At 54.8% G+C, this 57,671-nt stretch carries 47 protein-coding genes and 1 pseudogene (1 of these 48 running past the window's edge); 19 read left to right on the top strand and 29 right to left on the bottom strand.

Annotated features, from left to right (window positions below; all coding sequences use genetic code 11):
• Positions 1-794, bottom strand: partial view of a hypothetical protein gene (locus LIO64_RS06925; RefSeq protein ID WP_290548713.1) — the 5' portion only. It extends 40 nt beyond the left edge of the window; only the first 794 of its 834 coding nucleotides appear in the window; the start codon lies at positions 792-794; its stop codon lies beyond the left edge, outside the window.
• 129 nt (positions 795-923) lie between these two features.
• Between LIO64_RS06925 and LIO64_RS06920 the strand changes: the two genes are divergently transcribed.
• The gene (locus LIO64_RS06920) at positions 924-1,751 is read left to right on the top strand and encodes a hypothetical protein (RefSeq protein WP_290548712.1); all 828 of its coding nucleotides are present in this window, start codon (positions 924-926) and stop codon (positions 1,749-1,751) included.
• Between the two features lie 216 nt (positions 1,752-1,967).
• On the opposite strand, the gene LIO64_RS06915 is transcribed toward LIO64_RS06920, so the two are convergent.
• The 7 genes from LIO64_RS06915 to tatC all read right to left on the bottom strand — a co-directional run bounded on the left by LIO64_RS06915 (position 1,968) and on the right by tatC (position 11,536).
• Positions 1,968-2,243, bottom strand: a complete 276-nt coding sequence (locus tag LIO64_RS06915) for a zinc ribbon domain-containing protein (protein ID WP_290548711.1) — start codon at positions 2,241-2,243, stop codon at positions 1,968-1,970.
• A gap of 122 nt (positions 2,244-2,365) precedes the next feature.
• Entirely contained in the window at positions 2,366-4,414 is a 2,049-nt protein-coding gene (locus LIO64_RS06910) for a HAMP domain-containing sensor histidine kinase (RefSeq protein ID WP_290548710.1), read from the bottom strand.
• The gene (locus LIO64_RS06905) at positions 4,411-5,100 is read right to left on the bottom strand and encodes a response regulator transcription factor (RefSeq protein WP_290548709.1); all 690 of its coding nucleotides are present in this window, start codon (positions 5,098-5,100) and stop codon (positions 4,411-4,413) included. The genes LIO64_RS06910 and LIO64_RS06905 overlap by 4 nt, the downstream gene beginning before the upstream one ends.
• Positions 5,101-5,205: 105 nt before the next feature.
• Positions 5,206-7,086 (bottom strand): vWA domain-containing protein, encoded by a 1,881-nt coding sequence (locus LIO64_RS06900; RefSeq protein ID WP_290548708.1) that lies wholly within the window; start codon positions 7,084-7,086, stop codon positions 5,206-5,208.
• A 21-nt stretch (positions 7,087-7,107) separates the two neighbouring features.
• A complete protein-coding gene (locus tag LIO64_RS06895) occupies positions 7,108-9,384 on the bottom strand; it encodes a VWA domain-containing protein (RefSeq protein WP_290548707.1) in 2,277 nt (758 codons plus the stop codon).
• Positions 9,385-9,526: 142 nt separating this feature from the next.
• The gene (locus LIO64_RS06890) at positions 9,527-10,363 is read right to left on the bottom strand and encodes an undecaprenyl-diphosphate phosphatase (RefSeq protein ID WP_290548706.1); all 837 of its coding nucleotides are present in this window, start codon (positions 10,361-10,363) and stop codon (positions 9,527-9,529) included.
• A 24-nt stretch (positions 10,364-10,387) separates the two neighbouring features.
• Positions 10,388-11,536, bottom strand: coding sequence for a twin-arginine translocase subunit TatC (gene tatC, locus LIO64_RS06885; RefSeq protein ID WP_290548705.1), 1,149 nt, complete (start codon positions 11,534-11,536; stop codon positions 10,388-10,390).
• A 162-nt stretch (positions 11,537-11,698) separates the two neighbouring features.
• Between tatC and gltX the strand changes: the two genes are divergently transcribed.
• The gene (gltX, locus tag LIO64_RS06880) at positions 11,699-13,000 is read left to right on the top strand and encodes a glutamate--tRNA ligase (RefSeq protein ID WP_290548704.1); all 1,302 of its coding nucleotides are present in this window, start codon (positions 11,699-11,701) and stop codon (positions 12,998-13,000) included.
• A gap of 193 nt (positions 13,001-13,193) precedes the next feature.
• Here the strand turns inward: gltX and LIO64_RS06875 are convergent, their stop codons facing one another.
• The gene (locus LIO64_RS06875) at positions 13,194-14,507 is read right to left on the bottom strand and encodes an amidohydrolase family protein (protein ID WP_290548703.1); all 1,314 of its coding nucleotides are present in this window, start codon (positions 14,505-14,507) and stop codon (positions 13,194-13,196) included.
• A 215-nt stretch (positions 14,508-14,722) separates the two neighbouring features.
• On the opposite strand from LIO64_RS06875, the gene LIO64_RS06870 reads away from it, so the two are divergent.
• The 3 genes from LIO64_RS06870 to queC are packed head-to-tail and all read left to right on the top strand — an operon-like array spanning position 14,723 to position 18,301.
• Positions 14,723-17,179: a mechanosensitive ion channel family protein gene (locus LIO64_RS06870; RefSeq protein WP_290548702.1), complete on the top strand. Its 2,457-nt coding sequence runs from the start codon at positions 14,723-14,725 to the stop codon at positions 17,177-17,179.
• A 31-nt stretch (positions 17,180-17,210) separates the two neighbouring features.
• Positions 17,211-17,618 (top strand): preQ(1) synthase, encoded by a 408-nt coding sequence (gene queF / locus LIO64_RS06865; protein WP_290548701.1) that lies wholly within the window; start codon positions 17,211-17,213, stop codon positions 17,616-17,618.
• An 8-nt stretch (positions 17,619-17,626) separates the two neighbouring features.
• On the top strand, positions 17,627-18,301 hold the full coding sequence (gene queC / locus LIO64_RS06860; RefSeq protein WP_290548700.1) for a 7-cyano-7-deazaguanine synthase QueC: 675 nt from the start codon (positions 17,627-17,629) through the stop codon (positions 18,299-18,301).
• Between the two features lie 60 nt (positions 18,302-18,361).
• Here queC and tmk read toward each other — a convergent pair whose 3' ends face one another.
• From tmk to LIO64_RS06840, 4 genes are all read right to left on the bottom strand, one after another.
• Positions 18,362-18,982 carry a dTMP kinase gene (gene tmk, locus LIO64_RS06855; RefSeq protein WP_290548699.1) on the bottom strand — a complete coding sequence of 207 codons (621 nt, stop codon included), beginning with the start codon at positions 18,980-18,982 and terminating at the stop codon, positions 18,362-18,364.
• Positions 18,979-20,349, bottom strand: coding sequence for an MBL fold metallo-hydrolase (locus tag LIO64_RS06850; RefSeq protein ID WP_290548698.1), 1,371 nt, complete (start codon positions 20,347-20,349; stop codon positions 18,979-18,981). Before LIO64_RS06850 ends, tmk begins: the two co-directional genes overlap by 4 nt.
• 187 nt (positions 20,350-20,536) lie before the next feature.
• Positions 20,537-21,484 (bottom strand): hypothetical protein, encoded by a 948-nt coding sequence (locus tag LIO64_RS06845; RefSeq protein WP_290548697.1) that lies wholly within the window; start codon positions 21,482-21,484, stop codon positions 20,537-20,539.
• A 94-nt stretch (positions 21,485-21,578) separates the two neighbouring features.
• Positions 21,579-22,268, bottom strand: coding sequence for a hypothetical protein (locus LIO64_RS06840; RefSeq protein ID WP_290548696.1), 690 nt, complete (start codon positions 22,266-22,268; stop codon positions 21,579-21,581).
• A 679-nt stretch (positions 22,269-22,947) separates the two neighbouring features.
• On the opposite strand from LIO64_RS06840, the pseudogene LIO64_RS06835 reads away from it, so the two are divergent.
• From LIO64_RS06835 to LIO64_RS06815, 5 genes and pseudogenes are all read left to right on the top strand, one after another.
• Positions 22,948-23,052: pseudogene (locus tag LIO64_RS06835) on the top strand (DUF1232 domain-containing protein); the annotation flags it as partial.
• Between the two features lie 95 nt (positions 23,053-23,147).
• Positions 23,148-23,840, top strand: a complete 693-nt coding sequence (locus LIO64_RS06830; protein WP_290548695.1) for a DUF4230 domain-containing protein — start codon at positions 23,148-23,150, stop codon at positions 23,838-23,840.
• A gap of 142 nt (positions 23,841-23,982) precedes the next feature.
• Complete coding sequence (icd, locus tag LIO64_RS06825; protein WP_290548694.1) at positions 23,983-25,230, top strand: NADP-dependent isocitrate dehydrogenase; 1,248 nt, start codon at positions 23,983-23,985, stop codon at positions 25,228-25,230.
• A 207-nt stretch (positions 25,231-25,437) separates the two neighbouring features.
• Positions 25,438-25,794: a DUF3795 domain-containing protein gene (locus LIO64_RS06820; protein ID WP_290548693.1), complete on the top strand. Its 357-nt coding sequence runs from the start codon at positions 25,438-25,440 to the stop codon at positions 25,792-25,794.
• Positions 25,795-25,848: 54 nt separating this feature from the next.
• Positions 25,849-26,280 carry a VOC family protein gene (locus LIO64_RS06815; protein ID WP_345779571.1) on the top strand — a complete coding sequence of 144 codons (432 nt, stop codon included), beginning with the start codon at positions 25,849-25,851 and terminating at the stop codon, positions 26,278-26,280.
• A gap of 117 nt (positions 26,281-26,397) precedes the next feature.
• Here the strand turns inward: LIO64_RS06815 and LIO64_RS06810 are convergent, their stop codons facing one another.
• From LIO64_RS06810 to nrfD, 5 genes are read right to left on the bottom strand one after another with little or no spacing between them, the layout of a single operon-like run.
• A complete protein-coding gene (locus tag LIO64_RS06810; RefSeq protein WP_290548691.1) occupies positions 26,398-28,722 on the bottom strand; it encodes a c-type cytochrome in 2,325 nt (774 codons plus the stop codon).
• A complete protein-coding gene (locus tag LIO64_RS06805; protein ID WP_290548690.1) occupies positions 28,719-29,951 on the bottom strand; it encodes a hypothetical protein in 1,233 nt (410 codons plus the stop codon). Before LIO64_RS06805 ends, LIO64_RS06810 begins: the two co-directional genes overlap by 4 nt.
• Positions 29,948-30,622 carry a cytochrome c gene (locus LIO64_RS06800; RefSeq protein WP_290548689.1) on the bottom strand — a complete coding sequence of 225 codons (675 nt, stop codon included), beginning with the start codon at positions 30,620-30,622 and terminating at the stop codon, positions 29,948-29,950. Before LIO64_RS06800 ends, LIO64_RS06805 begins: the two co-directional genes overlap by 4 nt.
• A complete protein-coding gene (locus LIO64_RS06795; protein WP_290548688.1) occupies positions 30,619-31,179 on the bottom strand; it encodes a quinol:electron acceptor oxidoreductase subunit ActD in 561 nt (186 codons plus the stop codon). Before LIO64_RS06795 ends, LIO64_RS06800 begins: the two co-directional genes overlap by 4 nt.
• Positions 31,176-32,522 (bottom strand): NrfD/PsrC family molybdoenzyme membrane anchor subunit, encoded by a 1,347-nt coding sequence (gene nrfD, locus LIO64_RS06790; protein ID WP_290548687.1) that lies wholly within the window; start codon positions 32,520-32,522, stop codon positions 31,176-31,178. Before nrfD ends, LIO64_RS06795 begins: the two co-directional genes overlap by 4 nt.
• A 484-nt stretch (positions 32,523-33,006) precedes the next feature.
• Here nrfD and LIO64_RS06785 point away from each other — a divergent pair, with 484 nt between their 5' ends.
• Entirely contained in the window at positions 33,007-34,020 is a 1,014-nt protein-coding gene (locus LIO64_RS06785; protein WP_290548686.1) for a chorismate-binding protein, read from the top strand.
• 38 nt (positions 34,021-34,058) lie between these two features.
• On the opposite strand, the gene LIO64_RS06780 is transcribed toward LIO64_RS06785, so the two are convergent.
• Positions 34,059-36,458 (bottom strand): TIM-barrel domain-containing protein, encoded by a 2,400-nt coding sequence (locus LIO64_RS06780; protein WP_290548685.1) that lies wholly within the window; start codon positions 36,456-36,458, stop codon positions 34,059-34,061.
• Positions 36,459-36,678: 220 nt separating this feature from the next.
• On the opposite strand from LIO64_RS06780, the gene LIO64_RS06775 reads away from it, so the two are divergent.
• Together LIO64_RS06775 and LIO64_RS06770 are read left to right on the top strand one after the other, a co-directional pair.
• Positions 36,679-37,977, top strand: coding sequence for a glycosyltransferase (locus LIO64_RS06775; RefSeq protein ID WP_290548684.1), 1,299 nt, complete (start codon positions 36,679-36,681; stop codon positions 37,975-37,977).
• 49 nt (positions 37,978-38,026) lie between these two features.
• Complete coding sequence (locus LIO64_RS06770; protein ID WP_290548683.1) at positions 38,027-39,208, top strand: glycoside hydrolase family 57 protein; 1,182 nt, start codon at positions 38,027-38,029, stop codon at positions 39,206-39,208.
• Positions 39,209-39,334: 126 nt separating this feature from the next.
• Here the strand turns inward: LIO64_RS06770 and def are convergent, their stop codons facing one another.
• Genes def through LIO64_RS06750 form a run of 4 tightly spaced genes read right to left on the bottom strand, consistent with a single transcriptional unit; the run spans position 39,335 to position 42,247 of the window.
• Complete coding sequence (def, locus tag LIO64_RS06765) at positions 39,335-39,883, bottom strand: peptide deformylase (protein ID WP_290548682.1); 549 nt, start codon at positions 39,881-39,883, stop codon at positions 39,335-39,337.
• A gap of 38 nt (positions 39,884-39,921) precedes the next feature.
• Positions 39,922-40,350, bottom strand: a complete 429-nt coding sequence (locus tag LIO64_RS06760) for a biopolymer transporter ExbD (protein WP_290548681.1) — start codon at positions 40,348-40,350, stop codon at positions 39,922-39,924.
• A gap of 8 nt (positions 40,351-40,358) precedes the next feature.
• Positions 40,359-40,985 carry a MotA/TolQ/ExbB proton channel family protein gene (locus LIO64_RS06755; RefSeq protein WP_290548680.1) on the bottom strand — a complete coding sequence of 209 codons (627 nt, stop codon included), beginning with the start codon at positions 40,983-40,985 and terminating at the stop codon, positions 40,359-40,361.
• Positions 40,986-41,026: 41 nt separating this feature from the next.
• Positions 41,027-42,247, bottom strand: coding sequence for a hypothetical protein (locus tag LIO64_RS06750; RefSeq protein ID WP_290548679.1), 1,221 nt, complete (start codon positions 42,245-42,247; stop codon positions 41,027-41,029).
• 189 nt (positions 42,248-42,436) lie between these two features.
• On the opposite strand from LIO64_RS06750, the gene LIO64_RS06745 reads away from it, so the two are divergent.
• From LIO64_RS06745 to LIO64_RS06720, 6 genes are all read left to right on the top strand, one after another.
• Positions 42,437-42,934 (top strand): single-stranded DNA-binding protein, encoded by a 498-nt coding sequence (locus LIO64_RS06745; protein ID WP_290548678.1) that lies wholly within the window; start codon positions 42,437-42,439, stop codon positions 42,932-42,934.
• Between the two features lie 265 nt (positions 42,935-43,199).
• Entirely contained in the window at positions 43,200-44,456 is a 1,257-nt protein-coding gene (gene purD, locus LIO64_RS06740; RefSeq protein ID WP_290548677.1) for a phosphoribosylamine--glycine ligase, read from the top strand.
• A gap of 31 nt (positions 44,457-44,487) precedes the next feature.
• Positions 44,488-45,066 (top strand): DUF1287 domain-containing protein, encoded by a 579-nt coding sequence (locus LIO64_RS06735; protein ID WP_290548676.1) that lies wholly within the window; start codon positions 44,488-44,490, stop codon positions 45,064-45,066.
• Between the two features lie 352 nt (positions 45,067-45,418).
• A complete protein-coding gene (locus tag LIO64_RS06730; protein WP_290548675.1) occupies positions 45,419-47,041 on the top strand; it encodes a formate--tetrahydrofolate ligase in 1,623 nt (540 codons plus the stop codon).
• A 41-nt stretch (positions 47,042-47,082) separates the two neighbouring features.
• Entirely contained in the window at positions 47,083-48,000 is a 918-nt protein-coding gene (locus LIO64_RS06725) for a 2-dehydropantoate 2-reductase (RefSeq protein ID WP_290548674.1), read from the top strand.
• Positions 48,001-48,020: 20 nt separating this feature from the next.
• Positions 48,021-48,902 carry a hypothetical protein gene (locus tag LIO64_RS06720; protein ID WP_290548673.1) on the top strand — a complete coding sequence of 294 codons (882 nt, stop codon included), beginning with the start codon at positions 48,021-48,023 and terminating at the stop codon, positions 48,900-48,902.
• A gap of 53 nt (positions 48,903-48,955) precedes the next feature.
• Here the strand turns inward: LIO64_RS06720 and LIO64_RS06715 are convergent, their stop codons facing one another.
• The 6 genes from LIO64_RS06715 to LIO64_RS06690 form a co-directional block, all read right to left on the bottom strand.
• A complete protein-coding gene (locus LIO64_RS06715; protein WP_290548672.1) occupies positions 48,956-51,256 on the bottom strand; it encodes a hypothetical protein in 2,301 nt (766 codons plus the stop codon).
• Positions 51,253-53,556, bottom strand: a complete 2,304-nt coding sequence (locus LIO64_RS06710; RefSeq protein WP_290548671.1) for a hypothetical protein — start codon at positions 53,554-53,556, stop codon at positions 51,253-51,255. The genes LIO64_RS06715 and LIO64_RS06710 overlap by 4 nt, the downstream gene beginning before the upstream one ends.
• Before the next feature lie 101 nt (positions 53,557-53,657).
• Entirely contained in the window at positions 53,658-54,977 is a 1,320-nt protein-coding gene (locus LIO64_RS06705; protein ID WP_290548670.1) for an O-antigen ligase family protein, read from the bottom strand.
• A 19-nt stretch (positions 54,978-54,996) separates the two neighbouring features.
• Positions 54,997-56,154, bottom strand: coding sequence for a hypothetical protein (locus LIO64_RS06700; RefSeq protein WP_290548669.1), 1,158 nt, complete (start codon positions 56,152-56,154; stop codon positions 54,997-54,999).
• Positions 56,097-56,912, bottom strand: a complete 816-nt coding sequence (locus tag LIO64_RS06695; protein ID WP_290548668.1) for a hypothetical protein — start codon at positions 56,910-56,912, stop codon at positions 56,097-56,099. The genes LIO64_RS06700 and LIO64_RS06695 overlap by 58 nt, the downstream gene beginning before the upstream one ends.
• A gap of 1 nt (position 56,913) precedes the next feature.
• Positions 56,914-57,671 (bottom strand): hypothetical protein (locus tag LIO64_RS06690; protein ID WP_290548667.1); only part of this gene is annotated, 758 nt, incomplete at its 5' end.

Genomic DNA, 57,671 nt, shown 5'->3' with positions numbered 1-57,671 from the left:
GCGTCCCTCCACCGCGGATTGTTGACGGCGTTTTCAAAGTCCTGGGGCAGTTTTCCGATGGTGCCGGGTGCCTGCGCCAGCCCCGCCAGAATCTGCCTGAGCCTGGACCGGGCGATGAGGGTGGGCTGGTTGGTCCACTGGAAAACTTCACTGTCAATAATGTAGCCATCATCAATCTTCGTGATGTATTGGGGAAAGCGCAAATGGGGGTTCTGTTCCACATAGACGCAACGGCCGATGGAACGCTTGGACCGGAAAGGATGAAAGAAACGCCGGATGCTCTTGATCCAGTCCGGAGCCTCTGACAGACCTTCCGCGTGCACCCACATGGTAGCCAGTTGTTCCACAGGGTAAAAGTAGGAATACGTGTACGCGGCCTTGTAGCGGGCGCAGCCGCGCCATGCATGGCGCAGGCGCACCATGTCCGCCTGGCCGGAAGTCAGCAGCGCCAGCGCACTCCTCAGCTGCTTTTCCAGGGCCTCCCCGTGCAGATGCTCCCAGATCATGCAGTCGTCCTCCGCCAACAGGACGTAATCCGTATCAAGGGCATTGACTGCCGTCTGGAGAGCTCCCATAAAACCGCCCTCCAAAGGGGATGGTACCGCGGAAAGGCCATGGGAAAGAGCCGTTTCACACACTTTTCCGGCGCTTTCCGGAAAAACGACGCAGGTCTCATCAAAATATTTCAGCAGCCCGGACCTGTCATAAGACGCCAGCGTCATGTCCAGCGTATACGGAGCATTGTCACACACCAGAGCCAGACCAACTTTTTTATCTTGAAAGAGAATTCCCATCGCTTAGAACGTTTTTGCAGTCTAAGACAAGAAGAAGACTGTTTCCAAGCAAAATAATTTTAAACAAATGTACTTTCCTTCCGCCGCTTTTCAGGCAAAGGGAAAAACACCCCAATCCATTTCAACATCATGAAAGCATACGGTATTTTAAAGCACTTACTGCTGGCGGGAGCCCTCGGCTGCGCCCTGTCCAGCTGTTATGATCCTTACTACGACAGTTTTAGCGTATCCGGCTCCTACAGCAGCGGCGGCTCCGGCGTGTCCTACATGTATGACAGCTCCGGCTACCCCATTTACGGGTACTACGGAGGCAGGCCCATCTACGCCTATGACACGTTTGGCAGCCCCATCTATTCCATCAGCCTGATTCGCCCGAATTATTACATTCCCACGTGGGGACCGGCCCCCTATTACCGCGGGCACTACATCCGCCCCCATTACTGCCGCCCCATGGCGCGGCCGCCGATGAAGCCGCAGTACCGGCCGGATCATTTCCGTCCGGACCACCGCCCCGGAGGCAACAGGCCGTCCCCCCAGCCCGTCAGGCCCAGCCATCGGCCGGATTTCGGAAAACCCGGCAATTCCCACCGTCCCCCCGTGGTTAATCCTGGCGGCAGCCATGGCAGACCGGATTTTGGAAAGCCCGGCCAGCCTTCGCGCCCTTCCGTTAACAGCCCCCACCGTCCCGGCGTCAATCATTCCGGCAACTCTCCCCGACCTGGCATAAGCCGTCCGGAGGGGCCCCGTCCTTCCAGGCCTTCCTCCCGGCCCTCCGGTCCCAATCCGGGCCATTCAGGAATGAGCCGGCCCAGCAGCCCTCCTCCCGTGTCCAGGCCTTCTTCCCCGCCGCCTTCCTCCAGTGCGCCCAGCAGGCCCTCTTCTCCTCCCGCGTCCGCTCCGTCCCGTCCGGCGCCTTCCCCGCATCCGGGCGGCGGCCATAGCCCTCACCGGAGATAACCATCTCCTGAAGGATCTTTTACCTGGGGCTGTCTTGCAACGGTCTAAAAACCGGAGCAGGACAGCCCCGAATCATGAAAAGAACAACCATTCCGATCATCATGCAGAAATGCATGGCCCCGGAGAATGGATGCCCGGCGGCGCAGGAAAGGCGGATAAAAAGCAAACGGAAAAAAATGGTTTCCCCTCCATTTCATGGATGGAAAAGAAAGTGGCCTACCCTTTTTTCCAGCGTTTCAGCGTGGGAAAATACAGGGTCATTTCCGCAATGGCCTCTTCCCGGGTGTAGGAGGAGCCATTGTCCTTGTTGAACTCTTCCACAAACTGGGCGCAATGTTCAATCATCTGCTCCATGGTGCAGTCTGAAGTAAATGCGCCGTTGCGGAAGCAATAGCAGCAGTATTCCCCGCTGACGGTTCCGTCATGGTTGGTGCCGCAATCCTCCTTGCATCGCAGAGGCATGCCGCAGCTTTGACAAAATGGCGTGTTCATCAAAGGTGGTGCATGGTGATGGAATAATCAGATGTTTCCGGAGGGATTAAACCCTGGTTGGCCGCAGTTTTGAAGAACATTGTTTTTCCGGGGCATGGAATGCCGGTTCATGGTGTCCTTTCTTACGCTCTGGAAAGGGGTATCCTGAGGGCAAAGCGGCACCCTTGGCCGGAACTCTCTTCCAGGCACAAGTCTCCGCCCATGCTCCTCGCCAACTCCCGGGACAGAGCCAGCCCCAGCCCCACGCCCGGCTGTTTTCCGGCCGCCTCCTCCGCAGACCGGGAAAAGGGGCGGAACAATTTTCCCTTCAGGGAATCGGAAATACCTTTCCCTTCATCCTCCACGCGGATGACCAGAAAACGCTTCTCCCGCTCCAGTTCCACTTTAAGAATGCTGCCGTCAAAGCATGCATACTTGGCGGCGTTGTCCGCCAGGTTGTACACGATCTGTTCCACGGCGGTCATATCCGCCATCACGGCATCTTTCTGCAACTCCGGGGCCACGGAAAGCTGGGAATCCATGCCGGCGGCGGCCAGCCGGGGGGAGATGCGGGCGATGACGGCGGCAGCCAGGTCCGGCACCGGAATCTTCTCCGGATGGAGAGAGACCGAATTCTTCTCCACTCGCGCATAACTCAGCACATTGTCCACCAGATGCGTCAGCCTGCACGCCTCGTTTTTCAGGATATCCACATAGGCCGCCTCCTTTCCCCTGGGAACAAGGCCGGAAGAAAGCATTTCCGTATACATGTTGAACGTGGTCAAGGGCGTTCTCAACTCATGGGTGACGGCGGAAACGAAGACGGCGCGGCGTTCGCTCAGTCGAATAAGCCCTATCATGAAACCAATGACCCCGCACAGGGCCAGAATCCCGCAGAACCATGCCATGGCCATGGAATTCCAAACCGTCCGCAGGGAATTGGCCGGCAGGGAGGGAAGATTGCCCGGATTGAGCATGGCGGGAATGCCGGCCAGCGTCAGATAGCTGTCCGCCTGTCCATCGGCCGGCGACAGGGTGGCCTCCGGCAAAATATCGGCTACGGACGCCAGAAGACAGGCGGACAATTTATCCCAGTCCACCCAGATGCCCTGCACCCATATCTGACCGTGGTCTGAAATGCGGCGCGTCAGGAAGCATTCCTTCTCCTGATGCCATCTGGGCTGGAAGGATGAAATGGAGAGTTCCCTGTAGCTTTCCGGAGTTTTGGCGGGTTCTTCACGTCGATTGGCGTGCGTTTCCAGCACCTTTTCCTTCACCGGCTTCTCCTTTTTTTCATCAATCTCCACCTGAACCTCTTCTCCACCCATCACCAATTCCCCTTTGTCCGCATCCAGAAGAATCATCTTGTCCCCGGCTCCTTTTTCCCATGTTTTCAAGGGAGCTGCACCATCCTGGCCTTTTTCCTGTTCCGGCGCGCTCCGTTTATCCATCCCCCTTGCAATAGCCTTGCGCCCCGCTCCCCCGGCTTCCGTTATCCCTCGGCGCGGAGTTTCCACGGCCTTCTTTTTTACCTTGATGTTGATATTGTATTCCTGCTGGCTGTTGGAAAGATTTTTGCGCATATTATAGTCCTCCATCCCCTGCTGGACTACGGCAAGCTCCAACGGCAAGCCATTCCTCTGCTGGCCCCTTCCCTCCACAATGGTTACGGAAGCCGCCTGTACCGCTTCCTCCACAGGCGGAACGGAAAAAGAATAGGACTCCTGCGGCACGGCTTCCTCCCGGGAAATGGAGGAAGGCTCCGGCAAATTCTTCATGGCGTCCATAACGCGGTTCCCCCATCCGGATTTTTCCAGCTGGAGGACATGTTCCATCCGTTCCGTCCCTTTCTGTGGAGAGGAAATATTCCCCTGCGGATCTATCTGGAAATACAGTTTGGCAAAGCCGGATAAATCCGGCATGGAATTCTTTTCCCTGAAAGAATCCGCCAGCATATTCCCCGGGAAATATTCTCCGGGAGAACGGTTGTTTTCCCCCGCAATCATGGAAGCCAGCAGGGAGTCCATGCGCCACAGGGCCAGGCGGCTCTGCTCCACCAGGCGGATCTGATGCGTTTCCTCCAGCCTGCGCCTTTCCGCATCCAGCATGGAATGGCTCAGCCACCCCATCACCCCCAGCAGAATCAGCAGGCAGGACCACAGCAGCAAATGGAAGGAAAAACGGCTGCTCATGCATCATCCTCCCAAACATATCCCTGCCCCCTCAGGGTGCGGATCACGGCAGCGTTCCTTTTCCCCATTTTTTCCCGCAGCCGGGCAATCGTAGTGTCAATGCTCCGCGTTTCCACCAGCCGGGGATCCATCTTCCAGACTCTTGCCAGGATTTCCTCACGGGTGATGATTCTTCCGGCATTCGCCGCCAGATGGCGCGCCAGGTCGAATTCCTTGGTCGTCAGCACTACCCGCTCATCCCCTATCACCAGGGCGCGGGCGGAAAAATCCAGATGCCCCTCCGGAAGCATGACGCGGTTGACGTTGCAGGGGCGTTCCGGGGACCGTCTCAGCACGGCTTCTATCCTGGCCAGCACTTCCAGCAGGCTGAACGGCTTCACGACATAATCGTCCGCCCCCAGCTTCAGCCCTTTCACCTTGTCCGCCTCCGCGCCCTTGGCGGTAAGCATCAGCACGGGAACGGTGGCCCGGTCTTCCCGGATGCGCCTCAACAGGTCAAAACCGTTCGCTCCGGGCAAGACCACATCCAGCAGGGCCAGGTCGTACTCCTCTGCATGGATCACCTCCAGAGCTTCATAACCGTCTTTTGCGGACAGAACATCATAGCCGGACATGACCAGAGCGTCCACCAGGCCGTTCCTGATGGCATGATCGTCCTCAATGACCAGAATGCGGTAGCGGTGCATGTACAGGGTAATCTATCAAATTTTAATGTTCCGGTAAAACCGGTTTTTTCAACAAGTAAAATTCTGCGGGATTGCCGGCGTTTCCCGGCAACCCCGCAGAAGCACTCATTTCTTCACTCTTTCATTCATAGGGGAATTTTTTCCTGCTGTTTTGTTCTCTTCAACAAAGGAAAACTGCTTTTTGGAAGCCTGCCGCCGCACGGCCTGAATAACGGCGTCATCCAGAGTATTCGATTTGGTTCCGCCGGAAGCGTTCTGCTGCGCCTTCCATTTGACCAGCCATTCGCTGCGCTGAGCGTCTAGCTCCTTCACCTTCTTCTGCAGGTCCGCACGCTCCCCGGCCTTCTTTTTCACGATGGCTTCCATTTCCTTTGCGGTTTTTCCCGCCAGCTCCTGGGGAAGCTGTCCCGCATTGCCTAAATCTTCCAGCGCCTGGCTCCCCTTCTGTTCATAAAGGTCCACCAGATCCCATGAAGTATTGAAGTAGGCCGCCTTGTTGGCTTTCGCACTGGCCCGGCCTACGGAAGCCGCAGGAGACAACTCCCGGGCCAGCTTGTCCTGGCGTTCCTGTTTTGCCATTCTTTCAGCCTGAACCTCCGTGGAACCGTAAGCCAGGTAGGTTGTGTTCAGGGAGGAGCTCAACCTGGCGAGCTCTCCGTCGTAGGGAGTTTCCGGTTCCGGGGGAGCCGCGTTGTGATCAATATTGAGGAAACTGCCGTCCCCCCTGGCGGCGCCGTCCTTCCACAGGCGCGTATCCGGGTCTCCGGCATCGCCGCAATGAATGGTATTGACCGTGATGCCCCGTTCCAGTCCGCGCGCGATTGCAGCCGCATACGGCACACTGCCCTGGTTGAAAGGTTCATTGCCGGCGATGAACACCAGTTTCAGGGCATTGGGATCCTCCGTATTCCATGCCAGCTCCTTCACGGCCCGGTCAATGACGGCCCCGCAGCATTCCGTGCCGCCGTAGGTCTTCAGCTTGAATAATTCATCGGAAACCCTGTCCAGATCATCCGTGAAGGGAAGTACCCGGCGAATCCAGGCGTCTTTGGAGGACAACCTGTCATTTCCGTACTCATACAGCGCTATCTGGATGGAGGGAAGCTTGCCGTTCTGACGGGCCAGCGTCATGTCATTGACAATTTTCCACAGGTACGTGCGCGCCTGGTCAATGAGACCGTCCATGCTGCCGGAAGTATCCAGCAGAAGCGCTATCTGGACAACGGCCCGGTCATCTTTTTCCGCTGCCGCCTGGTCCGGAGCGGCAGGGGTTCCGGGAGAAGCGTCCTCCTCCTTTGGCTTTATGCTGATCTCCATCTTTCCCGGAGCGGTTTCTTTCAGGGTAATGATGGAATCGGCGGTTTTCTCCGCACCCCTGGCCTTTTCCGGGGCATCCCCGTTTATCTCAATGAAGGCAGCGTCTTCTTTCCCGATGCTGCCGATGGTTACGATGGGCGTGACTTCCGGGACGGCGGAGTTCTTTGCCGCAGCCTGGGTGATAACCATTTCTCCCTTTTCAGAAACCTCCTCCTTGGAAGAAGTTTTTTCCTGTTGGGGAGCCACGCTTATTTTCTTCTTTCCGGAGGTTGCTTCTTCCGAGATTCTTATGGAATAGTCAGCCTTGTTGACCGTCCCTTCCTGATCCGGCCCAACCCTGCTTATTTCGATGCAGGAACCCCGGCCCTGTTCTCCTGCGGGAGCCCGGTTGGCAGGAACAGCGGCTTTTTCACCACCTCCGCTTTTTACCGTGAGCAGAATGGTTCCGGTTTTCGCGTCCTGTTTTTCTCCCCCCTGTGGAGGGGCGGGGGCGTTCCCATCCTGGACCGTCACACTTCCGGATGGCACGGAAGTGACGATGTCCGAAGGTTGATCTTTCCCGGCCGGAACGGTCCGGCCATCCGCTGAAACGGAGGGAAATTCGGCATACGCGCAGAATGCTCCGGCGCCCAGCAGGCCCAATGTACATGTAATAATACGGTTCATCATTGTTGATTGTTAATTTTTTGTTTACGGAAGACTGTTTTGCATCAGGAAGGTTTCTCCATCCAGGCGGACCATCACGGAGCCATCCAGGGCCAACAGCCCCTGGCGGTTGGACTGGACCAGCTTGTCCGCCACGGCGGCGTACTCCGGCGTGCCAACCTGGACGGTCTTTACGGCGCGCCCTCCATCCGGCAGGGAAAGCACGGAGCTTTCCATCCAGACCCCGTTCCTGTTGAAATAGCCATTCTGGGCAATCTGGGCCGTGCCGCTGAAAGAAACGGCGCGGCCCCGCCGGTCCATCTGGATGTTGTATTTGTTGAGGGTCAATTCCCTCTTCTTGGCTACGGCATTCTCTTGCAGGGCAATGGCATCCATCCCTTCACGGGATTCCTGCATCACTCTTCCCACCTGGCCGCTCCGGAGAGAGGTCCCCGGAAAGACATGATCCGCAGAACTTCCGTCATCGGCAAAAAACGAAGCGGCCGAACTCATGATCCCGAAATCCCGGGAGAGCCTCATGATTTCCTCAACCAGTTCCGCCGTTTTGGGATTGTGCCTCAGCGCTTCCGTATCGGAGGGGGTTCCTCCCATATCCATCAGGGCGGTTTCCAGGCTGCCTATTTTGCGGGCGGCCCATAGCCGGGCTACAAAATCATCCTTCATTCCGGCGATGCGTTGCGGATCCACAGTGATGGAAAAAGTCCGTTCCCTGTTGTTCCGGTCCAGGCAGGTTCCTTTAATAAGAAAAGGTCCCGTGCCTACATACCTGCCGACCAGAACGGCGGGAGAACCGGAATAAATGTCCGGCAGAATCCCGGAGGGAATGGCGTCCTGCACCCTTCCCGGCTGTTCCCTGCCGTCCGGGGAGCAGACGGTATAGCGCACGTTCCGGAAAACGGGGCCATACAGCCGGTTGAATACCTGTGACAGCTTGACTTCCAGATTCTCTCCGGAAAGGACGTAGGACGGAAGCCCCCCGGAAACTTCAGCCATGCGTCTCAGCAGGGGTGCGTTGACGTCTTCCCCCACTCCGATGGTGAAAATGCGCCTTTCCGCCTTGTTTCCCTCCCCCGCGAGAGCCACAATGGATTTTTCCGAAGTGCGGCCAATCGTGGGAAGGCCGTCCGTCAGGAAAAGAACCACGGGAAGCATTCCCTCATGGGCGGGCTGGGACAAAGCGGCGGCCAAGGCCTCATAAATGTTGGTGCCTCCCCTGGCCACGACGGCATCCAGCCATGCATGGGCCGCTTTTTCCGATGCCTCGTTCTTTTCCACCGGAGCTGCCTCAAATAAATTGACACCTTCGTTGTAAGTGATGATGTTGAAACGTTCCCCGGGATTCAGTCCGGAAACGATCTGCCTGGCGGCCTCCTTCATCCTGGCAAGTTTATCTCCCCGCATGCTGCCGGACCTGTCCAGCACCAGCGTAACCTCCCGGAGGATGGAGTTTTCACCGGGTTCCCCGTCCTTGCCCAGCATGGCCAGAAAGTAGCCGTTTTTTCCGCCTCCGGCGTCAGGGGTGGCATAAGTGCTGATGTCAGGCCCGGAACCGGGTTCCCCCTCTTTCCCTCGTATTTCCTGCCATGACAGGCGGAAGGGGCCCGGATTCATCCTTTCCTCCGCCAGGGTCAGAACGACGGTTCCATCCCTCAGCTGATGGCGTTCCATCTGATGGGAAGGGATGAAAACGTTTCCCAGGCCGTCCTCTCCGGGAGCCAGCTCCACCCGCACCGTCCACGGAACGCCACCGGAAAGGGCTTCCGTTCTCGGGAGAACGTAATCCAGACGGCCGTCCGTGGGGTTCAGCATCTGTTCGTACACCATGCCCAGCTTCACGGAAGCCCGGGGAGGTACCGGAAACACGCTGCTCCGGATAGCCCCGAATCCCGCAAATTCCAGCAGGGCCGGATCCTTTCTGCGCGCCACAATGCGGTCATACAAGCGCCGGGCCTGATCCGCGGGCATCAGGGACGCCTGCCAGGCGGCCTTTCCGTCCCCGTAATAAAATCCCTTCACTACCACGCCTTCCGGAACGGGCAGCAGCAGTTCCGCCTCCGCAGGAGAAGAACCGTTGTTGCGCACATTCAGCTCCAGATGGGTCACGGCGCAGCGGCCGTTCACCAGAATGCGGGCATTCACCTTTTCCAGCGCTACGGCCTGGCGGGCCATCCGCTCCGCAGGGCGGATCACGCGACTCTGCGGCAGAATGATGCTGCGGGCGTCCAGCTCATCAGACTCCCAGGCGGAGGCCGGCCCGGCTATTCCCGCCCATACGGCTATCAGGCACCACATGACTTTCATGCCTTCATGATGCCTGAAAAATCAGGCCCGTGTGTTACAATCAGGTTACATTTTCAAATCCCTTTTCCTATAGTGGAAAACAATAAAAAAGCCGCCTGCCCGCAGAGGACGGCGGCTTGATATTCAACTGCCGGGATGGAAGTTAATGCATCAGCCCCATGGACAGGAGAACCAGCGTTGCGATGCCGATGGCAATGCGGTACCAGCCGAAAACGGCAAAACTGTGCTTCTGCAGGTAGGAAACCATCCACTTGACGGCCAGCCATGCGGAAAACCAGCTCACTACCGTTCCTACGGCCAGGGCTTCCCATCCAAAGGATTCCAGCATCAGCGCCCCATCCTTGTACGCATCATGGGCCGTGGCCGCACCCAGGGTAATCAGCCCCAGCAGGAAGCTGAACTCCACGGCGGCCTCCACGCTCAGCCCCACGAACATGCCTCCCAGCATGGTCATCAGGCTGCGGCTGGTGCCCGGAACCATGGCTACGCACTGGAGCGCACCTACCGTCAGCGCCTTGGCCGGGGTCAGGCTTTCAATGGAAGCGCCGGCATTTCCTTCATTGGAACGCCCCTGCCTGGCGCGCCAGGCGCAATACGCCAGAATCACACCGCCGCCCACAATCCAGGAATAGGCAACCGTGTAGGTATTAAACAGGTATTCCTTAATCAGGGAGGCGCAGCAGAGGCCCACCACGGCGGCGGGCAGAAAGGCCAGAATGAGGTTGACCAGCAGTTTCAGTCCGGCGGGATTATTCCCGCGCACGCCCTGCACCATCGTCTTCACCCGCGGAAAATACAGGCTCAGCACCGCCAGGATGGCTCCTCCCTGGATGCAGACGGCCAGGGCATCCAGCGCTTCCTTGCTCTGGGACATGTTCAGCAGGGATTCCGTCAGGAGAAGGTGCCCCGTGGAGCTGACCGGCAGGTACTCGGTCAGGCCTTCCACAATGCCCAGGATGATGATTTCCATGAGATTCATGATAATAATGTCGTTGGATTTGGATTAATGGTTGTAGGGAGAATTGTTATTGTCAAAGTCTTCTTCAAACCGGGCGACTTCCTCCCGGGAGCGGGCCGCTTCCTTGCGCTCATGCATCCAGGCCAGAATGATGCATATTTCATACAGTGCGTACATGGGAACGGCCATCAGCATCATGGTGGCTACGTCCGGCGTGGGGGTGATGACCGCAGCCAGAATGGCGATCGCCACAATGGCGTAGCGGCGCGTGGCCTTCATCATATCGTAGGTCAGCACGCCCAGCTTGACGAAAGGCATCACCACCACGGGCAGCTCAAACGCCAGGCCGAACATCAGGATCATCTGCGTGGCGAAGGACAGGTAGTAGCCGATGCGCCATTCATTGGAAATGCCGAACTCCAGGGAATACGTGTAAAAGAAGGTCAGCACCCTGGGAAGCACGATGAAATAGCAGAACAGCGTTCCCGCCAGGAACAGCCCGAAGCCGATGGCCATGCACTTGTACAGCAGCCTGCGCTCATGCTCCAGCAATCCCGGAATAATGAACTGAAGCAGGAAGTACAGCAGCAGGGGGAAGGAGATCACCACCCCGGCATACAGGGAGAGCTTGATGGTCAGCATGAACGCCTCCCCGGGCTGGAACGCGCTCATCATCTTGAGGGCTCCCCGTCCCGTCCCGTCCGTTAAAACGGCCTCTTTGGCATACAGGGCCTCCGCCAGCTCCCGCACGGCAGCGGAGGGGCTGCCGTCATTGATAAAAATCTTTTTCCTGTCCTCCGGCAGGGGCTGCGCTCCCCGGAGCACCAGGGCCGCCTCCGTCAAATCCGCCAGGGACGGGGAAACCTGCCGGAGAAGCAGTTTCCGCTGGCCGGCGTCCAGGCTCGTCATGGCCGTGGCCATTTCCTTGGCCTTCCCCCAGGCATCCAGTTCAATTCCCGCAGGCAGGTGGGATTCCTCAAACATGTCCCAGACCTGGTTGACGGGATGCCTCAGAATGTCCATCAGGTTGGACGCAAACCCGGCACACAGGATCGTGCTGACGGTCAGGCACAGGGCCATCCTCAGCAACATGGTCCGCAAGTCGTCCAGATGCTCCAGAAAAGGTTTTTCCTCATCATCTCTCTGAATCTGCCATTTTTCCCGCAGGCGGAATATGTGCTTTAAAAAGAACACGGCGTTAAATGAATCCTAAAAGCCTCTTCCAGGCAAGCCGCAAGGCCGACAACGCCATAAAAAAAGCCTGTGCTCCATCTCTGCCGCCGCGCCTCCGTTTTTTGGCATGTCCCCCTGTATCTGCTTGACGCAGGCAGGCAGGCCCTTACTCTCTTACCCATCATGAGTCACGTCAGAACAAGATTCGCTCCTTCCCCCACGGGCTACCTCCACATCGGAGGCGCACGCACCGCCCTGTTCAACTGGCTGTTCGCCCGCAAGATGGGCGGCACCTTCATTCTTCGCATTGAGGATACGGACAATGCCCGCAACACGGAGGAAGCCACCCGCGCAATCTTTACCGGCATGGAATGGCTGGGCCTGGACTGGGATGAAGGCCCCATGAAGGGCGGCGATTGCGGCCCTTATTTCCAAAGCCAGCGCAATGATATTTACGACGCCTATTTCAAGAAGCTCCAGGAAGCCGGACGCGTGTATGAGGACGACGGCGCCTGGCGCTTCCGCTTTGACCGCTCCAAGCCCGTCACCTTCCATGACCTGATCTGCGGAGACATTACAATTGACTACCGGGACGCCTCCAACACCCCGGACATGGCCATCCGCCGTGCGGACGGCTCCTACATCTTCCACTTCGTCAACGTGGTGGACGACATTGAGATGAAGATGACCCACGTTATCCGCGGGGAAGACCACATCATGAACACGCCCAAGCACATCCAGCTGTTTGAGGCCTTCGGCGTCACTCCTCCGGTTTTCGCCCACATGCCGCTGATCCTAAACCAGGACGGCTCCAAAATGTCCAAGCGCGACGTGGGCGCAGCCCTGGGCACCTATCCGGAAGAAGGCTTTCTGCCGGAAGGAGTCATGAACTTCCTGGCCCTGCTGGGCTGGTCTCCCAAGGACGACACGGAAATCTTCTCCCCGCAGGAACTGATCGAACGCTTTTCCCTGGAAGCCGTCAACCACTCCGCCGCCAAATTTGACATCACGAAGTGCCGCTGGGTCAACCAGCAGCATATCATTGCCCTGGCTCCGGAGGAATTCGCGGCCAAGGCCCGGCCTTTCTGCCTGGATGCCGGACTGCCGGACTCCCCGATTCTGGACGCCGCCATTGCCACCGTACAGACGAAGGTGCAGACCCTGGCGGAAGTGCCGGATAAAATCCGCTTCTTTTTCAACCTGAGCATGGACCCGGAAGCCCTTGCCAAAGTCCAGCCGGAAGCCCTGGAACTGCTTTCCAAACTGGCGGACAGGCTGGAACGGGAACCGGAATGGGACGGCCATGAACTCATCGGCGTGCTGAAAGCCTTTGCCAAGGAAAACGGCGTGAAGATGGGAGCCGTCATGTTCCCCGCCCGCGTTGCCCTGACCGGCCTGAGCGGAGGCCCGGATCTTTCCTCCGTCTTCTCCCTGCTGGGCCGGGAGGAATCCGTGAAGCGCATCCGTTCCTTCTCCCTGAACTGATTCCTGCGGAATCAGACTTCCGTTCAAACGCTCCGGACGCCCTCCGGAGCGTTCTTTTTTGTGCCGGGAACGGCGCAAGCCTTTGCGGCCATTAAAACATCAACGTTTATGGAGCAAACACGCTCTTTCTCTTTAAAATCAGTGCAACCACAGCGCATGTTTCAGTTTGCCTCCAAGAGCCCGCGGCGCGTCGTCAGGACAACCCCAGAAACGCCGCCGGATTAACCGACATCAATTCCTGGCGTTCCTGATCCGTGAATATGTTCCGGAAGTTTTCCATGTACTCCTTCATCCCGTCCAGGAAAAGAAGGTTCAGATAAAAATCGCTGCCGAACAGGAATTTGCGGCGCACCTCTTCGGGAGACTTGATGAAATACTCCCTCATTTCCCTGAGCTTGGAGGCCTCCGTAATGCAGGAAAAATCCGTATGAAGGCCGGGAAACTTTTCCATCATTCCGTAAATCAGTTCCGTCCATTCCGTGCCGTCGTCCTGGCAGCCGAAGTGGGCCAGGTTCAAACGAAGATCAGGGAAAGCCTCCATCACCTTTTCCCACAGCCGCGGATGATTCAAAAGTTCGGCTTTCTCCTTAACCCGGAGCTTGTCCGTCAGCCGGAAATGCTTGAATTCCAGAACGCCGTCATGGGGGACGACTTCTCCATCCCGGCAAACATGGCCGTGCACCCTCACGGAAGGCGCAAAGCTGGCAAAGCCGCCGCCGGAGCAATGGGCCGTCAGTGGCACGCCGTGCCGCTCGCAATACCCATACAAAGCCATCAGCACCGGGTCCGTAGGGGAGTAACCATTGGGGCAGTACAGCTTGAATCCATAAAAACCGCCCTTCCCTCCCAGGCGCGGAACCAGCCTGTCCGTCATGGGGGAAAGATCAATTTCCCCGTCCGGACCGAGCAGGAAGTTGGAGGGACGGCGCGGATCCACCACATAAAACGGAAATACCCTGCCGGAATGGGCCGCCGCCAGTTTAAGCAATTCTTCTTCCTGGGCCTGGAAGGCATCCCGTTTCCCCAGGGAGAGCTGTTGCGTCTTTCTGGACAGGCGCCGGATGTCCTGCTTCATCTCCCCCAGTTCTTTTCTTTCCTCTCTTCCGGCCCGCATTCCCTGCCTATGGAGTTCTTTGCGGAGCACGGCCCATTCCGTCCGGGATGCTCTCCTGACGTTCTTCTTCCAGGCCTTTTGACGCATGATCCTGCCGGAACAATCCGCGCCCTTCATGCAGTAATCCAGGTCAAACATCAGCGGCACGACGGCATTGCAGGCGCCTTCCGCCAGCAGCTTGCCGTAAATTTTCTCCGTATCCATGAATCCCGTCTTGAAAAAACGGATGATCCTTTTCAAATCGCTGATGCCTCCCACGGTTTCCAGGCGCGCCAGTTCCCTCCGGCGGTCTATTCTGGAAAGGATGAAATCCACCAGCAGCCTCCAGGAAAGAACCTCGTGGTTGAACAAATGGCAATGAGCGTCTATGGTCAGCATTTCAGGACTCTTCATACAATTCATGGAACTTTTATCATATAATCCAACATTTCCTTAAAAAATCAATCATGAAATAAATGGAACCATCTCCGCCTGCAGGAAACCCGGTTCCGGGAAAAAACGGTTGAACCGTTCGCCGGAAAATACATGGCTTCCCTGCAACGCCGTCCCGGCAGCGGGGAATATAACCTTGACCGTAATGCCCCCAGCCCCTAGAACTGAAACCGTTCATGAGCATCCCTGATTACCGGACGTTTTTCCGCTGCTGCGCCTCCTTCCTCCTGGCGGGGGTGATGGCTGCGGGCCATGCTGCGGCACAACAGGAGCCGGCACCTGCCGCCGTTCCGGAACAAGTGCAGGAAGCAGCCCAGCCGCAAGTCCGGGAAGAGCCGGATCATTCGGAAATGGACACCGTCATCATGGCCCTGTGCCATGAAATTTCCATTCTGAAAAAGAATGAGGAAAAAAGGATGGCCATCCGGGAAATGCTGGTGAGGGAAGCGGACTCCACTTACAATTACTTTGACACCAGGGTGTATGAAATGTCCGCCGTGCTGTACGCCCTGGACGATCAGAAAATCTTTACGCTGGCCTTTTACTGCAAGGCTGCCACAAGGCTGGTCAAACTCTATTACGCCCAGAGGCCCGATTTCCAGGGACAGGAGGAACGGCTGGACAAGGAAATAGGGCGCATCAACAAACTGACGCAATCCCTGGAAGAAGTCAATACGGACAACTTGTCGGAGCCCTCCCTGGTGCAGAGGGACGAAGCCCTGCACACCTGCCGCTCCCTGGAAGACACCCTCCAAAAGGAAAAGGAGCAACTCCTCTACCTCAAAGAGCTGTTCAACAATCTGGGCGACAAGATAGACAGCCTGAACAACGAGAGCAGCAAGCTGTTCACCTCCCTGTTCAACAGGGTATTCTACACTCCATCCTCTGCGGCCAAGTATATCTTCCTTAAGCCGCTCAAGACCTATGAATTGTGCATGGCGGCGTGGGAAACGTCCGCAGACAGCAAGCTTCAGCTTCCGTCGGACTCGGAAACGCTCAAGCATTACGGGCTCATCCTGCTGGGCATCATTTTCTGCTCCTACTGGCTGTCCCGTTTCATCGTCTTCCTGGGCTTCAAAAAAACGCTGGAAAAGACGGGGAACTACAACAAGCGCAACGCCTTCACCAACGTCACCACCATCCTCCTTGTAGCCCTGGTTCTCGTCCTTGCCTCCCTGCGCACGCCGGACTACCTGCTGAAAAGCGCGGCCTCCCTGGGAGCGGAATTCCTCCTTCTGGTCAGCGCCATCCTCTTCTCCCTGGTGACGCGCCTCCAATACGGCACCATCAATGCCGGCATACGCATCTACATGCCCTACCTGCTCCTGGGGGGCTTCTTCATGCTGCTGCGCATGTTCATGGCGCCCAACATCATTGTGGATATTTTCATGCCCGTCCTGTTCACGCTGGTTTCCCTCTTCTCCCTGCTGACCTGGGTGCGGCAAAGGCACAAGCTGCCGCGGCTGGACCGCTTTTTCTCCACCATCTCCCTGGTGCTCACCATCCTGGGCAGCGGCCTGTGCTGGGCCGGATTCAGCTTCATGGCCTTCCTGGTGCTGATGACGTGGATTATGCTGATGACCAGCATCCTGCTCCTGGTGGGGCTGTGGGATCTGCTCCACCACTATGAAAACCGCCGGAAGGAACGGAACAAGCAGGCCATCCTGTGGTTCCGCCCCTTCGTTTCCAAGCTGGTGCTCCCCTGCCTGGCCATCTTCCTCATCCTGTTCAGCATCATCTGGCCGGCAGCCACCTTCGACATGGGGGACCTCATCATCAACAAGATCTACGCCACCACGGAAATCAAGGATTTGCTCACCTTCAGCTGGAGCCACCTCATCACGGTCATCCTGATCGCCATTGTGCTCAACTACCTGATCTTCGTCGGTAAAAACACCCTGCATGAAATCTATGGAGAAAACTATGAAGTGGGCATCGTCCCCACCTTCGTGACGCTCTCCTCCCTGTTCCTGTGGGGACTCTTCGTCTTCACGGCCCTGATCATCATGAACGCCAACTACAACGGGCTGCTGATGGTCATGGGGGGCTTGAGCATGGGCATCGGCTTCGCCCTGAAAGACACCATTGAAAACATCATCAGCGGCCTCTCCCTGATGCTGGGGCGCCTGCGGCAGGGGGACATGATTGAATGCGACGGCTACCGGGGCCGCGTCTCCTCCTTGGGCTATCGTTCCACCATGATTGAAACGCTGGACGGCTCCATCATCGCCTTCCAGAACTCCCAGCTCTTCAACAAGAACTTCCGCAACATGACCCGCAACCACAAATTCGAATGCGTGAAGGTGGAGGTGGGCATCTCCTATGGAACGGATGTGGAACTGGCACGCAAAATCATTCTGGAGACACTGGCCTCCCTGCCCTTCCTGTCCAAGGTGAAAAAAACCAGCGTGGTGCTGGACAGCTTCGGGGACAGCTCCGTCAATCTGGGCGTGTGGGTATGGATTCCCGTCATGACGAAGTCATCCAGCCTTTCCTCCGTGCGGGAACACATCTATAATGCGTTCAACGAACACGGCATCTCCATCCCTTTCCCCCAACAGGACCTGTACGTGAAAGAATTCCCCGGCAGGGAACCCGTTCAGGAAAAAGACGGTTCCGTGCAGGAAAACTGAACATCCGCATCCATTACCACATCCACCATCCATGTCTGACAACCTGACCCTCCTCGGTTCCCAGAGTTCCTTCTTCACCAGCCCTGACGACGCCAAGCTGGAATCCTTCCCCAACCGCGGTACGCGCCCTTACACCATCACGCTGGAAACGCATGAATTCTCCTCCCTCTGCCCCGTCACCGGGCAGCCGGATTCCTGCCGCCTGACGATCACCTACGTTCCGGAGGAGAAATGCGTGGAAACCAAGTCCCTCAAATACTACCTGGCTTCCTACCGCAACTATCCGGCCTTCAACGAACAGATCGTCAACCGCATTACGGATGACCTGGTGGCCGCCATCTCCCCGCGCTGGCTGAAGGTGGAAGGCCGTTTCTCCCCCCGCGGCGGCATCCAGCTGACCGCCATGGCCGAGCACAACCCTGAAAACCGCCCCCTTTAACCCGCGCCATGGATAAAAAGGAAACCGCCGTGCTGCTCAGCGGAGGGCTGGACTCCAGCGTAGCCCTGCACTGGGCCCACCGGAACCACCATGCCCGGGTGGCCCTCAGCTTCAACTACGCTTCCAACCATGCGGAACGGGAGCTGGAATGCGCCGCCTGGCAGGCGGCCAGCCTGGGCATTGAACACCGCGTGATTGATATTTCCTCCATTGCCCCCCATTTGAAATCCGCGTTGCTCTCCGGCGCGGACGACATCCCGGACGGCTCCTATGACGAAGAGCTGATGAAACAGACCGTCGTTCCCTTCCGCAACGGCATTTTCCTGTCCATCGCGGCAGGCATCGCGGAAAGCCATGGAGCGGAACAGCTCGTCATCGCGGCCCACTCCGGGGACCACAGCATTTACCCGGACTGCCGGGAGAATTTCATGGCCGCCATGACGGAGGCCATCCGCCTGGGAACCTATGCGGGCCTGGGCATCCTGCGCCCTTTCATTCACACGTCCAAGGGGGGCATCGCCGCCCTGGGCCATGAACTGGGCGTGGATTTCTCCCACACCTACTCCTGCTACAAGGGCGGAGCCGTCCACTGCGGCACCTGCTCCACCTGCATGGAACGCCGGGAAGCCTTCAGGGAAGCCGGAATCCCGGACCCGACGGTTTATGCGCCTGCGGCGCAGTGACCGAACCCGGGGATTAACTGTTAAAGGAAAAATTCCCGGCACCAGGCTATGAAATAACGCCTATTCACTAAGCACTTCGGGAAAATGCCCGGAAAGGGCCTTCCGCACTCTTGCCGTCACTTCCTCCTTCCCGGCGTCCGCATCCACGCGGAGCATCCAGGGTTCATGGATGGAAGCAAAAACATGGCGGCAGGCGGCAAGCCCGGCTTCCGTCTCAAACGCGTCGCGTTCCCCACGGTCTCCGATGCGCTCCAGCGCCACGGAAACGGGAATATCCAGCCAGACGACGGCGTCCGGCACCGGGGCAAACTCCTCATTGGCGGCGCGGATGGCGGCCGGGTCCACCCCGCGGGCGCCCTGATAGGCCATCATGGAAAGGTAATAGCGGTCCAGCAGCACCCACGCTCCGCGCGCCAGGGCCGGAGCGATCAGCGTTTCCACATGCTCCCGCCTGTCTTTCAGGAACAGGTCCACTTCCTCCTCCACGGAAAGGCGCCCCGTTACGGCGGAATCCCGTAGCATCCGGCCCCACTGCCCGCGGGTGGGTTCAAAGCTTTGCACCACTTCCAGCCCCCTTTCTTCCAGATGCTTCCGCAAGTGGCCAATTTGAGTGGACTTGCCGGTCCCGTCTATGCCTTCAAAAACGATCAGACGGCCTTTTCTCTCTCCGGTAAAACTCATGGCTCAAACGTGTAGCGCTGTCCCGGCACGGGGGCGATGATCGTGGAATCCGGCATTCTGGCGGAAAGCGTATCGTGCATCCATTCCACGGCGTCCGGGTCTCCGTGCACCAGAACCACCTGCCTGGGATTCAGCTTCACGGCATAATTGACCAGGGCGTCGCGGGTGGCGTGCCCGGAAAAATCAAAACAATCCACGGTGCAATGGCGGCGCACCGGCTGCCCGTTGGGCCGCATCTTCACCAATTCCCCTTCCGGAACGGCCTTCAGCTGGCCGGCCGGGGAATCCGGATCGGCGTACCCCACAAACAGGATGGCGTTCTTCTCCTGCGGAAGCACCTGCTCCGCCATGACGTTGGAGAGTGTGTTCTCCGTCATCATGCCGCTGGAAACCACATAAATATTACCGGGAGAGCACACCAGGGGGGCCTTTCCCTTGCGCGGCAGCGGAATGGTCTGAATCTCCTCTTTCAGCTTGAACTCGTGATCGTGCCTCCGCGTCAGCCCGGCAAAACGGTCATACAGCAGGGAAACCTTGGCGCTTAACCCGCCGAAGTACACGGGCGTCTTGGCGGGAATGACCCCCTGCTGCTTGAAACGGTGGATATTGAACAGCATCTCCTGGCTCTTGCCGATGGCGAATACCGGAATCAGCACCGCGCCGCCGCGTTCCAGCGTCTCCGCAATCGCCTTTCCAAACCTCACCATTTCTTCCGGGCGGGAATAATGCGCGCTCCGCTGGAAGCCGCCGCGCGTACACTCCATAATCAGCGTATCCACGCCGGATTCCGGGAAATCCGCTCCGGGAATCATGCTCTGGTCTTCAAACTGCACGTCGCCCGTGTAAAACACGGTGTGGCCGCTTTCTCCCTCCAGCATCACGCCGGCGGACCCCAGGATATGGCCGGCGTCGTAAAACGTAGCCAGCACGTTCTGGCGGAATCCTACGCGGAACGCCTCGTTGCAGGACTTGGCATGCCAGGCATCGCTCAGCCTGTCCAGATCGTTATGGGTGAAAAAGGGATACTCCACAATGCCCAGGTCCAGCCTTTTGGCGCTCATCACGTTCACGGAATTGTGCAGCATGACTTCAGAGAGAGCGGCGGCGGCAGGCGTCATAAACACATCCGCCGCAGGCTGTTTCTCCTGAAGCACGGGCAGCGTTCCCAGGTGGTCCAGATGGGAATGGCTTAAAAAAACGGCCTCCACGGAATTGGTTTCCAGGGAATCGAAATCCGGCATGGCCGCCCGCCCCTCCTTCTTGGGGTGCATTCCGCTGTCAAGCACGATCCGGGTGCCGTCCATTTCAAGCAAATAGCAATTGGCCCCAATCTCCTCGGCCCCGCTGATATTGGTAAAACTGATCATTATATGCCGCAGGAGAGTACCTGCTGCCTCCCCCCGTGTCAATGGCCGCCTTCATGTTTGCCAAAGCCGGACAAGCCCGTTTCCGGGAATGGACGCGGACGACGGAACAAGAAGCCTCGCCTCCCTTTCCCGGAATCTTTCAGCCTGCGGAATGGCTGATGTTCAGCTCCTGGCCGTTCCGGGACATTCAGCTTCCGGAGCCGGAGGAACAGGTCCCTGAAATGATGTTGACAAAAAACGGGACGGGAATGCCCCACATCCGGATTTGAAGGTTTCCTTCTTTCTTCAACAGCCTGCGGCCCAAGCTGCTCTCCCATCTCTCCACCGCGCCCCTTAGCTCGTTTTCCGCACCTGCCGACTCTTGAACCAGCTCTTCCCGGTTCCTCCTGAAATACCCGGCATAAACGGTTTTGTCCACATACGCCGTCAGCAACATCCACCTGAACCGGTGAAAACCGCAAGCGGCCAGTTCCATCACCAGGAAAGGGGATTCCTTTTCCTTCGCCATTTGATCAAGCATATCCGCATATTGCCTGGTGACCTCCATTTCCTGCCGATGATAATATTTCAGTACGATATCATCCATTTCATGGCCATGGGAGGAACTGCCCTCCTTCATCAACCATGGCGTCGCACCGCCTGGGCGCCATGTATCCGGCTCAGACTCCTGCCCGGTGGGAACAATAACGTCCATCACCCCCGCACATTCTTTTCCCTCCCTCCGCATTTCATCCGAATCATCTGTCCCCGGTTTCACCATGACCGGCTTTTGCAGCTTCTTTCCATTCAGAGACAGGATGCGGACATTCCAGCCGTCCGGAGCTTTGACATACTCCCCGCGGAAGGATGCCGGAACCGTTTCATCCATTGAACCAAGCATGAAACAGTCATCTATCCACACGGGCTCTTCCGGAGATGAAACCATATGCACCAACAGGGGATAATTGAAAAAACGGCATTCCCTGGTGGGCGTTCCCTGATCGCATCCCACATGAATTTCAAACGGCCACACGCGGACTGTATCACAAATCTCCTCAGTCATTTCACCATCAACCGTGTTGCGGACAGCCGTAAACACGGAGCAGGCAAACCACCCCGAAATAAAGAAAACCAGATACTTAATGATTTTTTTCATGCTCATGTTTTATCATTCCCGGGAATGATTCTGTTTGGAAGCCTGTACAACTGGTTCATCAAGTATCTAATCATGCCCATCCCCGGAGGAATCATTAAAAGAGATGCAATAAACGCAGTTTATTGCTCCACGGCTTGCTCCGGAAGCTGTGAATCTTTTCAAGACAGGCCTCCGCTTCTTTCTGAGTTTGTTCCAGGTCCGCCAGGTTACGTTTGATATAATCCATTCTTGCCTCAAGGGGGAGGCTGCTTTCCATCAAGATCCAGAACAACCATTCCTGGACTTCATAAGTCCAGTTTTTTTCCAGGGCCAACGTCTGTTTTTCATCCGTCATCCGATCCAGAAGGCTGGCGGACATTTTCAGGGATCTCATCACATGATGCTGATAACTCTGCAAAACGGCATCCTGCAAACAAGAAAGAGTCTGGGGAGTGTTTTCCATCACCACAGAAGGAAAAGCCCCCGCATCCCGCCAGCGGATGGGATCCCCTTCCGCTCCGCAGGGAACCAGGACGGGAATGATCCCGCAGCAGGGCGTGCTTGTTGCAGACGGGAATCCTTCAGGCTCCTTCTCCAAAGCCACATTCATCGGTTCCGGCAGTTCATGTCCATTGAGGGAAAGAATGTTGATTTCCCATGTATCCCGTTTGCTGATGACTCCTGTAAAGCAGACGGGCGTCAGGTGGGGAGATTCACCCTTGATCCACACGGAAGAATCAATCCGTTCCCGGACGCTGTCAGGGGAAGAGTCCTTGTCTTCCCCTGCTTGCAAAGGGGAAAACACGGCACTGAACAATATACATAAGGAAAACAAAAACCACTTGTTCATCAGACGATTCCATCATAGGAGAAAAAATAATGCAACAAGATTCAGAACGGAGGAAGCCGTTCTTCAAGGAAAACAGCCCTTTTCCTGTTGCCTCCTTTGGGCGGGATGGCACGCCGTCTCCCGCCTTTCCTTCTTCCGGGAGTCTCCCGGTCCCTCCTTCCCCCTTTTCCCTGCCAATTTGCATGTCATAAGGCGGGAACTGCGGAAAGACGGACTCCATGCACTACGTAATTGCCGTAAACGTCCCCTACTCTTTTCAACCACAGGAAACATGCTCCCTGTCGCATCCGGGAATTGCTCTGGACGCAGCCGGGAGCGCATGAGATAATTTCTGCAAGCTCCGTGATGAAAAAGAAGCCTTCCCGCAAAGACGATTGCAGGAACTCCCTGCTCCGTGTTTCTTCCCAGACGAATATTCAGGAAGCCGGGACCGTGGCTCCCATCATCGGCAGTATCTGCATTCATCCTTTTTCACCCTGTAACGGATCGTTCCTTTTCGTCAACTTCACCCATAGGCATCCCCATGAAAAACAAGCTTCCCCTTCCACCCAACAGCTCCAGCCAGCAATGGCTGACCAGGGCCATCAATTATTTCCGCAGCCGGGAGGGAGAACCGCGCCTGTTCACCAGGCGCAAGCTGGTTCTCCTTGCGCTGACGGCGCTCTATGCCTTTTCCCCCATTGACCTGATTCCGGATTTCATTCCCGGAGTAGGCCAGATAGACGATCTGACCGTCATCGCCTTCACGTTCCTGGCCCTGTTCATGCCGCCCATCAAGAAGGACGGCTCCCATGAAGACCCGGAACCCTGAGCTTCCCATCCGCACAGCTTTTCATGAGTGATTCCCCTCCATCCTTCCTCCATACTCCCTCCGTCGTCGTTCTTGTCAAAGGCGTCGTCCTGATCGGGGTTCTGGCCGTGCTGTTCTGGGGCGTCCGCTCCTGTGTCACCGCCCCTGTGGAAAAACCGATGGAAGTGGCGGAAAAACTGATCGAGGCAGGCAGGGAAATAGGGCTGACCCTGATCAACAAGGGTTTCTCTTCCGATCACGGCGGCGTGGCCCTGATCGTGCAGAAGGATAAAAAAGTGGCCAACCTGGTTACCGTGGAACGGACCTTTGAGTATGAATACCGGTATTCCACCACCTGGTGGTGGAGCAGGAAGACGCTGGTCCTGAAAGCGGCCTACCGCGCCCACGGAGGGATAGACCTGGATGGTCCCGATCCGCTCCGGATTATCATTCCTGCGGAAAACAAAGGCCCCGTCACTGCGGAAGGGCTCCACGGAAAGCTGGTTTCCTGCGAGATGGTGGAAGGCTCCCTCCGGGTCGTGAAGGATGACGACGGCATTTGGAACAAGCTTACCCAGGAGGATGCCGCCATAGCCGTCAATCTGCTGAACGAGAGCGCCCGGAAGCACATCATGGAAAGCGGCCTGAAACGCCAGGCTGAAGAAAACTTCCTGCTCCGCCTCCGGGAAAAAGCCGGAAATCCGGAAGAAAAGTCCGGAAAGGACCGCTGGTTCTGATAACGCCCCGGGGAACGCCTGCGCCAACAGCCTGAAGCGTTCCATCACGTTCACTGAAAACGCATGCCGCGCTCCATCAAAGCTGGGAGGCCGTTCTTTTATCTTGCCAAAACAGGCCGCGTCCTATAAAGGAACGCACGTCATGGCTCATTTAACATTCACCCCTCCCACGGACGGCGCAGCCGTCACCATGCAGAACGGCAGGATTTGCGTTCCTGACAGGCCCATCATCCCCTTCATCATCGGTGACGGAACGGGGCCTGAAATCTGGGCGGCGGCATCCCGGGTGATTGACGCAGCCGTGAACAAGGCCTACCAGGGCAAGCGTTCCATCGCCTGGTATGAAGTCTTTGCCGGGCAGAAGTCCTTTGACAACCTGGGCACCTGGCTCCCCAATGAAACGGTGGAAGCCTTCCGCACCTACCTGGTCGGCATCAAGGGCCCCCTCACCACTCCCGTAGGCGGCGGCATCCGCAGCCTGAACGTGACTCTGCGGCAGGACCTGGACCTGTTTGTCTGCCTGCGTCCCGTGCGCTATTTCAACGGCATTGAAACTCCCGTCAAGGCTCCGGAAAAGGTGGACATGGTCGTTTTCCGTGAAAATACGGAAGACATTTACGCCGGCATTGAATTCAAGGAAGGCTCTGAGGACGCCAAGCTGTTTTTCGACACCATGAGCCGCATCTTCCCGGACCGCATGAAGAAGGTGCGCTTCCCGGAAAGCTCCGGATTCGGCATCAAGCCCGTTTCCCGCGAAGGCACGGAGCGCCTGGTGCGCGCCGCCATTGATTACGCTATAGAGAACGGCCGCAAGAGCGTCACACTGGTGCACAAGGGCAATATCATGAAGTTCACGGAAGGCGGCTTCCGGGACTGGGGGTACGACATCGCGCGCCGGGAATACGGCGCCCAGCCCATCGGGGACGGTCCCTGGCTCCTGCTTCCCAACGGAATCGTGATCAAGGACTGCATTGCAGACGCCTTCCTTCAGGAAATCCTGCTCCATCCGGAGAACTTTGACGTAGTAGCCACGCTGAACCTGAACGGAGATTACATTTCCGACGCCCTGGCGGCGCAGGTAGGCGGAATCGGCATCGCTCCCGGCGGCAACATCAACTACCTGACGGGCCATTCCATCTTTGAAGCCACCCATGGCACCGGACCCAAACTGGCCGGGCTGAACAAGGCCAACCCCAGCTCGGTCATCCTGTCCGCGGAAATGATGCTGCGCTACATGGGCTGGACGGAAGCGGCGGATCTGCTGATTCAGGCCATTGACCGGGTGATCTCTGCAAAAACGGTCACCTTTGACCTTGCGGAAATGATACCCGGCTCCACGGAGCTCTCCTGTTCCGCCTATGGCGACAAACTGGTGAAAGCCCTGAGCTGACCTCGTTTTCCAGTCTTCTTCATCCGGCTGCCTTTTTGCCCACATTACGTGTGGAAGGCAGCCTTTTTTGGGGAACCCGATGTCGGTGACATCCGGTATTTCCGGTTCCAGCTATCTTTTCCGGCTGATGCGGGCTACGGAAGTGAATATCATTGACCGATAGTGCGGGGCCGGATAAAGAAAAATATAAACAGTTATCAACCCATCATGAAACCATTGATTGCATGTTGCGGACTGGATTGCGAAAGTTGCGATGCCCGTATAGCCACCGTCGGAAATGACGAGGAGCTAAAAGAGAAAACCGCCCAAAAGTGGAGCGTCATGAACAACGCCCCGGAAATTACGGCGGCTACCATCCATTGCATGGGGTGCCGTACAGACGGAGCGAAATTTGCGTATTGCAGCGATTACTGTGAAATCCGCAGATGCGTGCATGAGAAAGGATTTAACACCTGCGGTGACTGTGAAGAACTGGACAAGTGCCGGATAGTCGGTTCCATTTTCCAGCATCATCCCGGCGCCAAGGAAAATCTTCTGTCTCCGGAAATGAACACCCGCGGTTAAACGGCCAGGGTATTGCCCCGTTAAACATTAAATTCCCAATCAATGAAGAAGAATATCAACAGAGTGAACATCATTTGCCTTGGAGTCAGAGACATGACCAAGGCGCTGCAATTTTACCGTGACAAGCTCGGTTTTAAAACGGACGAAACAGGCGACCATCCCGACGTCGTGTTTTTCAACACCCCCGGAACGAAACTGGAACTGTACCCGCTGGATTTGCTGGCAAAAGACATCAACGGGGAAAATCCGCCGTCCATAGGAACGGGCTTCGGCGGAATTACACTGGCCTATAATGCCAAAACGAAGGAGGAAGTTATCGAAGTCATTGAACTGGCCCGGAAAGCGGGAGCCAGAATCGTCAAGGAACCCCAGGATGTTTTCTGGGGCGGCTTCCACGCCTATTTTGCCGATCTGGACGGCTATTACTGGGAGGTTGCCTGGGGGCCGAATGATCAGTTTGACGATCAGGACATGCTCATTCTGTAACCGGAGAGTGAAAGAACGGGAGGGTCTTTCCATTGAAAGAGAGACACCCCCAACCACCGGGAAGGCTTTTGGGGGACGAAGCTCACACCGGGACGGCTAAAAAACGGAAGGGGCAAGTTACAGCTCCCGGCGGATGGCGTCGATCTGTTCCGGCGTGTAGGAGGCCTTCTCCCTACCGCCGAAATGACGGCGCAGGTAGGTGAGAAGGTTCGCCAGATCACGGGAATCCGTAACGCCGGGGGGAAGCATGGTGGAATTCCATTCCTTTCCATCCACCGTAATCGGTCCGGTCAGCCCCTGGAGAATGATTTTAACGATTTCCTCGTCAGGCTTTTCTTTCAGCCACTCGGACCCGGCCAGGGGCGGATAGGTCACCTTGTCACCCATGCCTTCGTTTCCATGGCAGATGGCGCATTTGGAGAGGTACACGTCTCTTCCCTTTTCCATCACGGCGGCTGCGCGGGCCTTTTTAAGGCGTTCCATGTCCACGGCGGGGGGATGGGCGGCATAGTCCGGATGAATGTGGGACAGGCCCGAAAAAGAATGCATCCGGTCGCGTTTTTGGGAGGGTTCCACTCTCCTGAGGGAAGAAAGGTAATTTAACAGGCGTTCCCCGCGCGTGGAAGGCACCAGTTCCCTCCCCCGCTCCACCCGGACAGGCAGCGCGTCCAGGGAAGGAGCGTTCCCCTCCACCGGACGTTCTTCAAACAGGCCGGTCATGGACGGACACACGGTCCAGGGCTTTTTAAATTGCGGTTCCCGCGGATGGTAAAGATGCAGGGCCAGCCATTCACGCACCTGCGCGGCCCGGCGCGTGCCTCCGGATACGGCGTCTTCATATTCCAGCCTGCCAGCGGCGTATTCCGCCGCATTGCTCAAATCCGGCCCTATGGCCGCCACGCCCGCCTGCGGCGCGCCCTCCCTGTTGAATTCGGCGTCCATGTCTTCCGGCTCGCTGACCCGGTAAGGAAAATCAGGGTCCGTCCCGCGGTCGATTGCCGTCTGCCAGTCTTTCCCGGACATGGAACGCCGGATCATCTGGGTATGGCACAGGGCGCAGCCCTCAGCGGCGTAAATCCTGGCTCCCTCCGCATCCTGGACAGGCCGCCTGACCTCCAGGGAATCCGGAGCCGGAGCATGCAGCAGAACGGCCGCCGCCGTCACCAGCGCCAGAACCGCCACCACGGAGGAGATGGGAAAAAGACGCTTCGGAGCCGGAGTTTCCCTTTCCCGTGCCCCGCCCTTCATCTCTGCTGAACCCCACAGGAAGAAGCTTCCCATGAGGCACAAGGCCATGGCAACGGCATGGACGCAGGCGGCCATGCCCACCCAGCCGCTCATCAATTCCGCACGCCTGGCCTCCGGAAAAGCCTGTACGTCCAGCGCGGCGACCATGCCCACGGCATACGTCAGAAGCACGCCGAAGACGCCCGCAGACAACAGCCACCATGCCATGGGAAACCGTGAGGGATTCTTTTTTCCAGCCATCATCAGCACTCCGGCCCCCAGGAGTGCCCATAATTCCGCCTCATGCCATGCGGACAGGGAAAACTGCATCAGCTCCGGCCAGAAACCGGCCGACACGTTCCACACCGCCAGCAAGGCGAGCATGGAAGCACCGGCCTTCAGCCACGTTCCCGTTTCCGGACCGGGCTTCCTCCAAAGATAAACCGCCATCAGCACGGCGGGAAGTGCGGCGCACCAGGACCAGACCGCTCCGGCCTCCACCAGCACCCAGGGCACAGGAAAACCTTGAAGCCCGGCCAGTCCTCCTACCAGCGGAGCCGCCGCCAGCACCGCCGCCATCCAGACCGCCAGCACTCCAAACAGACGGCCCTGCGCCACGTTCAAGCGGAATGCCGCCGCGCCCAGGGCGGAAAACATCAGCCCGCAGGATACGCATCCCTCCAGAGAGGAAACATCCAGCAAGCCGTTCATGGACAAAGCCCGCGTATGCCACAGCACCGCCAGGGCCGCGGCCATGCAGCCGGCGGAAGAACTGAACAGCAGGCGCAGGGGCCACGGGAAAGGCCGGAACCACACGGCGCATGCCATTCCGGCGGAAACCAGGGCAAAAACCGGACAAACCCACCAGTCAAAAGGCATCAGGAGCAATCCACTTCCGTCGCCTGCTGCAATCGTGCCCAGCCCCAGAATCACACAGGCATGCCAGAGCCATTCCACAGGCTTCAGCCATCGTCCGCCGATCCCTGCCATGAAAGAGAACAGAACAGGGAAAGCCCAGCCATAAACCAGAACGCCGTAAAAAGCGAACATGAGGCGTCCTGCCGGCCAGGGCAGCGGTTCCCCCGCCACCAGCCCGGACGCATATGACAGCGACCACATCAAACCCAGCACGCAGGCCGCCGCCAGCCAGAAAAAGGGCAGCCATTCGCCCGGACGGCGGCGGAACAGGGAGGAAAGGGAGGCGGGAAAATTCATCGTGATTCGGGAAATACCCTGCGGACGCTCAAGGCCCCCAGGAAGGAAAAACAACAGATGGAGCCCATCACCCCAAGGAGCAGGACCAGCGGAAGCCAGGACCCCCACGCACCCGGTTCCAGCCCCAGAACGGGGCAGAACATCCAGCAGGCTTCCAGCAGGGAACCGGCCAGAATGCAGATGCAGACAGCGCCCAGCGCAGAGGAGCGGCGCCTCAACGCGGGGAACAGAAGGACGAGGAAGGGCAGCAGAAGCTGCAATCCCAACGCAACAGAGAGAAGTCCGTTCCAGCCGGAGGACGCAGCGTTATAAAAGGACATTTCCGCCGGAATGGAGGCATACCAGGTAATCATGTACTGCGAATACGTCAGATAGGCCTTCACCAGCACCATGGCCGTCAGCATCCCGCCCAGACGCGGCCACGGCAACCTTTTCCCTCCGTCCAGTTTCCCCAGGCCCGCGGCGGCCAGCACAGCAAACGCCAGGGCTGCCAGCAGGACATACGCAATCATGTACACGGGAAACATGGAAAGAACGGCCCTTCCCGTTCCCCCCAACAGATCAAATCCCAGCAAGCCCAGCATCATGACGACGGCAACCATGCAGAAGGCGGCCGCACCCCTGTGGAAGGAAGGCTGCCAGATGTTTTTTTCCGCGGCCAGCGTCTCCCACACCTGGGCCATGCTCCAGGCCAGCACTAGAATAATCCCCATGCGCACATACAGCCACGCCGGGTTCCACCACGTGGGATCGGTCAAATCCAGCACGCCGAAGGCCTGGACGCCGGGAGAGGAAATATCCGCCACGCCCCAGTAACGCGCCGCTTCCGGAAAAATGACGGTAGTCAGGCAGCCGACGGTTCCCGCCAGCGTCAGAACGCCGGGCAAAAAGCCCCAGCATCCAGCCGCCAGCACCCTTCTCAGCGCCATGCCCCACCCGGCTCCCGTCACGGAAGACAGGCAGAGCCAGAACAGACTTCCCAGACAAACACCGGCCCCCATCAGGCCCACAACCATTCCGGCGGCGGCAAACGGCCTCCTCAATTCATGCAAACGGGTTCCGGCTACCGTCATGTCATCCCATGGCATGGCCGTAAAAGACTGGCGCATCAGCACGCACCACAGCAGGACGGAGACGATCCACAAGGCGAGCGCCATGGAACGCCCGGCCCAGCGGAAGCCCGGCCTGTCCCGGCGTTCCTTTCCGGTTGAAGATGTATTTCTATTCATGGACGGGGGTCCTCCTCTTTCATGGGTTGCTGCTCCTGAGGAGCGGACGGCTGCGCCTGCAGATGGCGGATGAAAGCCACCAGGCACCAGATTTCCCGCGCCGTGAGCATATTCCCGAACGCGGGCATGTTCCCCTGACCCAGACGAATGCTCCGGAACGTTTTCCCCGGAGAATAGGAGGAATACTTCTCATCCCGGAAGGAACCTATCTGCGGATAGGTATCATAAGCGGCCATGCTGCCGCGTCCGTTTCCGTCCGCACCATGGCAGACGGCGCAATGCGCCAGATATAGGGTGCGGCCCTCCGCCAGCACGTCACGGCTGCGTGAAACGCCGCCCAGTTCCAGGGGCATGGAATCCTCCTCCCCTCCCTGCATGCGTCCGGAAGAAAAATAAGAACCCTCCGAAGCAAAGGAATCACGGTCGCCTGCCCGTTCCCGGCCCGTTCCTCCTCCCCCCAGGGACTGAGCCACGGCATGGGGCGGCCTGAGACGGACTGTCCGGCCCGCGGGAGTGAATGGGTCCTGCACCTGCTGGGCGTCCGTCAGCGGACGCTCGTTCATATTGTCAAACAAATGGGGAACGGCATTCCTGCCTCCGTCGTCCTGCACCAGAAACCAGGCAATCCCCAGCAGAACCAGGGCGCCTGCCGCTATCACGCCGCCTCTCATGACCGGCCTCCTTCCGCAGGGATGTATTCGCTCGCCTCCGGCTGGAGTGCCGCAGCCAGGGCGGCGGAATGCCCCTCACGGCCTCCTTCCAGCAGAATGAAATAACCGTCCCCGTGTTCATCCGTCCTGAAAAAATCACACTCGAACGCCCAGTCGTTCCACCGGGGAAGAACGGCCCCTTTCAGGAACCCGGCCGCCGTCAGGAGCCCGGTTCCCAGCAGCGTCCCTTCAAACAGGGGAGGAACGTAGGCGGGCCAGTTATCCCAGCCCTGTACCCTGCCCTGGGTCACCAGGGGGTCCGCGCAGAACTGCGTCCAGTAAATCCACAAGGCCACCGCCAGAAAGCCGCACAAGCCTCCCGTCACGGCCCACAGCCGCACGCCTGTGCCCACGGCCCTCCCGGCATGACGGCTGGCAAGCCGGACGGCGGCGCAGGGATAGGGCGCGCAAACCTCCCAGCGCACTCCTTCCTCCTTCACCAGCTTGATGACGGCCTGATGAAGAGCTTCTTCCGAACGGAACGAAAGCACCCAGCCGGAAGTGATGCGCTTCTTCATGCCCCGCCCTCCTTGTTCAGGGATTGCTGCTCCCGCACATCACACAGGGAAAAGAACGGAGTCACGCGCACCAGCGCCATGTACAGGGCCGTGAACAGCCCTGCGCTCCCGGCCATCATGGCCAGGTCCGTCAAGCTGGGAGCATAATCTCCAATGTTGGCGGCCAGCAGGGACGCCTTCAGGGAATTCACGACGATCCAGAAACGCTCCATCCACATGCCCGCAAGCACGCCCAGGGCCACGACGGCAATCACCCACCGGTTGGTGCGCAGGGAGCGGAACCAGAACAACTGGGGCAAAACCACGTTTCCGGCGATCATGGCCCCCAGAAACGCGGCATTCACCGGATTCCTGCCCGGGAACAACTCCGGCGCGCCGCCGTTCAGCATCACGGCCATGTGCTCCCACAAATACATGGCCCCCATCACCAGGGCCAGGGCCAGTACAAATCTGGAGCTCAAATCCAGAATGGCCGGAGTAATGGCCTCCCGGACTCCGCTGCCGGCCATCAGCCGGCGCACCCCCAGCAGGATCAGCTGGACCATGGCCATGCCGCTTAAAATGGCTCCCCCCACGAAATAGGGCGGGAAAATGCTCTGGTGCCACCCCGGCACCTGCGTCACGGAAAAGTCAAAGCTCACCACGGAGTGGACGGACACCACCAGCGGAGTCAGAATGGCTGCAAAAAGCAGGCTGGCCTTTTCATAGGCGCGCCATTGGCGGCCCGTCCCCTGCCAGCCCAGCGCCAGCCACCCGTACCGCCGTTTCAGACGCCCCGTGCAGCAATCCCTCAGCAGGGCGAAATCCGGCACCAGACCGATGTACCAGTACAGCAGGGAAAGCAGGAAATACGTGCTGACGGCCATGACGTCCCACATCAGGGGGGAGGCCATATCCGGCCAGATGCCGCTCACTTCCGGCAGGGGGGAAGCCATCCAGGCCATCCAGATGCGGCCCACGTGCACCACGGGAAACACGGCGGCGCAAACCACCGCGCACAGGGTCATCTGTTCCGCTCCGCGGGCGATCGGGCTTCTCCAGGACTGGCGGGTCAGCAATAGAACGGCTGAAATCAGGGTGCCCGCGTGCCCAAGGCCTATCCAGAAAACGAAATGAACGATGTCCAGCCCCCACACCACGTTATTGTTCAACCCCAGCACCCCTACGCCCTCCATGGCGATGCGCCAGGAACTCCACCCCACGCCCCACGCCGCCAGCAGAGCGCTGGCCAGAAACACGCACCACCACACGGGTCCCAGCGGTTTCCGCACCTCCGCCAGCATGGTCTTCACCGGAACGGCGGCGGAAGAAACGGCTGGTGCTGGTCTGGTCATCATCTGCATGGGCGGAAGCTCGTTAGAGCTTACTTGAGTGCTCTTTCCCGTCAATTCAAAAGGGGAAGGCACGTGACATGACATGCGGTCCCCCGCAGAAACGGCATTACTGAATATCCATGGCCGCATCCCTGGGAGCAAGGGGCTCCCGCCCCTTGAAAAAATTCCGGACAGGAAAGGATGAAGGGAAAATTTCCCTGCGCGGCGCTGTAAAGGAAATTTTAAACACGAAGGCCGGAAACCGGGCAAGCCCGGTTGGACGGAAAGCGCAAGCTTGAAGCCCGCAGGGTGAGTGAATCTGAAAGATGAACGAATCAAACCTCCATCCCCAGGTGAATGTCAGTCAACCGTTCACGGCAGCCCCTGAAACATCCTGGAAAAACAAACGCGCGCATCCGCTCTTCTCTGGGTCACCATCCCCATTCCATCCGGCCCCCTGCAAACATTCAAATAGCTGGAAATCCCAGCCACGGCATTTTAAGATAAACGCCGCATGGACATAAGCACGCTGACTTCCGGAGCCCTGATCAGACACCCTTCCCGCGGCCTTCTTCTCGGGACCGGCCCTTTCAGGGAATCGGCCCAACCTCCTGAATCCGGAAGAGCCTTTTATGTCAACACGTTCCGACTGGATGACCCGCGGCCCTGGAAAATACCGGCCTCCCTGCATTCCATCACGGAACCGGAAGGCCCCCTGCCGCCCGCTCCGGAAATCCGGTGGACGGAGCCGTCCCCGGACGCGTACGCCCAGGTTTTTACGGAAATGACAGGCCAGATCGCTTCCGGTCATCTGGTGAAGAGCGTTCCGGCCACGCCCCAGTTTGGAGAAATGCAGCCCCCCCATGTTCCCCGTGAACTCATCCTGCGGGCCATCAGCGGCTCACAAGTCCATTACCCCTATGCCTGGTGGACGGAACAGGAAGGATTCTGCGGAGCCACTCCGGAAACCCTGTTCCACCAGCAGGGCCGCCGCCTGACGACGATGGCCCTGGCCGGAACGGCCCGTCCGGAAGACGAGGGAGTTTTCATCAATGACGACAAGGAGATCCGCGAGCACGAAATTGTGGCCGGCAGCATCCTTTCCCGCCTGTCGCCTTACGGCAGCGTTACCAGAACATCCCGCAGCGTGCTGGATCTCGGCACCTTGATTCACTTCGTCACCTACCTCACCCTGGAAGCGGACAAACCGATGCCTCCGGACTACTGGATACGCCTGCTTCATCCCACCCCCGCCCTGGGTTCCCAGCCCCGCACGGAAAAGACGCTTGCCCAGCTGGACGACTGGCGGTCGCGCCTTCGCTGTCCGGCCTATTTCGGCGCACCGTTCGGGTTCCTGGAAGACGGGGACTTCTTCTGCCTGGTAGGGATCCGGTCCATGTACTGGCAGGGACGAAGGGTGGCGCTCTGCACCGGAGGCGGCGTGGTGGCTTCCTCCACGCTGACGCATGAATGGCGGGAACTGAAACTAAAGAGGGATACGGTCAGGCACAGTTTCCGGCTTCCCTGACATCTCCGCCGGAAGTTCTCCCTTTCCGGGGAAAGCCATCATTCCTCCGTCCAGCAAACGGAAAGAGTTTCAAACCTGGCCGCCACCGGGATTCTCCATACCCGGCCATCCCTGACCACGCCGCGGCAGGGAACGCCGTCCATGCGGGCAGCCATGGAAATCCCCGCCGGCAAGCCGTGCAGGACCACTTCCACAGATTCATGGAACATGCCGGCGTTCCCTTCGCAATTCCAGGCCAGTTCCAGGGAATGCGAGCTTCCGCCGCGGTAAAGGAATTCATGCACGGCGCATTCCCCGTCCCTGTACGCATAGCCGTCCCCGGCATCTTCATACAGATGGGAAGTTACTTCCTCCTCCGGCGCCCACCAGACATCCAGCGCCAGCGGGGGTCTGGGCAGTTCGCCCACATGCTGCTGCACGGGCCAATGGGGAATAACCGCCCCGCCGCGGACATAGACGGGAAGGAAGGAAAGCGGGCATTTCACCCAGACATCCTTCCCCGTCTCCTCCATCAGGCAGTCCGTGTGGTAGGAATACCAGACGCCTTCCGGAATGTAGAGAAAGCGGCCGCCTTCCTGCGGCTCGTGAATGGGAATGACGTACAGATGGTCGCCAAAGAAATATTCAGCCCCCCGCCAGTAGGTGTCTCTGTTCTCAAAACATTGCAGGGCCAGGGAGCGCAGCACGGGCATTCCTGTTTCCACATAACGGTGGAACTGGGTGTAAATATACGGAAGCAGGCGGTAGCGGCCTTCAATGGCGGCTTTCACGTATCCGGTTGCCTCCTGGCCGAATACCCAGGGTTCCTGGCCGCCGAACTCCCCGGAGGAATGATTGCGGAAGAGTCCGTGGAACGCGGCCATCTGCATCCAGCGGCAAAACAGCTCCGGCGTGGGATGGCCCATGAATCCCCCCGCATCCGCCCCCGCAAAGGAGATGCCGGAGGCGGCAAGCCGCTGGCATTGGAAATTGGCCAGTTTCAAATGTTCCCAGTTGGACCGGTTGTCCCCCGTCCATGTGGCGGCAAAGCGCTGCAACCCGGCAAAACCGGACCGGGACAGCAGGAAGGGGCGCCTGTCCGGCGCATGGCGCTTCATGCCCAGCCAGGAGGCCTCCGCCATACACTGACCGTAAATGTTATGGGCCTTTTCATGGGAACAGGGCATGCCGTCGTATTCATGCCGCGTATCCATCGGGAACGTGCGGTCCGGGAAAACGACAGGCTCGTTCATATCGTTCCAAAGCCCGCGCACGCCCACTTCTTCAAGATCCTGCCGGAACAATCCGGCCCACCAGTCCCGGACGGCCGGAGACGTGAAATCCGGGAAATTGCAGAGTCCCGGCCAGACTTCATCCGACAACAGGTTGCCCTCCGCCCGGCGGCAGAAATAATTCCGTTCAAAACCCTCCGTCCAGACCGGATTGTCCGGATTGATTTTCACGCCGGGATTCACGATCAGGACCGTCTTTATCCCGTCCTCCTCCAGGGAGCGGACCATTCCCGCCGCGTCAGGAAAGTTATACCTGTCCCAGGTAAACCCCTCCTTGTTCTCCATGTAATGGTGATCCAGATGGACGGCATCACACGGAATGCCCAGGTCCCGGAACCGTTCCACCAGGTTATACACGGCCTTGTCCGGATAATAGCTCCATTTGGACTGGTGGTAGCCCAGTGCCCACAAAGGGGGCAATTCAGGCGTGCCGGTAAGGCGCGTATAGGCGGCCACAATGTCCAGAGGACGGCGGTCGTAAATGAAATAGTAATTCATCAGGCCGCCAAACGATCCGAAGGCCAGTACCTTTTCATCCGTGGCGCCGAAGTCGAAATAGGAGCGGCACGTATTGTCAAACAGCAGGCCGTACGCCTTCCCCTCCCGCAGGCTGAGAAAAAACGGGATGCTTTTGTACAGGGGGTCAGACTCCTCATGAAAATCATAGTGGTCCGCCCCCCACATGGAGAAATACTTGCCCCGCAGGTTCAGGGCGCAGGGCTTGTCCCCCAGCCCGAAAAAGTGCTCCGTGTCCTGAAGCCTCTTCCGTATCCACACGCGGGCGTCACCCGTCCAGTCCTTGGACTCCCTCCCAAAACCGCCTTCATCCGTCAGCAGGGGTTCATCCGTGACAATATCGTAAAAATCCACCTTTTGCTCCTCCGTGCGGATGCGAATCCGCAACAAGGATGTTTCAATGACATGCATTCCCTCCCCGTCATACTCCCGAACCTCCGCTCCGGGGGCGGCATATCCGGGACTGACGGCGTAACTTGGCTCGTCTTCCGGCACGGGGCCGGAGAAATAAGTCACACGGACAATGCCATTGTCCGCAATGCACACGCTGAGAGTTATTTTGGAAACGGCATTAGTATACTCCCATTTAACAAGATGCCCCCGGAGAGGAGGCTTTTTTCGTTTTTCAGGAATGTCCGGAGAGGTGTGCATGAAAGCCAAACAGAAGAAAGTGCCAAAGGCGTTCCATTCAGATTAAATCAATTTCATGACGAACGCAAGATTGAACTAAACCACCATTTTTCTTTTCATTATTAGTACTAAATTACTCATATTACTCTAGACCGAACATGAAAAATCTGGTTTTATTGTGTTGGTGTACAACACGGCATGATGCTGCATCCTTCCCGACACCAACAACCCACATCAACCAATGAACACAATCCGAGTTCTTACATTAGGATGGGAATTCCCTCCCCTGGTCAACGGGGGGCTGGGCATTGCCTGCCTGGGGCTTTCCAAAGCGCTGGCAAAAAAAGTGGATTTGAGGGTAATCGTCCCCAAGGCTGACCCTTCCGTTCTTTTTGATGGTTTCCAGCTCACTGGTCTCAACAATGTCTCCTACCGGGAAGTGGAGCAAGTGGACCAGAAATATTCCTATGACAGCTTTGCCCTGGTGGAGCACGCCCCCATTGAACTGGACCCCTACACCACGGTGGAGGGGGAATCCGGCATGGTGCAATTCACCAAGGAAGGCCGCATCACCTTCTCCAAGACGCATGAAGCGGACCTCCAGTTATTCAAGACCAAGGAGGACCTCTATGCCGGAGACCTGGCCCTGAAAGTGATCCAGTTTTCTAAAATAGCGGTGAAAGTCGCCATGCAGCAGGATTTTGACATTATCCATGCCCATGACTGGATGACCTACCTGGCCGGTGTGGAAGTGAAAAAAGCCACGGGAAAGCCCCTGGTGGTGCATCTGCACGCCTCCCAGTTTGACCGCGCCGGAGCGGACGCCCGCGGCTGGATTTACGACATTGAAAAATTCGGCATGGAACAGGCGGACGCCGTCATTCCGGTCAGCAAGTACACGGGCACGATTGCCAGCGGGCATTACGCCATTGACCCCCACAAAATTTTCCCCATCCACAATGGAGCGGACCCCGTCAAGGTGTTCAAGGGAAAGAAAAAATTCCCGGAAAAGCTCGTCCTTTTCCTGGGGCGCCTTACGGCCCAGAAAGGCCCGGGCTTCTTCCTGCAAATTGCCGCCAAGGTGCTGGAGCAGACGGACGACGTACGTTTTGTCATGGCCGGTACCGGGGAAAAACTCCGCCAGTTGATTGAATCCGGAGCCTTCAAGGGCGTGGGAGACAAATTCCACTTCACCGGCTTCCTGAACAAGGATAAGGTGAATGACCTGCTCTCCATCACGGACATCTACTGCATGCCGTCCGTCTCGGAACCTTTCGGCCTTTCAGCGCTGGAAGCCGCCCAATTCAACATCCCGGCCGTCATTTCCAAGCAATCCGGCGTGGCGGAAGTCATGAAGGGCGCCCTGAAAGCGGACTTCTGGGACGTCAACAAGATGGCGGAACACATCGTCCATCTCTGCACGGACGAAGAACTGTACCGGAAAGTGGTGGAACAAAGCACGGAGGACATCAAAGCCTCTACCTGGGACGCCGCCGCGGACAAGGTCATCCGCGTCTATGAACATGTGCTGAACCGTTAAAAACTTCCTTGCACCCCATTCGATAAACTATCAGCCCCTCCCACTGTTCATGAGCAACATTTCCCTGACTTTCGTGGCACACCAGCCCAACAGGCTGATTCATTACGACTTCTTCAAAATTGGAGAACACGCCTTCTATGAAGATGACGACTTGAATGCCCGCGTGCTCAGCACGGTGGCGGAACGCTGTTACTTTCCGGCCACCCGGCTGATGAAGCAGCTTATCGAATTGACGGAGGGCAAATTCCGCTTTGGGCTCGCTCTCAGCGGCGTCATTCTGGAACAGGCCCTGTACCACAGGCCGGACCTGATTGCGGCTTTCAAGGAACTGGCTGAAACCGGCTGCGTGGACTTTCTGACGATGCCGTACTACAACTCCCTGGCATCCGTCTATTCTCCCCAGGAATTTGGGGAACAAATCGCAGAACACCGGGAACTCATCAAAAAACTTTTCCATCTGGAATCAGACGTGCTGATGAATACCGGCATGCTGTACTCCAATGCCATTGCGGCGCAGGCGGAAACGCTCGGCTTCAAGGGCATCATGGCGGACGGCAATCCGGCCATGCTCAAGGGATTCACCAGCAATGAAGTATTTCTGGCCCCGTGGGTGTATAACACCACCACCATGTTCCGCAACCGGGAACTGTCCAACGACCTGGCGATCATGCGGACTGATCCGGAATGGCCGGAATACCCCCTTTCCCCCACCACCTTTGCAGACTGGCTCACGCACCAGCAGGGCAGCGTCACTACCCTGTCCATGGATTATGAAACGCTTGGCGAACGCCAATCCGACGCTACAGGCGTCTTTGAATTCTGGCGCACCATGATTCTTGCCTGCGTGGATGCCGGCAACCGGTTCATGACCCCGTCCGAAGTAGTGCGTGAAATCAAGCCCGTCTCCGTATGCGAATGCACCCAGGAAATGACCTGCTCCACCTACGGCACCATGTCTCACTGGAACGGCAACGTCATGCAGGATGAAGCCATCCGCAAGATCTACCGCCTGGAAAAACCGGTCAAGGCCGCCAATGACCAGGACCTCACCCACGTCTGGCGCAAACTCCAGAGTGCGGACCACTTCCATTATATGGAGAAGGAAAACTCCTTCACTCCGTATGCCTCCGCCTTTGACGCGTACATTTACTACATGAACGCTCTGGCGGACCTGCAAATCCGCGTTAAGCGGGAATCTCAACAACCTGCCCCGGCTGCGCAAGCCTCCTGAGCTATTGGGAGCACCACAAGCCTTTGCGGCAACTGCAAAGCCGGAGCGTCAGCGGCGTCTCGTGTGTTCAAGGAACACAAGGGGGGAGCGTTTTAATGGCCGCAGGACTTGCGGTGCCTCGGAAAGTTAATATTCCACAGCCAGGCGCTTCAGTTTATTCCGCAGGGTAATCTTCTGGGCGGAAGAAACGCGCTCTACAAACAGGATGCCGTTCAAATGGTCGCATTCATGCTGCAGGCATCTGGCCAGCAGTCCATTGCAGTCAATCGTCACTTGCTTGCCGTCCAGCATGGTCAGCGTGGCTTTGACAAAATCCGGCCGCACGACGGAAGCGCGAATCTTGAGCACGCTCAAGCAGCCTTCATGGAAGGGATGCATGGGACCGTAAGGTTCCAGAACGGGATTGACGAACATCAGAGGCATGATGTCGGACAGCTCTTTGTCCTCTCCATCCACCTTCAACCAGGTAACGGATTCTTCCTCCAACGGAATATCAATGACCACCAGCTGCACGGGGATGCTCACCTGCGGAGCAGCCAGGCCTATTCCCTCTGCGGCGTACATCGTTTCCAGCATATTTTCCGCCAGGGTTTTCAGACTATCGTCAAAATGTTCCACGGGGCGGCATTTTTCCTTCAATACCGGATTTCCATACTGTGCGATTTCCAATAACATCGGGAGGGAGGGGAGTATATTTTTTAAGGCGTTTATTCTTACTGCACGCCGGGCTTGCTGACTTCTATTCTGGCAGGAACCTCTCCTGCGTCAATACCCACAGACGTCAGCGCATCCCAAATGCCGACGATGACGCCAAACTCCGCCTTTTTATCTACGTCAAGCTGCAATTTGACATCCGGATTTTCCTTTTTCAGGACCTCCAGGGCGGCGGCCAATTCATTCATCTCCACCAGGTTCCCGTTCAGGGAAATGGAAGATTCCCCCGTCACGGCCAGGACGGCCCGCTGTTCCGAGGAAGGAGTCCCCTCCATGAATTCCGCTCCCGGCACGTCTATCTTCAGCAAGGACTGCGGCTTTTTCCACTGGGTATGGACAATGAAAAAGATGAGCAGAATGGTTAATATATCTATCATGGGGACGATGGGCACCCCCATGGTTCTTGCTTTCTTGCGGTAGAACTGCATGGCCTGGGTCAGGATTGGGAATGATGGCAGCGGAAGGAAATCAGCTCCGTCAGCAGAACTTCCATGGAGGCGGAAATGCGCTCCAGCTTGCGGGAATAATAAACATGGGCGATCACCGCGGGAGTGGCGATCGCCAGACCGGCAATCGTCGTATTCAGCGCCTGGGCAATCCCCTGGGCAATCATGCCGTGGCTCTCATCCATGCCGAAAACGCTGAAAATCTGCACCAGGCCGCTGGCCGTCCCCAAAATGCCGAACATGGGAGCGATCATCACAATCATGTCCATCAGGGGAAGCCCCGCCTGGAGCATCACGAACTCTTCACGGGCCTTCACCTGGATCATCTCCTTCAGGGAGGCTTCATCTTCCAGCGGAGAATTCAGGGCGTCCAGCACCAGGCGGCCTTCCACGGAATCCGAATCCAAGGCAATATTCTCCAGCTCACTGCGTTCCAGAGCGCCGTGGGTATATTGCTCCACGGCCCGGATCAGCCTGGGGGGGCAGATGATGCTTCTCTTCATATTGAACATGCGGTAAATAACCGCCGCAATGAGAAGCACGGAACAGGCAGCCAGCGGATACATGAAAATGCCGCCCGCCTGGAAGAATGTGATGCAGTCCTTGATAAAGTTCATGGTGATGGATCAGTGAATAGTGTTGGTAGGATGGTAGGTTGTTAAAAATTAAAGTCGAAGTACATTTCCAGCGATTCCCCGACGAGGTCCTTTTTCACCTCCGGCGGCATCGCAGGCAACTTGGCGAGTTTAATGGCGAGGAAGGTAAAGGATTTTTGAACTTCACTGGCTCCCACGCGGGAAGTCTGCCTCATGGAGGAAACCTTGCCGTTCTTGTTAATCAGAATACGGATGCGCACGGTTCCGGTAACGATCAGGTCGCGGTTCAAGTCACACTGGCGGTACCACTGTTCCCCGATGGCCCGGTAAACAATCGTCTGGTACATGCCCATGGGGGAGGCTGCCACATCTAGCGTTGGACGGCGACCAAAACTGAATTTGCCCGTCTGCTTGGTCTTCACTTCATGCGTCTTGAAGCCGGGCTGGCTTTCCGCATTAAACATGGGATCGTACAAGGGCTGTTTCTGCACCGGCCGCGTATTGGGCGGCAGATTCAGATGGGGAAGATTCATGGGGGGGCTGTTGGTGCCCTTCGCGATGCTCTTGGCCAGTTCCTGAAGAGGGTCCGGCTTTTCCGGCTCGCCGGGATGGGGAACCGTCACCACATGGGGCAGCTGCATGGCCCTTTCCTGCGCCGGTCTGAGATTCTGCCGGGCCAGGCCTTCCTCGCTTGAAGGGCCGGGAACGCCTGTCTTGCTGGGAGAATGAGTCAAGGAATCCGGATGGCCGGTGGGAGGCATGGACGGTTCCAGAGGCTGGAAGGGAACGTTGACGGAAGCTCCTGGGGCGGCATTCTTGCTGCCGTCCCGTTCATGGTTCATGTCGCCGTCCTGCCTCTGCTGGTCAAAAAGGACAATCTCCCCGTTTTCCCGTTCCACGCCGTCCTGGGCAGGCATGTCCCTGCTGCTGTCCGGATCCTTGCGGCCGCCTTCCGCACGCGTGTTCCGGTTGCTCTGGAATTTGGGAGTCTCCGGCTTGGTGGCGCTCTCCTGTTCCTCATTCGTCTTCACGATGGAAGGCAGGTGCTCCTCCGGCGTTTGTCTCCGGCCTCCCTGCTGGGGTTGTTCCACCCGCTTCACCATGCGCGCGCTCACCACCACTTGCCGCCGCGCCGCTTCCGCTGGCCGCGGAGAAACCAGCCATTCTTCCGGAACCAGGTAGCTCCCCGTCAGTAAAAACAGGTGCACAAGCACGGACAGCAGAAGGCACATGCCCCAGGAAACCCGGAACAGCCCATTTCGCCGCCGTTGCTTGAAACTCATGGAGGTAAAGTTTCCACGGTTCCATGACGAATGCAATGTAGAAAGGAGACATGATGAAGAACGATTCCACAATTTAGTATTGCACAAGGCCCCGCATAGGGCCATAATCCCTATCGACCGACCACACGCCCCAAACGGCAAGGCGTCTTTCTCCTATTTTACCATACACCCTCGTTAACACCCATCCATATGGCCAATCTCAACAAAGTCTTCTTAATGGGCAACCTGACCGCCGATCCCGAACTGCGCTACACCCCCAAGGGCACGGCCGTTACGGACATCCGCCTTGCCATCAACCGCTACTATGCGGGAGACAACAGCGAACGCCAGGAAGAAACCACCTTCGTGGACGTTACCCTCTGGAACCGCCAGGCGGAAGTGGCAGGCAACTACCTCAGCAAGGGCCGCGGAGTCTTTGTGGAAGGGCGCCTGCAACTGGACTCCTGGGAAGACAAGGCCTCCGGCCAGAAGCGCACCAAGCTGCGCGTGATCGGGGAAAACATCCAGCTCTTCCCGCGCGGCGGTGAAGGTGAAATGGGCGGCGCCCCGCGCCAGCAGCCCCAGGGAGCTCCCCGTGCCAGCGCCCCCGGACAATCCCGTCCGGCCCAGAACTACAATCCTCCCCCCATGCCCTCCAACCAGCCGTCCAACGACTTTGGAGACATGGACGACGAAATCCCGTTCTAAACTCTCCGGACACGTCCTCTTCTTTTTCCAAGGCCGCCTCTCCTCCGTGTCAGGCGGCCTTTTCATGGCCGTAATTCCCTCAAGGATGGAGGCGCCCAGACGGTTGAAAGGCATCCATGGGAAACCGGCTCCGCAATCAGGAAGCTCCACGATAAAGCATCGGAATACCTGCGCGTTCCTTCCGGGAAAAAACGGATGCCGGAGACGGCCTTCCCCATTCATTTCAGCTTGGCAAAATCGGTCCGTCCCGGCATACTTGTCGCGTATGAAAATCGCCGTTATTGGAAAAGGTGGGCGTGAACACGCGCTGGTCAAGGCTCTCAAGGAATCCCCCTCTGCACCGGAAATGTACTGTTTTCCCGGCAGCGACGCCATCAACCGTCTGGCCTCCCCCATCCCAGCCAGCGATTTGCCCACGCTGATCGACTGGATGGTCTCCAATAAATTGGACCTCTGCGTAGCCGGGGAGGAAAGTTACCTGGTCAAGGATGAAGGCCTGGCGAATGCCTGCGCCCACGTAGGCATCCCCTGCTGGGGACCGGTGAAGGAAAGCGCCCAGCTGGAAGCCAGCAAGGAATTTGCCAAGGACTTCCTGCTCCGCCACCACATACCTACCGGGCAGGCCCATGTGGCCGCCACGCTGGAGGAAGCCCGGAAATTCATCAACGGCGTTTATCCCACCGTGCTGAAATTCGACGGACTGGCCGCCGGAAAGGGCGTGGCCGTCTGCATGAGCCAGGAGGAAGCGGAAGCCTTCCTGAAAGAAGTGTTTACGGACAGGCGCTTTGGTGAAGGGCGCCTGCTGGTGGAAGAATTCCTGACCGGGCCGGAAGTCTCCATCTTCGGCGCCCTGGTGGACGACCACTACCTCATCCTCTGCCCGGCACGGGACTACAAACGCCTCAAGGAAGGCGACGCGGGACCCAACACAGGCGGCATGGGCGCGGTGGCCTCCCGCCAGCTGGTGGAGCCGGACATGCTGGAACGCATTGAAAAGGAAATCGTGGCTCCCACGGTGGCCGGCCTGAAAAAAGACGGCCTGCCCTACCGCGGTTTCCTGTACTTCGGCCTCATGCTCACCCCGAACGGCCCCAAGGTGATTGAATACAACTGCCGCTTCGGTGACCCGGAATGCCAGGCCGTCATGCCCCTGCTCTCCGGGGATCTGGCCTCTTTCTGTCTGCATGGAGCCAGGGGGGAATTCACACCGGAAGAAATCTCCTTCAAAAACGGCTGGAGCGTCTGCTGCGTGCTGGCCTCCAAAGGATATCCGGAAACTTCCCACTCCGGCGACACCATCCAGGGACTGGACAACGTTGCGAATGCCTCCGTTTACCATGCCGGCACCAGATGGAACGCGGACAAAAACTGTTATGAAACCAACGGCGGCCGCGTGCTGGCCGTCGTAGCGCAGGGAGAAACCCTCTCCGAAGCGCGCCAGCGCGCTCATAACGAAACCAAGAAGGTCCAATTTGACGGCATGCAGCGCCGCCCGGACATTGGCTTTGCCAGCTTCGTCTGATCGTTCTCTCTTTTTTCAACCCAGCTACCCTATGAAATTGACAGCGCTTCTCTCCCTCCTGTTCCTTTCCTGTTCCGCGTGCCTGATGGCGGACAATGCAGCACTGGCTACCAAGGCACGCGAACAGATAGGGGTAACGGTCTCCTACAATGCCGGCTACCAGTCCATCCCCTACCCCAACGGGGATATTCCCAAGGAAACCGGGGTATGCACGGACGTGGTTATCCGCGCCATGAGGGCCTTCGGCCTGGACCTCCAGAAAGCCGTGCATGAGGACATGAAGGCCCACTTCTCCAAATACCCTAACATATGGGGCCTGAAAACCACGGACCGCAGCATTGACCACCGGAGGGTTCCCAACCTCCGCACCTACTTCAGCAGGCAGGGATGGTCGCTTCCCATTACCAAAACGGCAGCGGACTACCAACCCGGCGACCTGGTTACGTGGAACCTGGCCGACAGCGTTCCCCACATCGGCATTGTTTCGGATAAAAAAACGGAGGAAGGCACTCCCCTGATCATTCACAACATCGGCTCAGGCACGCGGGAAGAAGACTGCCTGTTCCGCTTTACCATTACCGGCCACTACCGCCCTATACTGAAGCGGTAAATATTTAAAGCAGCTTCTTTCTTAAAGAACCCCGGCTTCAAAAGAATTTTTTATAAGGGCCGGAGGCCCTCATTCCCAGGAGCACTTCTCTTAGAAAACACCGAGGAAGGACACATTCCCGCGGCTTCAAAAACACCTCCACTTGGGAACGAAGGCCTCCCGGCCTTCGCTTAAAACCAACAGTGCCCGCCCGTTCAATTTTTCCCCTTCCCCTCCCCTCGGCATGTGCCTCCCTTGAACACCAGTCTTTCCGTCCTCCATTCCCATGATGGCTGAAAACATCTCCGTTTCCGCCACATGAATGCCCGTGAACCTTCTTGCAAAAAGAGAAGGCTTCCGGCATCATGAATATATGGTCACTCCTGCATTCTCCGATTGTGTCAACAAGCTGGGCGTCGATGAAAACGACGTGATCCCCTTCGGCCGCAACAAGGCCAAAATCTCCCTGGACGTACTCGGCAAACCGGCTGCTCCCGGCAAACTTATTCTGGTTTCCGCCATCACGCCTACCCCTTCCGGAGAAGGGAAAACGACCGTCTCCATCGGCTTGGCCCAGGGCTTGCAGGCCATTGGCAAAAAAGCCTGCCTGGCGCTTCGCCAGCCCTCCATGGGTCCTGTATTCGGCCGCAAGGGCGGCGCCACGGGTGGCGGTAAAAGCTCCCTGACGCCTCCGGATGAAATCAACATGCACTTCACGGGGGACTTCCATGCCATCACCTCCGCCCACAACCTCATCAGCGCCATCATTGACAACGCCATGTTCTTCCACACGCTGAACATTGACGAACGCAAAGTCACCTGGAAGCGGGTCATGGACATGAATGACCGTTCCCTGCGCTCCATCATCGTGGGACTCAACAAGCAGGGATTTCCGCGTGAAACGGGCTTTGACATCACTCCGGCTTCGGAAATCATGGCGTGCCTGTGCCTCGCCACCTCCTACAAGGACATGGAAGACCGCATCAACCGCATCGTGATCGGATTCACGACGGATGACAAGCCTGTCTTCGCCAGGGAACTGGGCATCACCGGCTCCGTCATGGCCCTGCTGAAAGATGCCCTGATGCCTAACCTGGTCCAGACTGTGGAAGGGGTGCCCTGCTTCCTACACGGCGGCCCGTTTGCCAACATCGCCCACGGCTGCAACTCCGTGCTGGCTACCAAGATGGCCCTGCACTTTGGAGACTATGCCGTCACGGAAGCCGGATTTGCGTTTGACCTGGGTGCGGAAAAATTCCTGGACATCAAATGCCGCCAATCCGGCCTGGACCCCGCCGCCATCGTCATCGTGGCCACGGCGCGCGCCCTGAAAATGCACGGCGGCACCGCCCTGGTGGATCTGAAAAACACGGACGTGGCCGCGCTGAAAAAGGGCCTTGCCAACCTGGACGCCCATCTGGACGCCGCCGCCCACTACAATCGGCCCGTGGTAGTGGCCGTCAACAAATTCTTTGATGACTCCCGGGAAGAACTGGACGCCATTGTGGCGCACTGCGCGGAACGCGGCATTCCCTGCGCCATTGCGGACATCTTCTCCCAGGGCGGAGAAGGAGGCAAAGACCTGGCCCAAATGGTGGTGGAAGCCGCGGACAAACCCTCAGCTCCTTTCAAACCCCTCTATGAATCCGCCCTGCCCGTGGAGGAAAAGCTCAACATCATCGCCCGCAGCATTTACGGAGCGGACGGCGTGGAACTGACGCCTGCTGCCAAAAAGAAGCTGGCCCAGTTTGAAGCCAGTCGCCTGACGGACTTGCCCATCTGCATGGCAAAAACCCAGAATTCCCTTTCCGACAACGGCCGTCTTCGCGGGCGCCCCACCGGATTTACTGTCACCGTGCGCGACTTTGAAATTGCCAACGGAGCCGGCTTCCTGGTGGCCCTCTGCGGAGAAATCATGCGCATGCCGGCCCTGCCCGTTTCACCGAACGCCATGCACATCTATCTGGACAACAAGGGGAACGTCCAGGGACTCTGACAATCTCCCCGCGAGAAGACAAACAACCCTCACCGCACACCATGAAAATCGCCATTCTGGGAGCAGGAGCCCTCGGCTGCTACTACGGAGCCAGGCTTCAGGAATCGGGCCAGGACGTATCCTTCATCGTACGTTCGGAATACGACTACCTGAAAAAACACGGTCTGGAAGTGAAAAGCCTGCATGGAGATATCTCCCTGCCCCATATCAAGGTATACCGGGATGCGGCGGAAGTCGGCCCGGTGGACCTGGTCGTCGTCGCGTGGAAAAGCACGGCGAATTCCGGCTTTTCCAAGGCCCTTCCTCCGTTGATGGGACCGGATACGGTTGTCGTCACCCTCCAGAACGGCATGGGGAACGCGGAAGAAATCGCCAACATCATTCCGGCGGACCGCATCTATGTGGGCTTGTGCTTCATCTGCGCCATGCGGGCGGAACCGGGCCACGTCAACCATCTGGAAGGCGGCAACATCCAGTTTGCCCCCTTCGTCCCCTCCCCGGAAGGCTCTGAACAGGCGGCGGAACTCTCCGACCTGTTCGCCAAAGCCGGCATCAGGACGCGCGCCTTTGATGCCGCGGAGCAAATCCAGTGGTACAAGCTCGTATGGAACATCCCCTTCAACGGACTGTGCCTGGCGCTGGGGGGTATCAGCATCGCGGAACTCTACCGGGACCCGGAAAACGTCGCACGGGCGCGCCGCATCATGGAGGAAGTAGTCCAGGCCGCCAAGGCCCGCGGCTACACACTCCCGGACGATCTGGTTGAATTCCACCTCTCCCGCACGGAAAGCATGGGATCCTTCATCCCCTCCAGCGCCGTGGACTACAACGAAGGACGCCCCGTCGAATACACGGCCATTTGGGGAGATCCTCTTTCCAAGGCCCGGCAGGCCGGAGCATCCGTGCCGGAATGGGAACTCCTGGACAAGGACATCCGCAAGCGCCTGAAGATGGACTAACCCCAACCTGGTTACGAATCATGCTGAAAAATACCGTCATTTTCATCATCGCCCTGCTGGGCTTCGGCATGATTCGCCTGCCTTTGCAGAACCATATCCTGGAGCAGGAGAAGGCCGCGCGGCTTCTGGACGATCCGGTGGAACTTTCCTCTTCCGACTATCTGGAACAGCAGCTCGCCATGGTTTCCCTGGGAGGGCTGCGCTCCCTGGTGGCGGCCGTGCTGAGCATGGAAGCCTTTGACTGCTTCCTGATTTCCGACTGGGCCAATCTGGAACGCCGCTACAACCAGATCACCTCTCTTGCCCCCCATTCCGATTTTTACTGGGACAACGGTTCGTGGCACCTGGGCAACAACGCCTCCTCCAGTTACCTGGACAACAAACGCCTTTCCCCGATGGAACGCCGCGAGGGCTTCCGGAAGTACATCCAGAAAGGCCGCCGCTTCCTGGAAAAAGGCATCAGCGTCAACCCCGGAAGCTGGTATTTGCAGTCCCTGCTGGGCAACATGTACAGTGATACCTACCGGCAGCCGGATTTTGAAAAGGCGGCGGAAGCCTACCGCAAAGCCCGGGAGCTGGGAGCCCCCCCCCTGACGGCCCGCAAGGAGTTTTACGCACTCGCCCGCGTTCCTTCCAAATCCCGGGAGGCGCTGGAATTGGGAAAGGAATTGTTCAAGGATCCCCGCAACCGGACCCCCAGCCTTGTGAGCAATATTTTTGTTCTGGAAAACAGGTTGCATGTTCCGGAAAAAGACCGTATTCCCTTCCGGGAACTGTTCCCGACGGATGAGATCGCCCGCGACCTGATGACCAGCCACCTGGCCAATTCCCTGAGATACCCCGTGGACGGTCTGAGGGAGGCCTTAGAATCTTTGCCCAGGGGAAAAAAGGCTGACGAATAGAGACAGGAGGCTAAAGCAGCATTTCCATGTTACGTACACTTTCAACCCAATCTCTAACGCCTACTCTCCAGACTTTTATGTATCTCATCAATAATTTTAAAATTCTCAAATGAAATGCGGTGATTTTCCTCATTAAAATTTTGGTAAATCATGCCATGGTATTTTTTACTGAATACCGATCTGTCAAAGATAATGAAAAGCATTTTTTTAGTTTCAATATGCTCATATGCGTAATAGCAGACAGTCAAATTGCCTTCTTTATTGAATTCCTTCCTTGAGAAAAGACGAAAGCCTTTTTCAGAAAGAATTTTCTCATTGAACCTCGAATAGTTCTCAGGAAAGTCAAAAAGACACAAGACATGTTTTCCAGATTTCATAACTGGAATAATGTCTTGCTCCGAAAACGAGTGTTTTTCCGGCAACATAAACATATCTATGGCATTATTGAGTTTATATCCACAATTGGAATATCTGATATAGAAACCCTTTCTGCACAAATTCCCTATAAACTGGTCATAGTAAAATTCAGGATGGGGCCTATTTACCCCTTCAAATCCGGCATCAAATCTTACTATTGATTTATCTACCCGCAGATTAATAACAGGTATAGGGGATTTTATGTATGTCGGATCGTTTTCTAGGGTTTGATGGTATATAATCGAAAAAGCAAACATAATATATCCGCCCAAAACAATCCAGGAGGCTATAAAAAAATATTTACGCCTAATAAGTACTATGGAAATCGGAATGGCAATAAGAAAAACAAGTGTAAGTTTTTCTAGGATTTGATAAATAAAAAGATAAAAAAAGCTTGATTTTCTTGCCAGAAAATCAAGAACGCTAAACGTAAGGTCATCCCTGCAATCAAACATGTAGCAGAAATTCGACATATATGTACTATCGGTGAATGCTACAATCCTTCCTCTGCCGGAATAGGCAGATGCCATTTGAGTATAATTCCCCCACCCCTCCTTCACCTCACATTTAATATTTCCAAAAGAATTTACATGGGAATATTCAACAGGTTCGGAACACATACCTCGTCCTATCATTGACGCTGTTCCAAAGGGAGCTCTGAGTGTACATCCTGTAAGAAATTTGAATTTATCTACATACGCCATCGAAGGGTCGGTATTCCACATAGGCTTTTTGTATATAGTCATTCCTCCTGTCAGCATATCGAACTGTGAATCATAATTGAAAGACATTGAAAACTTATCCAGAATTTTATTCAAAAAACTCGACATTCCGAAAAGATTCGTATGATCACCTATAATCAATAACCCTCCTCCGTTGTTAACAAATTGTTCTATAGAATCGACTTCTTCCCCGGTATATTGATATGTCGGTGTTTTAATCACCAATATATCATAATTTTTGAGCATGGCGGCATCTATGGGTTTTGAATCATCATTATATATATCTGCCTTTCCAAACATTTGAACAGATTTATAGAACATAGTTGCAGCATAGGACTCTCGTTTTGAAAATGATTGGTCATTAAACGCAGTTTCGCATTTTTCCCAGTCGGAATGAACATCATCTATCAAAATACGAACGTCTTCAGGCCTACTTCCGTACGGTTTGAAAAAAAATACCAGCATCAATGAAAATAACGAAACAGCAAGGAGAACTATACCACAAACTGAAATTTTCGTTTCCCAGACATTACCAGAAGAAGCCTTTTGTCTTGCAATGAATGAATGGTCTGCCGCTGCAATAATCATAAGCAAAGGTAAAATCAGCAATATCTGCACAAAAAGATCAATACCAGCGAGAAGCTCTCCTGTTGCTATGATAATAAGGCAACTGCAAACAATGATGAATGTTGAATACAACACAAAAGCACATAATGCTCCCATAGCCACCCAAATACGCCGGGCAAGATCATCTATCTCCGCTACTCTGAAAAGAAAGGCAAAAAATAATGAAATTAAAATATTTGGGAATGTCTTATAAATGGAAACTTCAAAAACATTAATGGATTTAAGCCAATCGATGGAAACAAGATTCACACCTCTTTCAACATCATGGAAATATAAAGCGCTGTCTGCAAATAGACTTGCCGTAAACTCACAAATCTTAAAATAAATATATGGCAGATCACAAACCGGCAAGATAAAATACGCAAAAAACATCGCCATGACCACTGCCGCCAACTTAACCAACGAAGATAGAAAGGTCTTACCTAACTTCTTCACCATAAGAGCTTCATGCATCCACAGAGCAGCCAGTAAAACAACTACAGATGGAAGCAACAGATTTTCAGAAATAGTACCATATGTCCCTATGGACAAATCAAACACGATGCCCAGAACTGCAAAAATAATATAATACAATAATGAATAAATCATGGTTTTTCCTTTAATATATTTTTATAAAATTTTATATTGGCAGGCCAGCCTTCCATTTCGGATTCAAGTGTGCGGTCCCACAGGAACTCTGGATCACTGATGATCACAAAGCAGGCATTATTGATATTACGTTGAATAATCAGGGGATAGTCCAAATACCGATACAAAACCTCCCATTCGCGTTCATTTTTCAATTCCAAAGGAAAGGCTCGGGAAAATTGTATCTCCTTATATGCCTGGATAATGAAATCACGCATTTTCTTTTTATCATGTATAGGAACTGTTCCCAAAACCATGTCCTTGACCCTTACACCTATTGTATCATAGAATTTTCTGTTTGCTGCGTAAGAATTGGGACCAATAGAAAAGATGACTACCGCACCGGGATGAGATATCCCTATTTCCAGAATTTTCTTGATCTCGCTTTTGGAAAACGGTCTTATCGGTTCAATGAAGATGAACGCCTTTACATCCAGAATGGAAAGAGCATCTTCCATTGATTTTGATTTAAACGGCCATAGCCCAGCCCTGTACGTCGAAATACATACTCCCATAACGGAATTTGGTTCCCAGTAGTCTTCCGTAAAGCGGTTTTGCATTCCTTTAAGAATCGCAACTTTGGGAATATCAGGAAAAGCAGGTGGGGCAGAACTCAAATTCCCTGCCTGATAATAATTGAACACATTGAGGATCGCAAGTACCACCATAACCACGACAGGACAGTGTAATTCCCAGCAAATGCATAAATTGAGCAGGAGCATCGCACTCGTCAGATAGAACATGGACATGAACTCTTTTGAGTCCTCAAATTTTGTCATAATTTCTGAAATGAAAGGCCATCCGTCTGATATTGCGACATTTTGAAACGTTGACGTGTCTCCAAATACTATCACTTTACCATGACCATACGCTCTTTGTACAACCAATGGCAAATCACCAACTCGTTCTCCTCTCTGATAAGAATAATCTCCCAAAAAAGCGTTTTCGGTATTAAGACGGTTTCCATTATCACCAAAGAAATAACGTCCAGAAACAACTATTTCCCATAATGGTGAATGTACACCCAATGTTGCTCCCGTGCTTAACCTTGAAACAATATTGAGCTTGTCCCCGTTCAGTGCACGATAATGGTCAAAATTCTCATAAGTGGATTTCCATGATCTGGACAAAGGAAATCCGGAATCAAAATAAAATTCAAGCCCAAGGGGTAATAGAAGTTCATTCAATACGGCCATCGAGCCGGATATGTCTGTATGATCGCCAAGCACCAAGACATTCCCTCCGCTTTTCAAATACGACTGCAATGCTTCACTTCCACCCTCTGGCAACGATGTTGGGTTAATGATGACAAGCAGATCGGAATCTTCTCGAGTTTTCGGAAAGTAATCTTGAACATCAACCTGTATGCCGCTTTTTTCTAATCCCAACTTAAAAAGACCGAACATACCGGTTTTTCCGGTCCCCAGCATGTTGTCATTTGGAACATTGAAATCCATGAGTCCATTTGCATAAAATGTAGCCTTCTTTATTTTTCCAGTAGCTAGGCTGTAATTATAAGAAAGAATTAACGTAAGGCCACATAGCAGGCACAATATTGAAGAAAAAATGATACGGTTTCCCGATAAATGAACTACTTTAGAAGACCAGCTAAATAACAGAGTGGCCGCTCCCAAAAAAAGCAATTCAGGAATAACCTGAAGTATTGCTGCATTTTTGATGGTGAAAAAACTAGCGTGATTATGCGAGGAAAAAAGATATGAATGAAAAATGGCAACTAAAAGTATTTGAACAATAGTAGTTGCCAAGAGTATTATCCATCCCCGCCTTGCCCGCGTGAAGACCTGTATGAAAAAGAGCAAAGCGAGAAAATGAATACCCCAGAAAGAAAATGAAGTTTCAATTGGAATCGAGCAAACTTCTGTAAAAAATTTGTTGATACATTCAGAAATTCCTCCAAAAAACAGGTAATAAGAACCTGAAATAATAGAATGGGCTGTTCTTTCGATAAGTATTAGGCAAGGAAGAATAAAATATACATAGGCTCCTCGAAAGTAAAACAAAGCAATCCCTGCACATCCTAAAAGAAACACCGTGGCAGAATGATGGAATATAGCCGTAATCACGGCGAAAACGGCAAAACATGTGATATTCTTCCAAAGCTTTCTCTCAGCATTCGCATTGAAATGAAGCATGGCGATAAAAACCAAAGGGATAATTAAAATTCTGGTGATATCAGCCGGAATTAGTGGAATGCCGTAACCGCCAAAAACAACAACTGTGATCCAAATTAGATAGTTCATGTTTCTAATAAAAAAATTAAATTACAATCAAGAAAAAAATAATAAAAATACATATTGTTTATGAATCATATAGTATTCATGGAACATATTTTAAGACATGCTCATTCTTTTAAATAACATGTCCAATCAGGTATATAATCGGCGGTACATTCCATAATCTCCAATTTAATATGAGGATTGGCTTTCGCCATGTTTCTCCAGCCTTCCCTGTTTTTCCAATGACAGAATTCTCCTAGCACCACTAAAACATCTTTTCCCGACAACGATTCTTTTTGCAGTCCGAGGGAAAAATCCGAATTGAAAAAAATGATTCTATTCGCATGAATTTTCTCCATCTCATCCTCATCATAATCGTTGCATATGACAACAGTACCGTACTGCATGTTTTTAAAATGCTCAGATAGTATGACATGCTTATTATTTTCCTTTGCATACGCAATTAGATGCATGCCTAGCTTGTTTCCTAATATTTTACTGCTGGGTCTTAACACCAATATCGGATAATTAGATGGATTCCCTATATAAACACTTTCGCCATTGAAATAAAGCTTCCCATCACGAGGAAGGGTAATTGAACACACAAATAGAAGTAAGACAACCAGTAGTGTAGATATAAAAACAGAACCCCAGAATTTGATGTTTTTCAGCTTGTTTCTATTTTCTACTAATGAGGAAAGCAGAAATAAAATCGGAGCAATCCACAACGGCCAATAATTTGCCACATTACTGAAGGAAGCGCTGATGAAAAAGCAACCCCATACGCAAAATGCGACGGAAGAAACGATACATCCTTTTTTTGGAAATGTCAAAAAAAATATAAGTATCCAGAAAAAAATATAGCTGAGCTTAAGAAGAATACCATGCATACACATGAACTCCAAGTGAGAATTGATCATAGAAACGTATCTTCCAGATAACTCCGGTGATTGGTACCAGTGGTAATAAATTACTGCGGGAGAATCAATATTCTCAAATCCATGAGGAGCATCTGTAAGCATTTTAAGACCCGACAGATAAATATCTGCACGGCAATTTGCAGAAGAGGATTCCATGGCCACCATGCTAGATATTCTGTCAGCAAAGCCAATTTGCAAAGAGTACAACGCAAAAAGGATGCATACACAAACAAGGGCGATAATTCTTATCCTGTCCAGCTTGATTCCTGAGAAAAAAAGAAACACAGGGAAGGCAATAGCCAATGCAATGAGAGCACCTCTCGATTGAGTCTGCACCAGAAAATATAGAAAAAAAGAACTCAAAACAAGAGAAACCCAGAACGACCATTGCTGCTTTACTGCAGAAACAATCCAACATGCAATGATGAGGCAAGCTATAAATGCACCTGTGCGATTGATGCTGGAAATTCCATATTCAAACCAGTCCAAACGTTCGAATGGGGCTTGGTTAAAAAATATATCCACAGTTCTGTTATTCCTTGATTTACTTGATAATGGATCCCCATGCTCTTGCTATTTTTTCTGTAGGCAACGGCACCATGTATTGTTCACCAGCAATTTTCCCCGATGCATTCTTTACGGAATAAGATACTTGATTTAAATAATCCCCAACATATGGTGGATTTTTAATGAGATAGTATTTATCCGGTGCGGGAGAGGTCCATTCCGGCCTATCTGGATTAGGGATGAATGAAAGAAGATATTTGAAAAATTCCAGCGACAACGCATCTATCTCACGGCTGGAGCTATGTCCGATATGTTCACCCACCTTGAAGATTACGCAATAACCCAGCTTGACCATTCTTTGATAAAAGCGTGCAGCAGCGGGGCATCCCAATTCAAACTCTCCAGTGCTTACCAGCCAGACAACATCCTTTCCTTTGGGAGTAGGAATATCATAGCTCGAATTAACATGCACATGAATACCGGAAAAATACTGCGGTTTTCGCAAGGCCATTCTATGAAGAATTTGGGCGCCTCCGCTTAACCCGTACCCCATATAGGAATCTTCCGGCAAATTGAACCTCTTCACGATTCTTTTTATTCCATACTCCCATTTGGCGAGCCTTTCTGTAAAAACATCATCAGATGTCTTCGCCTCTTTTCTTCCCATTTCATCTGAGCTTTTCTTGGCTTTATAACCGCCAAAATTTGACCACGTCATGACAGCGAGCCCATTAGCATCAGCAAAATTAATTAAATTCCTAAATTTACTTTTATGAATAGAAACATTCCCGACCAATGCTTCCAAGGATTTATCCCAGGTACAAATAATAAAAACGCCTCTGACACTTTTTACCCCCTTTTCTTTAGCTTCTTTATCTTTTTCAGGAGTCCATCCGGATGGCATTCGTACGACAAAAATAATCCCATTCGGATCCCCCTTCTCCATTTTTACAGTAAAGATCACCTCACTCTTTTTCTTCTTTTTGAGGGGAGTGGCTTTTCCAGACTGTGAATTTTTATCGGTATTGTCATTTACCGCCGGGGTTTCCTTACTACCAGAAGGAGGGGAAGCTGCTTCCAGATTCGAACTACTGCAAAATAAAAACATTGCTAGACAAAAAATGATAGATATAGCCTTCATGGTGCTTGTATTTTTTTCCAGAGATTGAGCAATTTCCAAGTTCTGAACGGACATGACAACTCAGTAAAATAAAAATTTTTCGAAGTCTGACCTGAGGTAGAAAATATATTCGCGTAAACATCTCTTCCTGGTTTTTTTTCTCCTAAATAAATTTTTAATTCTTCATCAAAAAAATCGCGCACGAATTGCTCAAATTCGTTATTCCTGTTATGTCCAGTATTGGAAATGTTCACCCATATCCAATTCATTCTGTTCTTCCTACCCTGATAATAAAAGTCAAAACTCGGCTTCCACCTGAATGCATCTAAATCTCCGCAAGCTACAATCCCACGTGCATCTGTTATTTTCATGCCAGTATGAGGATAGTCCCAAAACTGTGCCGAATAGGCACACCATGCAATAATTCTTTCCGGAACCCAGTTTACAAACCTACTGATAAACTGCGCACCTCCAGAAAAACCATACAAAAGAATGGGAAGATCTTTTTTGTATATATTTTTGATTTCATCAAGAAGGGCTTTTCCTGATCCCTGTTCAGGATAATAGTACCCGCGCCTATTTCTATATAAATCAATCTCGGAAGATGAGTAGTTTAAAGCAATAATGCCAAGGTTATTTTCCCAGGCGAACGTCGTCCATTCAACTTCTTTCAAAAAAAGACTTCCATTTGCATTCATTCCTGGAGCTAGGATAAGCACAGCAACTTCCCGACCACTCGGGGGAATGTTTGAAAATTTGTACATGTCCTCCGCATCTGCGCCTTCAGAAATTACTAAAAGGAAAAGAAATACCGTGATTTTTCTTATTTTCATTTTACAAAGAAATATCAACCACTATTATTCCAGTCATTTTTCCATTTTTGTCGTAATTAAATATTTCTCTTGTTCCGTTCTGATATATTACAGTCTGCAAGCGGCCGGACTTGTCATAAATAGATTCGGTAGTTTTATTTCCCTTAATATATTTTATTTTTGAAGTCGTTCCATCCTTGTTATTGATTTCGCTAATTCCATTATCCGTTCTCAGAATTATTTTCTCACCATTTGGCAAAACCTTATACTGCGATATGATTTTTTCATTCTGTTTCACCGTTACAGTGTCTTTTTCATAAATGTATATTGTGTCTGGGGCATCTTTCTTATACTCTCTTATGAGCTGTCCTTGATCATTATAAAATGCCTGGTACCTCAGCGTTTTTTCTCCTTTACGATTTACTCCGATAACTTTTCTGACAAGGCCGTTGAGTTTTTCATTGTTAGTAAATTGATGAGTCTCTGTCTTGGTGCCATCTATATGAATCTTTGTCATTACATGAGACTGTTCATTGAAATTCATTCCCTCCTTTTTCTTTCCATCATGAGAAGTCCAAAAAATCTTATTAGACTTATCATATGCATAATAAACGCCTCCGTTTTTCACAATAAATCCGTTTGCTTCGTTATAAATCAACTCATTTTTTACTCCTGTCATATGGTTCTCTATCAATATTTGAGTTAACTTTGCCGAAGCCGGAAGAACACCTGGCTTTGTCTCATTAAGGCTTTTTACTGCCGGCTGCACTAACTTTGCCG

The sequence above is a fragment of the Akkermansia sp. genome (assembly GCF_020860705.1).
Lineage (GTDB): Bacteria > Verrucomicrobiota > Verrucomicrobiia > Verrucomicrobiales > Akkermansiaceae > Akkermansia.
This window is presented reverse-complemented; position numbering and strand designations above follow the sequence as displayed.

Excerpts from the sequence above, each read along its gene's own strand:
- LIO64_RS06735 (WP_290548676.1), top strand. The coding sequence starts at position 44,488 with ATGAAATTGACAGCGCTTCTCTCCCTCCTGTTCCTTTCCTGTTCCGCG.
- LIO64_RS06775 (WP_290548684.1), top strand. The coding sequence starts at position 36,679 with ATGAACACAATCCGAGTTCTTACATTAGGATGGGAATTCCCTCCCCTG.
- queC (WP_290548700.1), top strand. The coding sequence starts at position 17,627 with ATGGATAAAAAGGAAACCGCCGTGCTGCTCAGCGGAGGGCTGGACTCC.
- LIO64_RS06750 (WP_290548679.1), bottom strand. The coding sequence starts at position 42,247 with ATGAGTTTCAAGCAACGGCGGCGAAATGGGCTGTTCCGGGTTTCCTGG.
- LIO64_RS06805 (WP_290548690.1), bottom strand. The coding sequence starts at position 29,951 with ATGAATAGAAATACATCTTCAACCGGAAAGGAACGCCGGGACAGGCCG.
- LIO64_RS06905 (WP_290548709.1), bottom strand. The coding sequence starts at position 5,100 with ATGCACCGCTACCGCATTCTGGTCATTGAGGACGATCATGCCATCAGG.
- LIO64_RS06725 (WP_290548674.1), top strand. The coding sequence starts at position 47,083 with ATGAAAATCGCCATTCTGGGAGCAGGAGCCCTCGGCTGCTACTACGGA.
- LIO64_RS06710 (WP_290548671.1), bottom strand. The coding sequence starts at position 53,556 with ATGAACTATCTAATTTGGATCACAGTTGTTGTTTTTGGCGGTTACGGC.
- LIO64_RS06720 (WP_290548673.1), top strand. The coding sequence starts at position 48,021 with ATGCTGAAAAATACCGTCATTTTCATCATCGCCCTGCTGGGCTTCGGC.
- LIO64_RS06895 (WP_290548707.1), bottom strand. The coding sequence starts at position 9,384 with ATGAAAGTCATGTGGTGCCTGATAGCCGTATGGGCGGGAATAGCCGGG.
- LIO64_RS06695 (WP_290548668.1), bottom strand. The coding sequence starts at position 56,912 with ATGAAAATAAGAAAAATCACGGTATTTCTTTTCCTTTTAGTAATTTCT.
- LIO64_RS06850 (WP_290548698.1), bottom strand. The coding sequence starts at position 20,349 with ATGATCAGTTTTACCAATATCAGCGGGGCCGAGGAGATTGGGGCCAAT.
- LIO64_RS06845 (WP_290548697.1), bottom strand. The coding sequence starts at position 21,484 with ATGAAAAAAATCATTAAGTATCTGGTTTTCTTTATTTCGGGGTGGTTT.
- purD (WP_290548677.1), top strand. The coding sequence starts at position 43,200 with ATGAAAATCGCCGTTATTGGAAAAGGTGGGCGTGAACACGCGCTGGTC.
- LIO64_RS06870 (WP_290548702.1), top strand. The coding sequence starts at position 14,723 with ATGAGCATCCCTGATTACCGGACGTTTTTCCGCTGCTGCGCCTCCTTC.
- icd (WP_290548694.1), top strand. The coding sequence starts at position 23,983 with ATGGCTCATTTAACATTCACCCCTCCCACGGACGGCGCAGCCGTCACC.
- LIO64_RS06700 (WP_290548669.1), bottom strand. The coding sequence starts at position 56,154 with ATGTCCGTTCAGAACTTGGAAATTGCTCAATCTCTGGAAAAAAATACA.
- gltX (WP_290548704.1), top strand. The coding sequence starts at position 11,699 with ATGAGTCACGTCAGAACAAGATTCGCTCCTTCCCCCACGGGCTACCTC.
- LIO64_RS06900 (WP_290548708.1), bottom strand. The coding sequence starts at position 7,086 with ATGATGAACCGTATTATTACATGTACATTGGGCCTGCTGGGCGCCGGA.
- LIO64_RS06755 (WP_290548680.1), bottom strand. The coding sequence starts at position 40,985 with ATGAACTTTATCAAGGACTGCATCACATTCTTCCAGGCGGGCGGCATT.
- LIO64_RS06800 (WP_290548689.1), bottom strand. The coding sequence starts at position 30,622 with ATGAGAGGCGGCGTGATAGCGGCAGGCGCCCTGGTTCTGCTGGGGATT.
- tmk (WP_290548699.1), bottom strand. The coding sequence starts at position 18,982 with ATGAGTTTTACCGGAGAGAGAAAAGGCCGTCTGATCGTTTTTGAAGGC.
- LIO64_RS06875 (WP_290548703.1), bottom strand. The coding sequence starts at position 14,507 with ATGAAGAGTCCTGAAATGCTGACCATAGACGCTCATTGCCATTTGTTC.
- LIO64_RS06730 (WP_290548675.1), top strand. The coding sequence starts at position 45,419 with ATGGTCACTCCTGCATTCTCCGATTGTGTCAACAAGCTGGGCGTCGAT.
- LIO64_RS06770 (WP_290548683.1), top strand. The coding sequence starts at position 38,027 with ATGAGCAACATTTCCCTGACTTTCGTGGCACACCAGCCCAACAGGCTG.
- LIO64_RS06810 (WP_290548691.1), bottom strand. The coding sequence starts at position 28,722 with ATGAATTTTCCCGCCTCCCTTTCCTCCCTGTTCCGCCGCCGTCCGGGC.
- LIO64_RS06745 (WP_290548678.1), top strand. The coding sequence starts at position 42,437 with ATGGCCAATCTCAACAAAGTCTTCTTAATGGGCAACCTGACCGCCGAT.
- LIO64_RS06910 (WP_290548710.1), bottom strand. The coding sequence starts at position 4,414 with ATGAGCAGCCGTTTTTCCTTCCATTTGCTGCTGTGGTCCTGCCTGCTG.
- LIO64_RS06760 (WP_290548681.1), bottom strand. The coding sequence starts at position 40,350 with ATGCAGTTCTACCGCAAGAAAGCAAGAACCATGGGGGTGCCCATCGTC.
- LIO64_RS06920 (WP_290548712.1), top strand. The coding sequence starts at position 924 with ATGAAAGCATACGGTATTTTAAAGCACTTACTGCTGGCGGGAGCCCTC.
- nrfD (WP_290548687.1), bottom strand. The coding sequence starts at position 32,522 with ATGCAGATGATGACCAGACCAGCACCAGCCGTTTCTTCCGCCGCCGTT.
- LIO64_RS06780 (WP_290548685.1), bottom strand. The coding sequence starts at position 36,458 with ATGCACACCTCTCCGGACATTCCTGAAAAACGAAAAAAGCCTCCTCTC.
- LIO64_RS06830 (WP_290548695.1), top strand. The coding sequence starts at position 23,148 with ATGAGTGATTCCCCTCCATCCTTCCTCCATACTCCCTCCGTCGTCGTT.
- LIO64_RS06785 (WP_290548686.1), top strand. The coding sequence starts at position 33,007 with ATGGACATAAGCACGCTGACTTCCGGAGCCCTGATCAGACACCCTTCC.
- LIO64_RS06890 (WP_290548706.1), bottom strand. The coding sequence starts at position 10,363 with ATGAATCTCATGGAAATCATCATCCTGGGCATTGTGGAAGGCCTGACC.
- LIO64_RS06915 (WP_290548711.1), bottom strand. The coding sequence starts at position 2,243 with ATGAACACGCCATTTTGTCAAAGCTGCGGCATGCCTCTGCGATGCAAG.
- LIO64_RS06715 (WP_290548672.1), bottom strand. The coding sequence starts at position 51,256 with ATGATTTATTCATTATTGTATTATATTATTTTTGCAGTTCTGGGCATC.
- LIO64_RS06820 (WP_290548693.1), top strand. The coding sequence starts at position 25,438 with ATGAAACCATTGATTGCATGTTGCGGACTGGATTGCGAAAGTTGCGAT.
- def (WP_290548682.1), bottom strand. The coding sequence starts at position 39,883 with ATGTTATTGGAAATCGCACAGTATGGAAATCCGGTATTGAAGGAAAAA.
- queF (WP_290548701.1), top strand. The coding sequence starts at position 17,211 with ATGTCTGACAACCTGACCCTCCTCGGTTCCCAGAGTTCCTTCTTCACC.
- LIO64_RS06795 (WP_290548688.1), bottom strand. The coding sequence starts at position 31,179 with ATGAAGAAGCGCATCACTTCCGGCTGGGTGCTTTCGTTCCGTTCGGAA.